We start from the raw sequence: 55628 nt of genomic DNA on the forward strand, positions 1-55628 counted from the left end.
ATGCGGAGCGTGGTGATCCGGTTCTTGGCCTTCCGCAGCACCTGGAAGCGGAAGCCGTGGAAGTTGAAGGCGGTGCCCTGGTCCGGGATGGTCCGCGCCTCGTGGATGACGAGGCCGGCAATGGTGGTCGCCTCCTCGTCGGGCAGGTCCCAGTCCATGGCCCGGTTCAGGTCGCGGATCGGCACGCCGCCGTCCACGTTCACCGACCCGTCCCCCTGCGGGCGCACGCCCGAGACGGTGACGTCGTGCTCGTCGGCGATGTCGCCGACGATCTCCTCCAGGATGTCCTCCAGGGTCACGAGCCCCATCACCTCGCCGTACTCGTCGACCACGAGGGCGAAGTGGGTCTTCTTGGTCAGGAAGGCCTTGAGCTGGGCGCGCAGCGACGTCGTGCCCGGCACGAACCACGTCTCCAGGGCCAGCGCCTCGACCTTGAGGCCGGAGGCGTCGCCGCCCGCGGCGTCGAGCGCCCGCAGCAGGTCCTTGGCGTGGAGGACGCCCACGATGTTCTCGGGCGTGCCGCGCCACAGCGGCATGCGGGTGTAGGGCGAGGCCAGCACCGCCCGGACGATGTCCTCGGAGGGCTGGTCGGCGTCGATCGCACGCATCTTCGTGCGGTGGACCATCACGTCGGAGACCGACAGGTCCGACAGGTCGAGGAGGCCGCCCAGCATGTCGCGCTCGGCCTTGGCGACGCCGCCCTCCCGGTGCATCAGCGCCACCTGCCCGCGCAACTCCTCGGCGGCGGTGAGGATCGACTGGTGCTCGCCGATGGTGACGCCGAACGGTTTCAGCATCACCCGCACGACGTGCTCGATGGCGATGGCCAGCGGGCCCATCAGCGCCACCGCGAAGGCCACCGGGCGGGCGGTGAGCAGGGCGGCCTTGTCGGGTTTGGAGATCGCCAGCGTCTTCGGCAGCACCTCGGCGAAGACGATGACCAGCACCGACATGCCGACGGTCGCGTAGATGACGCCGCTCTTGCCGAACAGCGCCGTGAGGACGCTGGTGGTGAAGGCCGAGGCGCCGATCGCCACGATGTTGTAGCCGATCAGCATCGCGCCGATGAAGCGCTCGCGGATCGCCAGGATGCGGTTGACGATCGCGGCGCGCGGGTCGCCCGCCTGCTCCAGGGCGTGCATTCGGGCTCGCGAGGCGGCCGTGAAGGCCGTCTCCGCGCCCGCGAAGAAGGCCGAGAGCAGCAGCGAGATCGCCACGATGCTCGCGGCGAACCACAGGTCGATATGGGTTTCCATCGGGTCCGTCAGGCACGCCTCGCGCGGCTTGTCGGCCGCCCATATAGCGCCTCCTGCGACTTATTGCGCGCCGATCGGGCGCACCGTCCACGTCCCCCAGTAGACGGGCCGCCCGTACAGGCTCGAGGCGTCGCGCCCGGAGGCGGTCGGGGCGAGCCGGTCGAGCCAGGTCAGGAAGCCCGCCTTGTTCGGGTAGATCGCCGGCGTGTCGAGGTTGCCCTCCGCGTCGGTCATCCAGAAATGCGCGCTGCGGTCGTACCGGCCGCTGCCGTCGCCCCCCGAGCGCAGCCCGAGATAGGCGGCGGAGCGGCCCGCCTCCACCGGATCGGCGTAGAGCTTGAGGGCGCCGATCCCGTCGAGGTTCAGGTCGGCCGTGTATTGCAGGCAGATATCCGCCACCGGACCGCCCGGGGCGTTGGCGGGCCGCTGGCACGTGTAGGAGACCGCCCAGCGCGGCATGCCCTTGGCGCGGGCCACCCGCACGAGGGTCCCGGACGGCAGCGGCCCGGCGAGCTTGCGCGCCGTCGACCAGACCTTCGGCCCCGACAGGTCCTGCGCGGTGCGCAGGAACAGCCCGGTGCGGCGCTTCTCGGGGGCGAGGCCGCAATCCTCGGGCAGCACGTCGGTGTAGACGTAGTGATAGGTGCGGTCGACGACGCTGATCGAGCCGGCGAGTCCGTGGGTCTCGAAGGCCGGCGCCGTGCAGGCCGACGTGACCGGCTTGCCCGCCTCGTCGACCACTGCGGCGGGTACGGGCGGGTCGGCGCGCCGGCCGCGGCCGGCGCCCGCCTCGAACGGCGTCCAGGCCAGCCCGTAGCCGTCGGCGGTGCGGGTCCGGATCTCGAAGGTCTGGAAGTCGAGGGTGCGCGCCTCGATCTGGACGCGGCGCCGGACGTCGGCCGGGCCCGTCGCCGGCGCGTCCGGTTCCGCCCGCCGGCGCCGACGCCGGCCGCGGCGCTCGGGCTCGGCCGCGTCGCCGCCGGTGACGCCCACGCGCTCCTGCCCGAGCAGGAAGACGTAGCTGTAGGCCTCGCCGGCCCAGGTCCGGCCCGTCACGGCGATGGGGTCGCGTGGGCCGATGCCCTCCGCGGACGGCGTCGGCTCGGACCAGCCGCGCGTCCGCGCGCGCTCCTCCGGCAGGTCGACCCAGAACCGGTCGGCCGAGGGCGGCAGCGTCGTGACCAGGGCCTCGAAGGTGCGGCCGGTGCGCAGGGCGCCGCCGTCGCGGCTGTCGGTGGCGCGCCGCTCCGGGCACGGCTCGTCCCGGCGGGACGCCACCGGTGTCTGGCCCTGGAACACGGCCTGGAGCGGGCCGGGCGCCTCGGAGCGGGCGAGCCGCAGGATCTGCACGCCGCGCACGAAGGCGCAGGGCGCCGGCGCGATGAGGACGCCCTCGGCCTCCGAGCCCTCGCGGCAGATCTCCAGCGCGCCGCCCCCGGTCAGGAAGCAGCTCGGGGCGCTGCCCTCGTAGCCCGCGGGCCGGGCCTCGGCGGGGCGGGTCCCGATCAGCGCGGATCCGGCCAGCGCCGAGAGCGCCGCGAGGGCCGCGAGGCGCCTGCCGGAGCGCATGCCGGAGCGCCGGCCCGAGCGCCGGGACGCGGCGTCGCGTGCAGGGGGAATGACGGTATCGGCAGGCGATGTCGTGGCAGTCTTTGTAGAAATCACGTCTATCGCCGATGTCGATCCGGATGTCGGAACAGTCTCGCAGCCTCTAACTCACGGTCGCTGAGCCGGAAAGTGGCGCGGACCACGCAAGCCCCCTTCGATGGGGACGGGGCGAACCCGGCGCCCGCTCGCCCGTTGTCGCGGCTTGAGGGCCCCGCTGGCCCGACCCTTTCAGCGCCCGGAGATCAGCGCATGGACATCGCCGTCGAAACCGTCACCGACATCGTCACGCGGCTGCGCGCCATCGAGGTGAAGGAGGGCAACACCGACCCGGATTCGGGTTCGAACCCGATTGACGACGGCGCCACCGACGTCCTGGTCTCCGGCACCGACGACGCCACCGAGTCCGAGGTCCGCGGCCTGATCGCCGGGCTCGACGACGATTCCCGGGCCGAGCTGCTCGCCCTCCTCTACGTCGGTCGCGGCGACATGGAGCCGGAGGAGTGGAGCGAGGCCGTGCGCTTCGCCCGCGAGCGCGAGGCCGCCGGCGAGGGCGCCGCGCGGGAACTGCTGGGCTCTCCCGACGCCGGCGACCTCCTGGAGGAAGGCCTCGACGCGATGGGGCTCAGCCCCGAGCTGCCGCAGGCCTGAGCGCCCGGACGGGGGCCGGTCGCCATGGCCTCGCGCGCGCGCAGGGGCGCCGCGAAGGCGCTGCGGGTCCTCACCCGGCCGGTCCGCCGCGCGCAGGGGCGTGGCGGCAAGGGCCGGGGCGGGCTCGTGGTCGAGCCCTACCGTGGCTACGGGTCACGGGACGAGGTGTTCCTGATCGGCCGGGTCTTCCGGCAGTCGCCGGGGATTCCCGGCGAGGATCCCGAATCCCTTCGAGCGCAGTGGCGCGACCTGCGCCGCCGCATCGCCCGGCGGACGATCGCCGGCGCGGGCATCACCGCCCGGTTCGGCGACGATGCCGTGCGGGTCGAGACCGACCGGGACGGCTATTTCCGCGTGCACCTGCACCCGCGCACGCCCCCGGCCGAGACGGGTGACTGGCACGCGGTCGATCTTCTCCTCGATGCCGATCCGCCGATTCCCGCCGAGGGCGCGGTGTTCATCCCGCCCGACCGCTGCCGCTGCGTCGTGGTCAGCGACATCGACGACACGGTCATGCGCACCGGTGTCGCCAACAAGCTGAAGATGCTCTGGCGCCTGTTCGTGGAGGATGCCGAGAGCCGGGTCGCCTTCCCGGGCGTCGCCGCCCTCTACCGCGCCCTCCACGCGGGCGCCGGCGGCGGCGAGGGCAACCCGATGCTCTACGTGTCCCGCGCGCCCTGGGGTCTCTACGAGATGCTCTCGGAGTTCTTCCAGCGCCACGGCATCCCGGCGGGCCCGGTGCTGTTCCTGCGGGAATGGGGCCTCTCCTGGACCCACCCGCTGCCGCGCCGGGCCACCGACCACAAGCACGCGCTGATCCGCCACATGCTCGCCCTCTACCGCGACCTGCCCTTCGTGCTGATCGGCGACAGCGGCCAGCACGACCCGGAGGTCTACGCGCAGATCGTCGAGGAGAATCCCGGGCGGGTGCTGGCGGTCTACATCCGCAACGTGTCCCGAGGCTCCGCGCGGGTGGAGGAGATCGTCCGGCTCGCCGGCGCCGTTGCCCGGGCCGGATCGAGCCTCGTGCTCGCGGCCGACAGCGTCGCCATGGCCGAGCACGCGGCCGCCATCGGGCTGATCGCCCCCGGGGCGGTGGCCGGTGTCGCCGACGAGCACGCGGCGGCGGCCGAGACCGGGCCGCGCCGGGAGACCGCCCGGATCACGCCGGAGCCGTCGGGCGTCGCCGACGCGGCCGAGGACCCGATCGGGCCGGAGGCGATCGCCGAGGCCCTCGCCGGCGACGGCGCCGTGCCGGCGACCCTGGTGGTCGAGCCGGAGACGCCGGCCGCGCTCCCGCGGCTCGGTGCGTGAACGCGCGGCCGCGATCGTCACCCGGGCGGCTGTCGCGGGCCGCCCGCTCCGATAGGTATCGGCCGAGCGCGGCCGGCACCCGCCGAGACGGGTCGCGGAACGGGCTGCCACGGGAGGAATCGAGATGCGCTTGAGCCTGTCCGCGCTGCTGATGATCGCCTGCGGCACCCAGGCCGCCATCGGGCAGGCCGCGCCCGCGGAGCGGGCCGTGCCGCGCTTCGCGCAGTTGGAGGTCGAGATGGGCGCGGCCAACGCGGCCCCGGGGCCGCGGACGCTGCCGGCCAAGGTCGTGCCGGTCCCCGACACGACGAGCCCGCAATTCCGCACCGCGGTGGCGGCGCCCTACCGGGTGCCGGCCTGGAACGCGAACCCGCCGGACGCCGCGGCCTGGAAGGCGCTGGTCGACAAGCTTGCTGCCGCCGGAGCCGCCACCCTGCCGGCGCTCCGCGAGAAGCTGGGCGTCACCAGCGAGGCCGCGGTGATCGGCGGCGTGAAGGCCTTCGTGATCCAGCCCCGGCAGATCCCCGAGGCCAACCGCGACCGGCTCCTCCTGCACATCCACGGGGGCGGCTACGTCTACAATCCCGGCGAGGCCGGAACGCTGGAGGCGATCCTGATGGCCGGCCTCGGCGGCTACAAGGTCATCTCGGTGGATTACCGCATGCCGCCGGACGCGCCCTACCCGGCCGCCATGGACGACGCGACCGCCGTGTGGCGGGCCATGCTGTCCATGCAGAAGCCGCGGAACATGGCGGTGTTCGGCACCTCAACGGGCGGCGGCATGACGCTGGCCCTGATGCTCCGCGCCAAGGCCGAGGGGCTCGCGCTGCCCGCGGCGATCGGCCTCGGGACGCCCTGGTCGGACATGACCGAGACCGGCGACAGCTACCGGACCAACGAGTGGCTCGACAACGTGCTCGTCAGCTATTCCGGCTACCTGACGCCGGCCGCCAAGCTCTATGCCGCCGGCCGCGACCTGAAGGACCCGCAGCTCTCGCCGATCTACGGCGACTTCGCCGGCCTCCCGCCCGCGATCCTGGTCACCGGCACCCGCGACCTCTTCCTGTCGAACACGGTGCGCACCCACCGGAAGCTGCGCGCCGCCGGGATCGAGGCGTCGCTGCAGGTGTTCGAGGGCATGTCCCACGCCCAGTACCTGTTCACGCCGGACGCGCCCGAAACCAGGGAAGTCTTCGGAGAAATGGCGCACTTCTTCGACGATCATCTGGGTCGCTGAGGCGCGGCGGCGCGGACTCGCGCGGAACTCGTGCTCACGAAATGGTGCAATGCAGCATCTCGGTGGAGAGGGTTCACATCCGGGCCGCGATGCCTAGGTTCGGCCCCTCCCAGCCGGTCCACGCTCCTCGAGCCTCCTGGAGGCCATCCGTGCAAACCTACACCCTCGCCATCGCCGACGGCGTCCTGTTCGCCTGCCTGCCCGACGAGGCCGACATCTCGGCCGCGATCACCGACGCGACCGCGACCAATTACGGGTTCGGCCTCAGCCTCGACATCGTCCGCGGGGCGACCCTGACCGACGCGGCCCGTCCCGAGGACGAGGTCGTGTGGCAGGAAGGGCCCGACAGCGAGCTGCTCGACGCGCAGGGGCGGCGCTACCGCTACGCCGTCCGTCGACCCTGCTGACGAAAGCCCGGCGCGGACCTGACGCCGGGACGCCCGCCGGTGCTACGCTCCGCCGATGGAGCGGCAGGCGACAGGGGCGGGACGGTGGGGCGGGCTCGCCCGATTCCTCGTCCTCTACGCGGCGCTCTACGGCGCCTACGGCGTCCTGTCCCCGGTCCTGCCCGGCTTCCTCGCCGCGCGCGGCCTGACGCCCGGCGAGATCGGCCTCCTCCTCGCCTCTGCTGGCGCCCTGCGCCTCGGAGTTGGGCCCCTGGCCGGCGCCTTCGCCGACCGCCACCGGGCCGGCCGATCCGTCCTGGCGGCGAGCCTCGCGCTGGCCGGGCTCAGCGCCCTGTCGCACCTGCCGGGCACCGGGCTGGCGCAGCTGATCGGGCCGGCGCTCCTCTACGCGGCGGGCACCGCGGCCCCGGCGCCCCTCGCCGACGCGCTGGCCCTGGCCGCCGCGCGCGGCGGCGCGGCGTTCCAGTACGGCTGGGTCCGCGGCGCGGGCTCGGCCGCGTTCATCGTCGGCACCGCCGCGGCCGGCTGGCTGATCGGCCTCCACGGCCTCGCCGCCGCCCTCGTGGCGAGCGGCGGCCTGTTCCTGGCCGCCGGCGCGGCCGCCCTGGCCCTGCCCGCCGCTCCTCCGGGCGGCGCGGCCGAGGCCGGGGCGCCGTGGCGCGGCTTCGCCGCCCTGGTGGCCCTGCCGCGCTTCCGCCGCACGGTGCTGGTCGCCGCCCTGGTGATCGGCGCGCACGCGATGCACGACGGCTTCGCCATGATCCTGTGGCGGTCCGCCGGGATCGCGGCGACCACCGCCGGCCTGCTCTGGTCGGTCTCGGTGGCCGCGGAGGTCCTGGTCTTCCTGCTGGTCGGCCCGCCCCTGCTGGCGCGGATCGGCCCGGCGACCGGCGTCGCGGTGGCGGCCTGCGCGGGGGGGCTGCGCTGGGCGGTGCTGGCATCCACGACCGCGCTTCCCTGGCTCGCCGCCGCCGAGTCCCTGCACGGGCTGAGCTTCGCCCTCCTGCACCTCGCCTGCCTGGGGCTCATCGAGGCATCGACGCCGGCCGATCTCCGGACGACCGCGCTGGCGCTCTACGGGACGCTGGGCCTCGGCCTGTCGGGGGTGGCCACGACCCTGGCCTCCGGGGCGCTCTACGGGGCGTTCGGCGCTTCGGCCTTCTGGGCCATGGCGGCGCTGAGCCTCGCGGCCCTGCCGCTCGTGCCGGCGCTGCGGGATCGCTGAAGCGGCGGGTTCTTTTCCCGCGCCTATGGTACGGACCCGGAACGGACCCGCCCGAAAAGCCCCGCATGCCCGCCGTCGCCGAGATCCTGATCCCGCTCGCCCTCGATACGCCCTACAGCTACGTGGCGCCGGCCGGGCTCGATCTCGCCCCGGGCGACGTGGTGCAGGTGCCTCTCGGCCCGCGCGAGATCGTCGGGGTGGTCTGGGGCGTCGCCGAGACGCCCGGCGGCTCGAACCTGCGGCCCGTGACCGGCCGCCTGCCCTACCCGCCCCTGTCGGAGCCGCTGCGCAGCCTCGTCGACTGGATCGCCCGCTACACGCTGGCGCCGAAGGGCTCGGCGCTCGCCATGGTCCTGCGGCTGCCCGACGAGGCGGCCGCCGGCGAGACCGCCCGCGTCGCCGTGCGCCTCACCGACAAGCCCCCGTCCCGGCCGACCCCGGCCCGCACCAAGGTGCTCGCCGCGGCGGCCGACGGCGCCCTGCGCGGCAAGAGCGCGCTCGCCAAGGAGGCCGGCGTCTCGCTCTCGGTGGTCGACGGGCTGATCGACGACGGCGTCCTCGAGACCGTCGCGGTCGAGCCGGAGCCGGTCGCGCCGCGGCCCGACCCGGACTTCCCGCGGGCGCCGCTCTCGCCCGCGCAGGCCGAGGCGGTGGCGGCCCTCGTCGCCCCCTTCCCGTGGGACCGGCCGCAGCCGCGGGAATCCGACGATCTCCGCCCGGTCCTGCTGGAGGGCGTCACGGGCTCCGGCAAGACCGAGGTCTATTTCGAGGCGGTGGCCGCCTGCGTCCGGGCCGGGCGGCAGGCGCTGATCCTGATGCCCGAGATCGCCCTGACGGCGCAGTTCCTCGACCGGTTCGCCGCCCGGTTCGGGGTCCGGCCGGCGGCGTGGCATTCCGGGATCGGCGGCAAGCGGCGCGAGCGCCTGCGCGCCGCCGTAGCCGAGGGCGAGGCGCTCGTGGTGGTCGGCGCGCGCTCGGCCCTGTTCCTGCCCTTCGCGCGGCTCGGCCTGATCGTGGTCGATGAGGAGCACGAGACCGCCTACAAGCAGGAGGACGGCGTCCATTACCACGCCCGCGACATGGCGGTGGTGCGCGGGCGCCTCGAGGGCTGCCCGGTCGTCCTGACCTCGGCGACGCCCGCGATCGAGACCCGCGTCAACGCCGCGCGGGGGCGCTACCGGCACGTCCTGCTCCCCGAGCGCTTCGGCGGCCGGCGCCTGCCCGACATCGCCGCGATCGACATGCGCCTCGACCAGCCCGAGCGCGGCCGCTTCCTCAGCCCGCCGCTGGTCAACGCGGTGAAGAGCACCCTGGAGCGCGGCGAGCAGGCGCTGCTGTTCCTCAACCGCCGGGGCTACGCGCCGCTGACCCTCTGCCGCGCCTGCGGCCACCGCTACCAGTGCAAGAACTGCTCGACCTGGCTCGTGGAGCACCGGTTCCGCCGGGCGCTGGTCTGCCACCAGTGCGGCTACGCGGAGCGCCGGCCGGAGGCCTGCACCGAGTGCGGGACCTTCGACAATCTCACCGCCTGCGGGCCCGGCGTCGAGCGGATCGCCGAGGAGGCGGCCGAGATGTTCCCGGACCGGCGCATCGTCGTCCTGTCGAGCGACTTTCCCGGCGGCGCCGAGCGTCTGCGCCAGGAACTCGAGGCGGTAGCGGCCGGGGCGTGCGACGTCGTGATCGGCACGCAGCTCGTGGCCAAGGGCCACAACTTCCCGTTCCTGACCCTGGTCGGCGTCCTCGACGCCGATATCGGCCTGACTTCGGGCGACCCGCGGGCGGCGGAGCGCACCTTCCAGCTGCTCCAGCAGGTCACAGGGCGCGCAGGACGCGGCGAGAAGCCCGGGCGCGCCCTGGTCCAGACCTACCAGCCGGACCACCCGGTGATCGCGGCGCTCCTCTCGGGCGACGCCGAGCGCTTCTACGCGGAGGAGATCCAGGCCCGCGAGGCGGCCGGCCTGCCGCCGTTCGGGCGGCTCGCGGCCCTGATCGTCTCGGCGAGCGAGCGCGAGGTCGCGGAGGCGCACGGGCAGGCGCTCGCCCGCGCCGCCGAGCCGCCGGAGGGCGTGATGGTCCTGGGCCCCGCCGAGGCGCCCCTCGCCCTGGTGCGCGGCCGCTACCGGTTCCGGCTGCTCGTGAAGACCGAGCGCAACGTCGATCTCCAGGCCTACCTGCGCGCCTGGATCGCCCGGGGACCGAAGGTGCGGGGCAACGTCCGGGTCGCCATCGATGTCGACCCGCAGAGCTTTTTGTAGGAGACTTCGCGGGCCTCCCGGTTTCGTGAACGCCGGTTCGCCGTCGGGAGGCACGTCAGAGCGAGGGTCCGGAGCCATACCGGTTCGTCCCGCGATCAGGTATGGCTCAGGTCACGGGCGGCGGACCCTGGTCGGAGACCGGCTACGGGACGCATGCGGTTCCCGGAGGAGCGATCAGTGCTGACCTACACCAAGACGCCGGATTCGAATGTCGCCGAGATCGTGGTCGACGGGAAGATCACCGACGAGGAGATGAACGCGGCGATGACCGCGATGAAGGCCGACCTCGACAAGGGCGGCAAGATCAAGCTGCTCGAGGACATCCGCGCCTTCGAGGGCATGGAGCCGGCGGCCTTCTTCAAGGACCCGCGCTTCGGCATCTCGATGATGAAGAGCATCAGCCACGTCGCCCTGGTGACGGACGCGCCCTGGCTGAAGGCGCTGGCCGAGACCTTCAACTTCGTGTCGCCGACCCAGATCAAGGTGTTCGAGCGCGCCCGCATCGACGAGGCGCGGAGCTGGCTCGCCGCGGCCGCCTGAGCGACCTCAATCGGCCTGCGCGGTGCGGGTGTCGCTGCGCCGCGCGGTCCAGTGGCCCGAGCACAGGGACGACACCTTCCAGGTGCCGGCGCCGCTGCCGGCCTGGAGTCGGCCGGTGCCGGTTCCGCTCGCCGTCCCGTTGCTGACCGTGATGCCGACGCTGCCGTCGGGCCGCACGTGGCCGTTGACCTGCGCCCCGGCGCTGCCGGAAATGAGCTGCACCTGCCCCTCGCGGATCGCGAGCGCGTAGGTGTAGCGGGCGCTGCACAGGCCGCTCTCCGTCACCAACTCCACCGACCACCGCCCGTTATGCGCGCTCGGCCCCGCGCTGGCGGGCAGGCACGTCGGGAGGAGAAGGCCGGCGGCGAGGGCCGCGACCGCGGTCAGCTTGGTCATGCGATGCAATCTTTCAGCGAAGCGGACACCGCCGGAAGCGGCGTGCACGGTCAGAATCATCGATCGAGGATGACTCGACGCTGAACGATGGAAGCGGCAAGAGTATGGCTGCCTCCCGCCTGTTCAAGATAGATTACGGCCGACAGTCCCCCGGCCAATAGTCAAGCTCGTTGCGGGCGATGCTGTTGGCTGATCTGCCGACCGGAGCGTCCAAGTCTCCGCTCATCACGGAGGAGACGGAGGCGGCCGAGGTCCTGCTCGCGCATGTCGAGGATCGCCGCGCCCGCGGGAGGGCGCCCGCGAAACCGCGGCCGACCCTGTCCGCGCGGGAGAGCCTCGGGCGCCTCGGGGCGGGCCGGCGATTGCGCAACCGGCCTCGATCGGGCCGGGCGGGATCCACGATCGGATCCGTCGGCGGGCGCGGGCAGCCGACCAGCGCGCCGCACCGCCCTCTCGGTTGTGACGGGCCGCGCGGGACGGCCGGAGCGACTCGCGGTGCTCAGTCGGTGAGCGGCCGGGCTTCCTCGGGCAGCATGATCGGGATCCCGTCGCGGATCGGGTAGGCGAGCTTCGCCGAGCGGCTGATCAGCTCCTGCCGGGCCGAATCGTATTCCAGGGTGCCCTTGGTGAGCGGGCAGACCAGGATCTCCAGGAGCTTCGGGTCGACGCGGGTCGCCTCGACGGGGGCGGTGAGATCGTTGGACATCGGTGGGGCAACCTATTGCATCGGCGACTCGGGGCCCGAGCCGCGAACCAGTTCCATCTGCGTGACCGCGATCAGGATCTCGGCCCGGGTCTTCAGGTCGGGAGCCTCCAGCATCGCCTGCTTCTCGCGCACGCCGAACGGGCTCATCATGCACAGGGCGTTGACCAGCGCCTCGTCGGGCGCCTCGTCGATCCCGGCCCAGTCCACCTTGAGGTCGTTCGACTCCACGAAATCGCGCAGCGCCTTGAGGACGCCCTCGCGGTCGACCTGCTCCTCGCCCGCCCGCGGCTCGAAGTCCACCGCGAACTCGTCGTAGGAGACGTGGCAGCGGCGATAGGGGCCGATCGAGGCCAGCTCGCTCTCGACCCGGAACCGGGTGACGCCGGTGAGCGAGATCAGGTACCGGCCGTCGCCGGTCTCGGCGTACTGGGTGACGCGGCCCGCGCAGCCGACGCGGTAGAGCTTCGGATTCGATCCGCCCGACCCTTCCGGGTCGGGCTGGATCATCCCGATGATCCGGTCCGTCCGCATGGCATCGTCGACCATCGCGAGGTAGCGCGGCTCGAAGATGTTGAGCGGCATCTGTCCCCGCGGCAGCAGCAGCGCGCCGGACAGCGGGAAGACCGGGATCACGGCCGGGCAATCCGCGGGGCCCTTGTAGCTCGCATGGGTGCTCATGGCGCCTCCCAGAGGGGCCGATCGGTGGGCCGGCGCGCGAGCCGGTGCCTCACGAGAACAGAAGTGCCGAGAGCTTGCGCCGGCCGCGGATCGTGTCGGGGTCCATCACGCCCCAGGCCTCGAAGAACTGCAGCAGCTGCTTGCGCGCACCGTCCTCGTTCCAGTCCTTGTCGCGCTTGCGCAGCTCGATCAGGTGATCGACCGCCTGGCCGCGCTCGCCCCGGGCGGCGAGCCCGAGCGCGAGGTCGAACCGCGCCTGATGGGCGTCCGGGTTGGCCTCGACCTCGCGCTGCAGGCCCGCGAGGTCGCCCAGCGACGCCGCCTGCTCGGCGAGTTCCAGGGCGGCGCGGATGCCGACGAGCGCCGGGTCGCCGGCCTTCGCCTCCGGAACCATCGCCAGGACGCGCTTAGCGTTCTCGATCTCGCCCGCGTCGAGCTGCATCTTGGCGAGGCCGGCCAGCGCGGTGACGTTATCGGGCTGCTGCTCCAGCACCGCCGCGTAGATCTCGGCGGCGCCGGCGAGGTCGCCTTCCTGGATCAGGGCCGCCGCGTCGGCGAGGGCCGCCTCCAGCGGGTCCTGCTGCGGACCGGCCACGCGCGCGATCAGCTCCTTGATCTGGCTCTCCGGGACCGCGCCCATGAAGCCGTCGACCGGCTGGCCCTTCTGGAAGACGATGACCGCTGGGATTGACTGGATGCCGAGCTGACCGGCGATCGAGGGATGCTCGTCGATGTTCATCTTCGCGAGGACGACCGCGCCCGCGGCTTCCCGGACGACCTTCTCCAGGACCGGCGTGAGCTGCTTGCAGGGCCCGCACCAGGGCGCCCAGAAATCGACCAGGACCGGCCGGTTCATCGACTCGGCGATGACATCCTGACGGAAGCTCGCGGTGGTCGTGTCCTTGATGAGGGAGCCGGTGTCGCCGGTTGGGGTACCGCCCGCGGCGAGGGTTTCGTTGAGCATCGGTCTGGCTTCGGAACCTTTTTCGTGGAGCGCCTTAAATGGGGCTTCCGCCCCGGTCTGACCAGCCCGGAGGGCCGGATCCTCAGCGCGGCGGCGCGGCGGCCGGCGCGCCCGCCGCCGCCTTGGCGGCGGTCACGAAGGTGCCGGCGAAGGGACGCCCGTCGGCGGTGCTGGCCTCGCAGGTGATCGCGGTGCGCCCGGCTTCCGGGGTCGAGAAGCGGCAGGCGCCGATCGCGAGGATCGGGGCGCCGTCCTTGCCCGTGGTGACGACGTTGATCGGCTGCAGCGGATCGGTCTCCTCGGTGGCCTCCTGCTGGGCGCCGTTGCCGCTGAAGCTGAGGGTCTGGCCGTTGGAGGTCGTGAAGTCGAAGCTCGTGCGGTTGCGGCTCACCGCGTTCGTCAGGACGTTGCTGCAGGCCGCGCTCAGGTCCTGCGTGCCGATGACGAGCTTCTCGCAGGTCCCTTCCAGCCGCAGCGCCGCCTGGGCGCGGGCCGCGGAGGGCAGGCTGACGAGGGCGCAGAGCAGCGCGAGGCGCAGGCTGTTGGTCATGGCGTGTCGGGCATCCTCCGGTTGAGAGCCGAACTAGGCGCGCCGCGCACGCCGTCGAGGGGCACGGCCCCCGGACCGGCGCGACGGGAGGTGTGTCGCGGACGCGCCGGACGCCCGCAACTCACCCGCACGGGCGCGGAAGGGACGCCGGGCGGGGCGGCCCGCTAGCACGCGAACCGCAGGGCCCGGTCGTTCGGCGCGGCGAGGTCGAGGTCCGGCCCGAGGGGCACGATCCCCGTCGGATTGATGGTCGGATGGCTCTCGTAATAGTGCCGCTTGATGTGGGTGAGGTTCACGGTCGGCGCGACGCCCGGCAGCGCGTAGAGGTCGCGGAGGTAGTTCGACAGGTTCGGGTAGTCGGCGATCCGGCGCCTGTTGCACTTGAAGTGCCCGACATAGACCGCGTCGAACCGCACCAGCGTCGTGAACAGCCGGATGTCGGCCTCGGTCAGCCGGTCCCCGCAGAGGTAGCGGCTCCGGTCGAGGCGCGCCTCGAGCGCGTCGAGTTCCGCGAACAGGGCCTCGAAGGCCTGGGCGTAGGCCTCCTGCGTGGTCGCGAAGCCCGCCTTGTAGACGCCGTTGTTCACGCGGTCGTAGACGCGGCCGTTGACGGCGTCGATCTCGGCGCGCAGGTCCGGGGGATAGAGGTCGGGGCCGGTGCCCCCGAAGGCGTCGTTCAGCATCCGCAGGATCTCGGCGGATTCGTTCGACACGATGGTGGCGCGCTCCCGGTCCCAGAGGGTGGGGACGGTGACCCGGCCGCTGTAGGACGGGTCCGCCGCCAGGTAGACCTCGTAGAGGCGCCGGGCGCCGTGGATCGGGTCGGGCGTCGCGCCCGGCGTGTCGCCGAAGACCCAGCCCTCGGCGCCCATGTGCGGGTCGACCACCGAGACGGAGATCGCGTCCTCCAGCCCCTTCAGCGTCCGGCCGATGAGCGTGCGGTGCGCCCACGGACAGGCCAGGGACACGTAGAGATGGTAGCGCCCCGGCTCGCCGCGGAAGCCGCCCGCGCCGGAGGGGCCTGCCGACCCGTCGGCGGTGACCCAGTTGCGGAAGGCCGAGGCCTTGCGCTCGAAGCGGCCGCCCGTCGCGGCGGTGTCGTACCACTGGTCGCGCCAGATGCCGTCTACGAGGAGGCCCATCGTCGTCTCCGCCTGTCCGAGAGGTCCGACCGAGATGGGCCTCGCGCGGTCGGTGTGAAGGGACGCGTCCGCCCGCGAACGCCACGCAAGGCAGGCCTGCGCCCGCCTGTCTGTTGCGGTGCAGCAAAGTCCGCCATGTCTCGCGTCACCCACCCGTCGCCGTGCGCGTGCCGCAGCTGCCCGACCCGGTGGGGGATCGATGGAGGTGATGTGATGTCGTTCGCGCTGGTGCCCGTCGCCGAGGCGGCCCTGTTCACGTTCGGGTGCCTGGTGATCCACGCCCTGCGGCGCCACGCCGACGTGGTCACCGCGACGCTCGCGTGCCTCGCGACGCTCCTCGTCCTGATGATCGGCATCGCCTGCGCGCCGGAATCCTTCGCGAAGTATCAGGCGGCGAGCGTCGCCGACTTCGCCCGCCTGGATCAGGCCATCTACTGAGGCTTCGCCCCGCGGCCGACGGCGTCGAGGCCGCCGGTCCGGAGCTTCGCGAGGCGGCCGCCGGTCCCGCGCTGGCCGGCGACGGCCACGTCGAAATCGTCCTTCGGGAGCTTGGCGAGGAAGCGCTCGGCGATTTCGAACAGAAGGATGTCGGCGCGGATCCGCTCGATATAGGCCCAGTCGAGGCTCGACGACCAGACGAAGTGCACCTCGCTGAAGCTCTCGGCGAGCAGCCCGGTCAGCAGGAACGGGTCGAAATGGGCGCAGGAATCGCCGAACAGGACGAGCCGGCGCGGATCGGCCGCCGGTGACGCGTTCCGGTAGACGACATGCGCGCCGACATGCACCTCCCGGTCGCGCCCTTCCGCCTCGTAGGCGGCGAGCAGCGGCCCGGTCTCGACTCGCGACGCGTCGCGCTGCAGCATGAACCGTTCCAGGCGCTCGCGCGGCCGCTCCGGCAGCTTCTCGCCGAGATCCATGAGCTGGTCCGAGACGATGCCCGGACGCGCGCCGATGTCGGCCGGCGGGATCGCCCCGAGCGCCCGCATGATCGCGCGGTAGGCCAGCAGGCAGCCCTGCGCGGTCCAGTGCGTGTCGGTGCGCAGGTAGAGCGGCACCGGCCCGTTCCGGGCGGCGCGGAGCGGGGCGAGGAGGTCGAGATAGGCCGGATGCCGGGCGAGGCTGCGGGCCAGCCGCCGGGTCGAGGCCTTGCCGGGGGCGTAGCGCAGGCCGTCGGTCTTGTCGTCGTAGACCGACAGCTTCTCCGGCACGATCACGTGCAGGCAGCGGATGCCGAGGCTCTCGGCCCGCCGCGCGCGGGCCTTGATCAGCCGTGTCCAGCCGCGCAGCAGCAGCCAGTGCCGCAGGCCGCCGCGATACCGGTCCATGACCCGGTTGGTCCCCCCCGTGAGGAATAACCAGCCGTCGCGGCCGACATGTACGCTCTCCCTGCCTGCAGACATGACGGTGCTTTAGCCGCACCGCGAGCGGGCGACTAGGCCGGACCCGGCACCGGGACCGCGCGTTCGTCAGGCATGACGCCCTCCCCTGCCCCGGCCGTCCAGACCCGCGATCGCCCGGAGCTGCCCGGCGGCCCGGAGCCCACCCGCCCGGCGCGGCTGTGGCGCCCGCGCCGCGTGCTGGTGATGCCCGCCGCCCTGGAGCATGCCCACGGGCGCGCCATGCTGGCCCGCGCCGAGGCGCTGGGCCTGCCGGTGGAGCGGCTGGCGTCCAACCGCCTGCCGAGCCCGCGCGAGCCGGATCCGCGCCGCGCCTACGCGGCCGCCAAGGCGACCCTCGCGCTGACGGTCGCCCCGCCGACCAAGCTGCGACTGCAGCCGATCCCGCCCTCGGCCGACTGGCGCTTCGACCTCGCCGAGGGCTGCCCGGCCCATTGCCAGTACTGCTACCTCGCGGGCTCTCTGTCCGGGCCGCCGGTGACCCGCGCCTACGCCAATCTGGCGGCGATCCTCGACACCCTCGCGGACTATGCGGGGCGCGGCGCGGTGACGTCGGCCTCCGCCGAGCGGGCGCGGGAGGGGACCACCTTCGAGGCGTCCTGCTACACCGATCCCCTCGGCATCGAGCACCTGACCGGCTCGCTCTCGGCGGCGATCCGGCATTTCGGCGCCTGGGACGCGCCGGTGCAGCTGCGCTTCACCACCAAGTTCGCCGCGGTCGAACCGCTCCTCGACCTGCCGCACAACCGGCGCACGCGCATCCGCTTCTCGGTCAATCCGCGGGCGGCCGCGCATTACGAGGGCGGCACCGATTCCCTCGACGCGCGGCTCGCCGCCCTGGCGGCGGCGGCGCGGGCCGGCTACCCGGTCGGCCTGACCGTCGCGCCGATCCTGCCGGTCCCGGATTGGGAGGACGCCTATGCCGGACTGATCCGCGCCGCCGCCGACGCGCTGGCCGGCGTGCCCGATCTCGACCTCACCGCAGAGCTCATCACCCACCGGTTCACGCCGGGCTCGAAAGCGGTGCTGCGCGGCTGGTATCCCGGCTCGGACCTGCCGCTGGACGAGGCGGAGCGCGTCGAGAAGCGCACCAAGTTCGGCTCGGTGAAGCACGTCTTCCCGAAGCCCCTGATGCAGGCGATGCGCGCCCATCTCACCGCCTGCCTCGCCCGCGACCTGCCGGCCGCGCGGATCCTGTACTGGACCTGAGCGCCCGCGGGCGCCATCTGGCCCCGATGACCGACGCGGACCCCCTGATCCTGACGCTCGCCTTCGACGAACCGACTTTCGCGCGGTTCGACGGCGAGCGGCGCCGCCACTTCCCGGAAGCCCTGAACCGCATCCCGGCGCACGCGACCCTGTTCCACCACCTGCCGGGCGACCGGGAGCGGGGCGTGATCGAGGCGATCACCGCCCTCGCCCGCACGGTGCCGCCGCCGGAGGTCGCGGTGACCGGCCTGCGCTTCACCGGCCGCGGCGTCGCCTACGCGCTCGACTCCGACGCGCTGGCGCGCTTCCGGGGCCGCCTCGCGCAGGAATTCGCGGCCCACCTCACCGCCCAGGACCGGCAGGGCTGGCGCCCGCACGTCACGGTGCAGAACAAGGTGTCGCCGGACACGGCCCGGGCGCTGCACGCCGACCTGTCGGCGGGGTTCGTGCCGTTCCGGTTCACCGCCCCCGGCACCCTGCTCTGGCGCTACCGCGGCGGCCCCTGGGACGCCGTCGCCCGCCTGCCCTTCGGAGAGAATGCCTGATGGATGTCGACGCGCACCGGGAGACCGCGCCATGAGGGCGCCGGGCAACCTGCGGCAGAACCGGCTGATCGAGCCCGCGATGGCGGTCTGGCTGCGGTTGCGCCTGAACGAGGTCGGTCCCCTCGTCGCCCTGCTCTGCCTGAGCATCCTCGGCTACGGGTTCTTCTACCTCGCCCACGAGGTCGGCGAGGGCTCCACCGCGGCCCTCGACCGGCGGATCCTGCTCGCCCTGCGCAACCCCGCCGATCTCGCCGACCCGATCGGGCCGCCCTGGCTCGAGGAGGCGATGCGCGACATCACCGGGCTCGGCAGCGTCTTCACCGTGCTGTTCCTGACCTGCGCGGTGGCGGCCTATCTCGGCGTGTCCGGGCGCCGACGCATCGGTCTCTACGTCCTCGCCGCGGTGGGGAGCGGCGAGCTGGTCTCGACGGTGCTGAAGATCTTCTACCATCGGCCCCGGCCGGACCTCGTGCCCCACGGCATGGAGGTGTTCACGGCGAGCTTCCCGAGCGGCCACGCCACCATGTCGGCGATCGCCTACCTGACCCTGGCGACCCTGATCGCCCGGATCGAGCGCAACCGCCGCGCCAAGGCGCTGGTCCTGGCGCTCGGGGTGAGCGTGACGCTGCTCGTCGGCATCAGCCGCATCTATCTCGGCGTGCACTGGCCGAGCGACGTCCTGGCCGGCTGGTGCATCGGCGCCGCCTGGGCGTCCCTGTGCTGGTTCGTCGCCCTGCAGCTGCAGCGCCGCGGCGAGGTCGAGGCGCCCGACCCGCCGCCGCCCGCCTGAACCTGCTGTTAAGGTAAACAGACGGTTAAGGTGGACGGGCGGGGGCCGTTTGGGCTGGATGGCGGTTGTCCCCGCAACCGAAACCGTCAGGGTCAGACGATCGTGGTCGAGCGCCGCCGCACTGCCCGACGCCGCGTCTGTCTGGGCGGGCGGCTGCGCGTCGCGGCCTTCCTCCCGGAGATCGACTGCACGGTCCGCGACGTGTCCCTCGACGGGGCGCGGGTCCGGCTGCCGGCGGAGGCCGTGCTCCCCGACAGCGTCGAGCTGTTCATCCCCTGTCGCGGCGGGACCCGGCGCGCCTTCGTGGCCTGGCGCGCGGGCGAGTCGGTCGGCCTCGGCTTCGCCGAGACCCGCGCGGCGACGGAGCCCGAGGCGGTCGCGCGCCGGCTCGCCGCCAGCGAGGCGGAGGTGGCGCGTCTGCGCGCCGCGCTCCTCGACGGAAACAGCCCGGAGCTGGGTCGCGTTCACTGAGGGCGCGGTCCCGCCATCCGGCGGCTCCCGGCGCGGGCGGCGCCCCGGGCGCGGCCCTCCCGATCCGGCGACACGGCGAGGCACATGGCGGACGACACCCGGCTCTCACGACGCACTCTCCTCGCGGCCGGGGGCGCCCTGGCCGGCGCCGCGGCCGGCGGCGGCGCGCAGGCCGCCCCGCCGGCCGCCCCGCCGGCCCCTTCGGTCCCGGCCGATACCGGCGCCGTGCAGGGCGGAAAGGTGATGTTCCCGAACTGGCGCGGGCCGGGCGACCGGCCGCCCGCCCCGAGCCCGGCGCCGCAGCCGCCGGGCCAGCGCGTCGGCTACTGCGTGGTGGGTCTCGGGCGCCTGAGCCTCGACGAGATCCTGCCGGCGTTCGGCGAGAGCAAGCGCGCCCGCCTCGCGGCGGTGATGTCGGGCTCGCCCGACAAGGCCAAGCTCGTGGCGCGGCAGTACGGGCTGCCCGACGACGCCGTCTACGGCTACGACGCGTGGGATCGGCTGAAGGCCAACCCCGACGTCCAGGCGGTCTACATCGTCACGCCGAACGGCGTGCACCGGGACAACGTCGTGGCGGCCGCCGCGGCCGGCAAGCAGGTGCTCTGCGAGAAGCCGATGGCGGTGACCTCGGACGAGTGCCGGGAGATGATCGCGGCCTGCGCGAAGGCCGGCGTCAAGCTGATGATCGCCTACCGGTGCCAGTACGAGCCCCACAACCGGGCCGTGATCAAGCTCGCGCGTTCGGGCGAGTTCGGCCGGCCCCGGCTGATCCAGGCTTTCAACGGCCAGACCACCGGACTGCCGGAGCAGTGGCGCCTGCGCAAGGCGCTGGCGGGCGGCGGCTCGCTGCCGGATATCGGGCTCTACTGCCTGAACACCGCCCGCGCGGTTCTCGGCGAGGAGCCGAACCTGATCCAGGCCCAGATCTACGCGCCGCCGGACGATCCCAAGTACCGCGAGGTCGAGGAGACGGCGAGCTTCACCCTCCACTTCCCGTCCGGCGTGATCGCCCAGTGCCTGACGAGCTACGGGGTCTACGAGGCGCGGAGCCTGACCCTGCACACCGGGACCGCCTCCGTCGATCTCCAGAACGCCTTCGCCTACCAGGGCCAGCGTCTCTACATCGGCCACCGCGACGGCAGGAACGCCGCCCGGGACGAGAAGGTCCTGAGCCCGAAGAACCAGTTCGCCCTGGAGCTGGACCACTTCGCGCGGTGCATCCAGGAGAACCTGCGGCCCCGCACCCCCGGCGAGGAGGGGCTTCAGGACCAGGTCCTGATGGAGGCGATCTACGAGGCCGCCCGCACCGGCGCGCCGGTCAAGGTCGGGCCGCCCCCCGGCGCGGGCTCCGGCCTCGACGTGACGCGCGGGCCGGAGCCGGAGGAGCCGTCCTGAGGTGCCTCAGAACGGCAGCAGGATGTCGACGAGCTGCTGGCCGTAGCGCGGCTGCTGCACGTCGGTGATCTGGCCCCGGCCGCCGTAGGCGATGCGCGCCTGGGCGATCTTGGCCGAGTCGATGGTGTTGTCGGACTCGATGTCCTCCGGCCGCACCACGCCGGCGACGATCATCTCGCGCACCTCGAAATTGACCCGGATCTCCTGCTTGCCCTCGACCACGAGGTTGCCGTTGGGCAGGACCTGGGTCACCACAGCGGCGACGTTCGTCAGGACGGACTCGGTGCGCTGGACCGAGCCGGCCCCGTCATTGGCCATGGCCGAGGTGGCGGAGAGCAGCGCGGTGCTTCCGACGCCGAAGGACTTGCCGACCGCGTTGTTCTCCAGGCCCAGGGCGTTGGGCAGGCCGAAGCTCTCGGTGTTGGCCCGGGAACGCTTGGTCTCGTTGCTGATGTTGGCCTGGTCGGTCACCTTGACCTTCACGGTCAGGATGTCGCCGAGCTTGGCGGCGCGCTGGTCCTTGAAGAAGGCGCGGGAGCCGGTGCGCCACAGCGAGTTCGGCGCGTACGAGACCGGCTGCACGTCCGGCATCGGCATCCGCACCGGCTTGTAGCCCGGCTGCGCGGTCGGGTCCTCGATCGCCGACAGCGCCGGGGTCAGGCCGACCTGCGAGAGGCGGTCGGCGGTGTTGCAGGCGCCGAGCGCGCCGGCGATCAGGGCGGCGGCGAGCGGGTTCAGGACGGTGCGACGGGCCATCGGGCTATCACTCTTCGACGCGTGCAGGGCGGGCGGTCAGCGCAGGGAGGCGGTCGCCTGGACGGGGGCGGCGCCGGCGGCCTGCCGGGCCGCGGGGCTGGGGCTCACCGAGACCCGGCCGGGGCCGATCACCGTGGCCTGCAGGACCTTCTTGGAGGCGACGTTGACGACGTTGACGACGGCGCCCATCCGGCCGGAATCGTTCGACAGGCCGCGCATCGACAGGCTGATGCTCGGCGTCTCGTACACGATGGTCACGTTCTCGCCGCGGGCGACCAGGTCGGGCGGGGCCGTGTCGGTGACCCGCAGCACGGTGCCGGCCGTGAGGGTGTTCTGCGCGACCTCGCCGAGGATGGTCGTGGCGCTGCCCTGCGCGTCGGGGGCGACGGATTCGCGCGGGCGCCGCTCCAGGGCGACGTCGCCCTCTCTGACCGGCTCGCCGCGGTTGAGGTTCCGGGTGAGCACCGCCACCTCGCGCAGCTCCACGACCACGCCGGAGACGCGCAGCGAGACCTGCCGCTCGCCGAGGGTGACGAGGCCCGCGACGCGGCGCGTCCGCGAATCGTAGGTCAGGTCCAGGGCCGCGGCCTGCCCTTCGAGGTCCAGCGGCGCCAGCAGGGTCGGTCCGTCGCCGTCGAGGCGGACCGCGATGTTCTGGGCGTTGAGCCCGTAGCCGGTCTCGAGGCCGCGCTTGAGCGCCGCCTCGATCTCCGGCGGCCCGAGGCGGCGGGCGGCGCGCTGCACGGCGATCTGCAGCCGGCCGCCGGTCTCCAGGCCGCTGAGGCCCAGGGCGGAGGCCGCGTCGAGGATGCGGCGGGTCTGGATCGTCCCGGTGGCGCCGAGGCTGGGCGCGCGGAACAGCGGGCGCGTGGCCAGGCGCTCGGGCGCGCCCTCGACGAGATCGGCGAGCGTCAGGACGTCGCCGCGGGCGGTGACGTCGCCGCGCAGCCGCAGGCCCTCCGCCCGCGCCATGGCCGGGATCGCCAGGGCGCCGAGGGCCGCGAAGGTGAGGAAGGCCAGCAGCGCGCGCAGGATGACGGCGGCGCCGAGGGGCATCACCCGCCGCGGGACGCGCCGCACGATCGGGCTGATGTCGTCCCCGGCCCCCGCGGCGATGCGGGGCAGGTCGAGGGTCCCGAAGTCGGGATCGAGCGGGTCGGGATGCATGCCGGCATACATGTTCAGGGACCTGAGGCGGGGTGCGGGTCGCGCGGTTAGCTGCGGAACATCTGCGTGGTGGTGGAGAGCATCTGGTCGGCGGCGGTGACGACCTTCGAGTTCATCTCGTAGGCGCGCTGCGCGGCGATCAGGGACGAGATCTCCGTGACGGCGTTCACGTTCGCCTCCTCCAGGTAGCTCTGCTGGAGGTTGCCGAAGCCGTCGGCGCCCGGCAGGCCGCTGATCGCCTGCCCGGAGGCGGCGGTCTCGACGAACAGGTTGTCGCCGATCGACTCGAGGCCGACCTTGTTGACGAAGCGCGAGAGCTGGAACTGGCCCAGCGCCTGCGGCGCCGTCTGGCCCGGGATGTTCGCCTGCACGACGCCCGTGGCGCTGATCGTCACGGACGTCGCGTTCTGCGGCACGGTGATCGCCGGATCGAGCAAGTAGCCGTCGCGGGTGACGAGCTGGCCCTGGGCCGAGAGGTCGAAGGAGCCGTCGCGGGAATAGGCGGTGCGGCCGTCCGGCAGCGTCACCCGGAAGAACCCGTCGCCGCGGATCGCGACGTCGTAATCCTTCTCGGTCGAGGACAGCGTCCCCTGCGACATCACCCGGGCCGTGGAAGTGGTCTTCACGCCCGAGCCGAGGCTGAGGCCCGCCGGGAGCTGGGTGTTCTGCTGCGAGGTCGAGGCGCCGGCCCGGCGCATGTTCTGGTAGAGCAGATCCTGGAAGTGCACCTGCTGGCGCTTGTAGCCGGTGGTGCGCAGGTTCGCGATGTTGTTGGAGATGACCTGGACGTTGAGTTCCTGGGCCGCCATGCCGGTGGCGGCGGAGTAGAGGGCGCGCATCGGTCAGGCCTCCTCAGGCGACGTCGGCGAGGCGGCGGATCGCCGTGCCCCGCAGGTCGTCGAGGCGCGAGATCATGCTCGACACCATGGCGTAGGTCCGGTTCACGTCCATGAGCCGGGTCATCTCGATCACCGGGCGGACGTTGGAGCGCTCCAGCGACTCGGGTTCCAGGCGCCCGTCGATCCCGGCGGGGCGGGCGGGCTCCGGCGAGGCGTAGAGGTTGGTCCCCTCGTTGGTCAGCCGCTGCGGGTTGGCGAAGGTGACGAGCTTGATCCGCCCGCGGATGCCGAGGTTGGTCGACACGGTGCCGTCGGGGCCGATGGCGAGGCCGGTCTCCTGCGGGTTGATGCTGATCGGGCCGCCCTCGCCCACGACCTTGTAGCCGTCGCTGGTGACGAGCGTGCCCTGCGCGTCGAGCTCGAAGGCGCCGTTCCGGGTGTAGCGCTCGCCCTGGGGTGACTGCACGGCGATGAAGGCCGAACCCTTGACCGCCACGTTGAGCGGGTTGCCGGTCTGCTCGATCGGGCCCTGCCCGAGGTCGAGGCTGGTGCCCTGGTCGATGACGTAGGACAGGCGCCGGTCGGGCCGGGCGAACGAGTCCGCGCTCGCCACCGGCATCAGGTATTCCTCGAAGCGGGTGTTCCGCGCCTTGAAGCCCGTGGTCGAGACGTTCGCCATGTTGTTGGCGATCACGTCCAGCTCCCGCTGGAGCGCCATCTGGCTCGACACGCCGACGAAGAGGGCATTCTGCATCGTGGACTCTGGGACTCGCGGGCCGCGGAGGCGGCAACGATCCATTCAGCATCCGCTGTGCCAAACCCGTCTGCGGCAAATTTTAGCGTTGTGACAGGGACTTGGTTAGCGACGCTCGCGTGTCGTGGCGGCGCGGGGGCTGCGCCGCGGCAAACCTGACCCGGCAGGAATTGCCTCCTTAACGGCGCGTTAACCGTGATGCTCCGATATCCAGGTCTACCTGGCGCGCGGTCTCCCGCGAGAGAGCATTATTCCATGGCCAAGACGCCGAAAAAGGCCTCCGCCGAGGACGGCGAGGCCAAAGCCGAGGGCGCCCCGAAAGGCAAGAAGAAGCTCATGATCATGGTGGCCCTCGCGGTCCTGATCGCGGGCGGCGGCGCGGGCGCCTTCCTGATGATGCGCGGCGGCGGCCAGGGCGACGGCAAGGAAGCCGCGCAGGGCGGCGGCCATGGCGGCGGGCACGGCGACGCCAAGGGCGCCGGCCCGGACGCCAAGAAGGCCGTCGTCTTCGTCGACGTGCGCGAGATGCTCCTCAACCTCTCTCCCGAGCTGCCCCAGGACAAGGCCAAGTACGCGAAGGTCCGGATCTCGCTGGAGCTGAAGGACGCCAAGGTCGAGGAGGAGGTGAAGCCCCTGATGCCGCGGGTGGAGGACGCGCTGCAGGTCTACATGCGCGAGCTGCGCGCCAGCGACATCACCAACTCGATGGGCCTGTTCCGGCTGCGCGAAGAGCTTCTGCGCCGGATCAACATCGCCCTGTACCCCGCCAAGGTCGACGCGGTGCTGTTCAAGGACGTGATCGTCCAGTGAGCGCGCCCGCGACCCTGCCCCGTCCATCGCGCGCCGCGCCGCGCCGGGCCCCGATCGAGCACGCCTGATGGAACCCGAGGACGAACTCCCCGAGGACGACTGGTCGGCAGCCCTCCTAGAGCAGGGGGCCGAGGGCGGCGACACGTCGCTGGCCGAGGAGTGGGGCGCGGCGCTCGCCGAGCAGGGCACCACGCGCAACGCGGGCGACGTCGCCGCCGAATGGGCGACGATGATCGAGGACGGGGAGAGCGACAACCTCCCCGAGCTCGCCGGCAACGACCGGGTGCTCAACCAGGACGAGATCGACGGCGTCCTCGGCTTCTCCATGCGCGAGCTCTCGGCCTCCGGGGCCGGGGGCGTGCAGGCCATCGTCGATTCGGGCGTCGTCCAGTACGAACGCCTGCCGATGCTGGAGATCGTCTTCGACCGGATGATCCGGTTGCTGTCGACCTCCCTGCGCAACCTGTTCCAGGACAACGTCGAGGTGACCCTCGACAACATCACCTCGGTGCGCTTCGGCGACTACCTGAACGCGATCCCGCTGCCGACGCTGCTGGGCGTGTTCCGGGCCGAGCAGTGGGAGAATTCCGGCCTCGTCACGGTCGACTCGAACCTCGCCTACGCGACCTTCGACCTGCTGCTCGGCGGCAAGCGCGGCGGCTCGTCGAGCCGCCTCGACGGCCGGCCCTTCACCGCCATCGAGATGACGCTGGTGCGCCGCCTCGTCGAGATCGTGCTGGGCGATCTCGAGATGTCGTTCCAGCCGCTCTCGCCCGTGAGCTTCGGCATCGACCGGATCGAGACCAACCCCCGCTTCGCCACCATCACGCGGCCCGGGAACGCCGCGATCCTGATCAGCCTGCGCCTCGACGTCGACGGGCGCGGCGGCATGCTGCAGATCCTGTTCCCGTACGCGACGATCGAGCCGATCCGGGAGCTGCTGACCCAGAGCTTCATGGGCGAGAAGCTCGGCCGCGACCACGTCTGGGAGGGCCATCTCGCCACCGAGATCTGGCAGGCCGACGTGACCATGGACGCGGTGCTGCACGAGATGATGCTGCCGCTGAAGCAGGTCATGAGCCTGAAGGTCGGCGAGACGCTGATGTTCGAGGCCAAGCCCTCGGACCTCATCACCGTGCGCTGCGGCGACTGGGCGCTGACGCAGGGGCGGATCGGCCGGGTCGACGGCCACATCGCCGTCCAGGTCACCCGGCCGCTGCGCCGCTCGCGCACGACGATCCAGGCCTACGAGGCCTCGATGAACAACCGCTCGGACAACTAGTGCCGATGAGGGTCCGGTCATGAGTCTCTTCGTCACCCTCGCGGCCGACATCCTGGTCGCCGTCCTCCTGGCGGCGACCATCGTCACGTCTCTCCGGCTCTCGCGCCGCATCGGCCAGATGAAGGGCGACGAGGCCGCCCTCCGCCAGACCATCGGCGACCTGATGGTCGCGACCGGCACGGCCGAGCGGGCCATCGCGGGCCTGCGGGCGGCGATCGACGAGGGCGACCGCACCCTGAACGCGAGCCTGGAGACCGCCACGATCCGCGCCGGCGAGCTGCGGCTGCAGGTCGAGGCCGGCGAGGGCGTGATCACCCGCATCGGGGCCATCGTGGCGCAGATGCGCGCCGTGCCGGTCCGTCCCGAGCCCGCGCCCGAGCCGAGGCCCGCGCCGCAGGCGGTCCCCGAGCCGACGCGCGCGCCGGAGATCCCGGCCGAGCGCCGGCCGGAGCACGCCAGTCCGAACGGGGAGCGCCTCGGCGTGGCGGCCGCGGCAGCGCTGGCCATGAGCGAGCGCGCCCTCGCCCGCGTCCGGGCGCGCGCCGCGTGACCGGGGTCAAGGCCCCGAAGATCCCGCCGCCGAAGCCGGATCCCGAGGAGCGGATACGCCGCGCCGCGACGCCCGAGCGGCGCGCGCGCCGGAAGCCCGTCCGGCAGTTTCGGCTGCGCCTCATCGACGCCGTGGCGCTCGCGGCCGGTGGGCTGCTCGTGCTCAAGCTGCTCAGCCTGCTGCAGGCCGGCCTGCCGGAGAGCGCGGCGCTGCCGGATTACGGGCGCGCGGTCGCCCGGGCGCGCACCGGCTTCGAACCCTTCGATCCGGTGACGACCGGTTCGGTGGGCGCCAAGGAGGCGCCGGCAGCCGCGCCCGAGCAGCCGTCGGCCCCTCCCCTGGCCCCGGCCCAGTCCGCACCTCCCGCGGCCGGAAGCTCGGCCTCGCCCACCGAGCGCCTGCTCCTGGAGAAGCTCGGTGCCCGGCGCGACGCCCTGCGTCAGAAGAGCGACGAGCTCGAGCTGCGCGAGAAGATGCTGGGCGAGGCCGAGCGCAAGCTCGAGACCGGGCTCGGCGACCTCAAGAAGGCCGAGGACAAGGTCGACGCCGTCGCGAAGGCGAAGGAGGACGCCGAGAAGCAGGCCCTGAAGAACATCGTCACGATGTACGAGGCGATGAAGCCCAAGGACGCAGCCCGGGTCTTCGACCGGCTCGGGCTCGACGTGCTGGTCCCGATCGTGCTGGCCATGAACCCCCGCAAGATGTCCGAGGTCCTGGCGGTGATGCAGCCCGAGACCGCCGAGCGCCTGACCGTCGCCCTCGCCAACCGCGCCCGCGGCGCCGCCGGACCGCAGGCCCAGGCGGGAACGGGGCTCCCGGCGAACGAGCTGCCGGCGATCGATCCCGGGGCGCCGATCCGGTAGGTCCGTGGCGCGCTGGGGCGCCGGGCCGACCTTCCGGGACCGCCGGCCCGCCCGTCCGGCCGCGTCGTGCCGGCCCGCCCCGTGCGGCGTCCGCGCGGGCTAGGGTCCGGGGCCGGGCGCGCTATAAGGGGCTCATGTCAGAGGCCGATCCCCAGCCGCTCCTCGCCGTCGAGGACCTCTCCGTGGCGTTCCGCGCGCGGGAGGGCGAGACCGTGGCGGTCGACGGCGTCTCCTTCACCATCCGCCGCGGCGAGACCGTCGCGCTCGTGGGCGAATCGGGGTCCGGCAAGTCGGTGACCGCGCTGGCGATCCTGCGCCTCCTCGACCCCGCGGCCCGCCAGGACGGGCGGATCCTGTTCGCGGGCCGCGACCTCGCGCGGCTGCCCGAGCGGGCGATGCGGGACGTGCGCGGCGCCGACATCACCATGGTGTTCCAGGAGCCAATGACCTCGTTGAACCCGCTCCACACGATCGAGCGGCAGATCGGCGAGGTGCTCGGCCTGCACCGCGGCCTCGCCGGCAAGGCGGCGCGCCGGCGGATCCTGGAGCTTCTGGAGCTCGTAGGGCTGCGCGACGCCGAGCGGCGCATGGGCGCCTACCCGCACGAGCTCTCCGGCGGCCAGCGCCAGCGCGTGATGATCGCCATGGCCCTCGCCTGCGAGCCGGACCTCCTGGTCGCCGACGAGCCGACCACGGCTCTCGACGTGACCGTCCAGGCGCAGATCCTGGCGCTGCTCGCCGACCTGCAGAAGCGACTCGGCATGGCGATGCTGTTCATCACCCACGATCTCGGCATCGTCGAGCGGATCGCCGACCGCGTCTGCGTGATGCTGAAGGGCAAGATCGTGGAGGCCGGCGCCACCAAGGCCGTCTTCGCGGATCCGCAGCACACCTACACGCGCCGCCTGATCGCCTCCGAGCCGAAGGGCCGGGCCAACCCCGTCCCGGCCGACGCCGCCCCGCTCCTGGAGGCCGGCCCCCTGAAGGTCTGGTTCCCGCTGAAGTCGGGCCTGCTCCGGCGCGTCACCGGCCACGTCAGGGCCGTGGACGGCGTCTCCCTGCGGGTCCGGACCGGCGAGACCATCGGCGTCGTCGGCGAGTCCGGCTCGGGCAAGACAACCCTCGGCCTCGCCCTCCTGCGGCTCACCGGCTCGGAGGGCCCGATCGTCTTCCTCGGCAAGGCGATCGACGGCTACGGCGCGGCGCAGATGCGCCCGCTGCGGAAGGACATGCAGGTCGTCTTCCAGGATCCCTACGGCTCCCTGTCGCCGCGCATGTCGGTGGCCGACATCGTCGCCGAGGGACTGGTGGTCCAGGGCACGGCGCGCTCCCGGGCGGAGCGCCGGGCCGTGGTCGCCAAGGCGCTCACCGATGTCGGGCTCGATCCGGCCGCCATGGACCGCTACCCGCACGAGTTCTCCGGCGGCCAGCGCCAGCGCATCGCCATCGCGCGGGCGATGGTGCTCAATCCCCGCTTCGTCGTCCTCGACGAGCCGACCTCGGCCCTCGACCGCTCGGTCCAGGCGCAGATCGTGACCCTGCTGCGCGACCTCCAGCGCGAGCGCGGCCTCGCCTACCTGTTCATCAGCCACGACCTGAAGGTGGTGCGGGCGCTCGCCAACTACGTGATCGTCATGCAGAACGGCCGCGTGGTCGAGGAGGGCGCCGCGGAGACGATCTTCGCGAACCCCCAGACGCCCTACACCCGCGCCCTGTTCAAGGCCGCCTTCGCCCTCGAGAGCGACGCCCCCGCCGAGCTGGAGCCCGCCTGACCGTGGCGCGGGCGCTCATCATCGTCCTCGATTCCGTGGGCATCGGCGGGGCCCCGGACGCGGACACGTATGGCGATGCCGGGTCCGACACGCTGGGGCACATCGCCGAGCGCTGCGCGGAGGGCCGCGGCGACCGGGCGGGGCTGCGCGCGGGCCCCCTGCGCCTGCCCCACCTCGCCGAACTCGGGCTCGGCCTGGCGGCCGCCGGGGCCTCGGGCCGGATCCCGCCGCACCTCGCCCCGGCCGGCCCGCCGCGCGGCGCCTACGGCCACGCGGTGGAGACGGCCGCCGGCAAGGACACGCCCTCCGGCCACTGGGAGATCGCCGGCCTGCCCCTGACCGAGCCCTGGGGGCATTTCCCCGAGACCCGGCCGGCCTTCCCGCCGGAGCTGATCCGCGCGCTCGTCGCCGAGGGCGGCCTCCCGGGCATCCTGGGCGACTGCCACGCGCCCGGGGTCGCGATCATCGACGCGCTGGGCGCCGAGCATCTCCGGACCGGCCGGCCGATCTGCTACACCTCGGCCGACAGCGTGTTCCAGATCGCCGCCCACGAGGAGGCGTTCGGGCTGGAGCGGCTCTACGACCTGTGCCGGGTGGCGCGCCGCCTGTGCGACCCCTACCGCGTCTGCCGGGTGATCGCCCGGCCGTTCGTGGGCTCGCCGGAGGCGGGCTTCCGCCGGACCGGCAACCGCAAGGATCTCGCCGTCGCCCCGCCCGGGCGCACGCTGCTCGACCGCGCCGAGGCGGCCGGCCGCGCGGTCGTGAGCGTCGGCAAAATCGGCGACATCTTCGCCCACCGCGCCACCGGGCGCGAGATCAGGCCGGGCCCGAACGCGGCCTGCGTGACGGCGGGGCTCGACGCGCTGGCGACGCTGCCGGAGGGCGGCCTGATCTTCGTCAACCTCGTCGATTTCGACACGGAGCACGGCCACCGCCGCGACGTGCCGGGCTACGCCGCGGAGCTGGAGGCGTTCGACGCGCGGATCCCCGAGATCCTGGCGGCGCTGGCGCCGGGCGACCTCGCGGTGATCACGGCCGACCACGGCAACGATCCGACCTGGACCGGGACCGACCACACCCGCGAGCAGGTCCCGGTGCTGGCCTTCGGCCCCGGCGTGGCCGGCCGGCCGATCGGCCGGCGGGAGACCTTCGCGGATATCGGCGCCACCGTGGCGGCCCATCTCGGCCTCGCCTGGGACGGGGCCGGAACACCGTTCCTGTAGGGAGGACACGACGTGCGGGACGACGACGACCGGCCGCGCAAGGCCGTGGCCCACGAGATCGGGCAGCCCCTCGACACGCTCTCGCTCGGGGATCTCGACGAGCGCGTCGCGCTCCTGCGCGCCGAGATCGCCCGGCTCGAGGCGGCGCGGGCCGCCAAGCAGGCGGCGCAGGGCGCGGCCGACGCGTTCTTCAAGCGGGGCTGAGGCTTGGACCGGCGCGAAACCCTCGCTGCCCTGCGGCGCGGCGATCTCGGCGGCGCGCGCGAGCTGCGGCTGCCCGACGGCCTGACGGAGGTGCCGCGCGAGGTCTTCGCCCTCGCCGACACCCTCGAGGTGCTCGATCTCGGCCGGGGCAGCCTCACCGACCTGCCGGACGATCTCGGCCGCCTGCACCGTCTGCGCGTGCTGTTCTGCTCCGGCAACCCGTTCGCGCGCCTGCCGCCGGTGCTCGGCGCCTGCCCGGCGCTGAGCCAGCTGGGCTTCCGCGGCTGCGGCATCCGCGAGGTACCGGGGGAGTCGCTGCCGCGCGACCTGCGCTGGCTGACCCTGACCGACAACGCGATCGCGGAGCTGCCCGCCGCCCTCGGCGAGCGGCCGCGCCTGCAGAAGCTGATGCTGGCGGGCAACCGGCTCTCCGCGCTGCCCGACAGCCTGTCGGGGGCGGGCAACCTCGAGCTGATCCGGCTCGCCTGCAATCGCCTCGCGGCGCTCCCGCCCTGGCTCGCGCGCCTGCCCCGCCTCGCCTGGATCGCCTATGCCGGCAACCCCGCCGAGCCGGCGACGGCGCCGGTCGCGGCCCCCGCGGTGCCGTGGGCCGACCTCGCCGTCGGCGACCTGCTCGGCGAGGGCGCCTCGGGGCGGGTCCACCGGGCGCGGTGGCGGGGGCCGGCCGGCGGGGAGGACGTGGCCCTGAAGCTGTTCAAGGGCGCGATGACCAGCGACGGCCTGCCCGAGCGGGAGATGGAGGCCTGCCTCGCCGCCGGGACGCACCCGGCCCTCACGGGCGCGCTCGGCCGGCTCGAGGGCCATCCCGACGGTGCCCGCGGCCTGCTGCTCCGGCTCCTGCCGGCGCACTGGCGCGCACTCGCCGGGCCGCCGAGCCTCGCGAGCTGCAGCCGCGACGTCTACGACCCGGACCTGCGCCTCGGCGCCGACACGGTCCTGCGGATCGCCCGCGCCGTGGCCGAGGCGGTGGCGCACCTGCACGGGCGGGGCCTGCTGCACGGCGACGTCTACGCCCACAACACGCTCTGGGATGCCGGGACCGGCGCGGCCGTGCTCAGCGACTTCGGCGCCGCCTCGGCCCTGCCGGACGGGCCGCTCGGCGCGGCCCTGGCGCGGGTCGAGGTCCGCGCCGTCGGCATCCTGATCGGCGAGCTGCTCGACCGATGCGCGGCGCTGCCGGACTCCCTGTGCGCCCTGGCGCAGGCCTGCACCGGGCCGGATCCCGACGGGCGGCCGGGCCTCGGGGCGGTGATCGCCGAGATCGGGCGGCTCCAGGCCTGATCGCGCGGCCTCGACCGGTGCCGGGAGCGGTCCGCCGTCTCAGTCGGGGATATCGCCCTGCCCGCGCGCGACCACGGCGAACAGGTCGCCGAGGGCCGCGAGGCTCGCGGCCTGGAGCTGGGCCGCCGGCACCACGGCGCCGTCCGGCCCGGGCAGGTCCCGCGTCGCCGTGGCGGCCGCCACGACGGTGGGGCGGAATCCGAGGTTGAAGGCGCTCCGGGCGGTGGAGTTGACGCACATATGCGTCATGAAGCCCGCCAGGACGACGTCCTTCACGCCGATCTGCTCGAGCCGCGCCTGGAGGTCGGTGCCCACGAAGGAACTCGGATAGGCCTTGGTGATCACCGGCTCGTCGCCCTGCGGCGCCACTTCCGGGCTGATCTGGCCGATCGGGGCGGTCACGTCGTAGGGCGAGCCCGGCCCGGCATCGTGGCGGACATGGATCACCGGGATGCCGGCGTCGCGCGCCCGTCGCAGGAGCGCCGCCGCCTCCCGGAGCGCGGGCTCGACGCCGTCGAGCCGCATCACGCCCTCCCGGTAGGTCTGCTGCAGGTCGATCATCACGAGCGCCGAGCCCCTGAGCGGGGCCGGCGCGGGGCTCAGGCCGGACAGGCCGCGCAGGGTTGCCGGATCGGACATCGGCGGTTCCTCCCGTGGGGCCGCGTCGGAGGCGGCTCTCTGAGCCCGGGACGCTACGACGGCGCGGCCCGGTCGCGCCAGTGTGCAAAGGTGCAACGCTCGTGCGCCGGGGCCGGATGTTCCCCCAGGAAGGTTGGCCGCGCGGATTGATCCTACCTCGCGCGTCGCTACATGCGCGGCGTGACCGCCCCGCCCCTGCGCCTCGGCGCGCTGCTCATCGCCCTCGCCTGCGCGCAGCCGGCCGCGGCCGCCCCGTCCGAGGGGGCGACCGAGACCGTCGAGCAGGCCCTGTGCCGCCTCATCGACGACTCGGCCAAGGCCCGCGGCCTGCCGGTACCGTTCCTGACGCGCCTGATCTGGCGCGAGAGCAGTTTTCGCGTCGGGGTGGTGAGTCCGGCCGGCGCGCAGGGCGTCGCGCAGTTCATGCCCGGGACCGCCCGGGAGCGCGGCCTCCTCGACCCGTTCGATCCCGAGCAGGCGATCCCGCACGCGGCCCACCTGCTCGCCGACCTGAGGACCCAGTTCGGCAATCTGGGCCTCGCCGCCGCGGCCTATAACGGCGGCGCCGCGCGGGTGAGCAAGTGGCTCGCCGGCGACGGCGGCCTGCCCGCCGAGACGCGGGCCTACGTGGCCAACATCACCGGCCAGCCGGTGGACGACTGGCGGACCGGCCCCGGCAAGGCGATCGAGTTCCCGGAGGGCGGCGCGCCCGCCAAGTCCGACGGCAGGTCCGACAACAAGTCCGAGGCGAAGGGTGAGAAGGACGCGACGGACCAGAAGGAGGCCAAGGGGGAGGCCAAGAGGGAGACCAAGCCGGAAGCGCCGCAGACCTGCCTGCAGGTCACCGCCAGCCTGCGCGTCCCGTCGCGCGGCGACCGCTTCGCCCTCGGCCTCAACGAGGGGCCGGCCGCCCCCTGGGGCATCCAGCTCGCCGGCAACTTCTCCAAGGCTCTGGCGCTGCAGAGCTTCAACCGCGCGCGGAGCGCCTACGCGGGGGTGATCGGCGAGGTGCGGCCGATGATCATCGGCACGCGCCTGCGCAACCGCGGGACCCGCGCCTTCTACCGGATCCGCATCCCGGCTCAGAGCCGGCAGGCGGCCGACGACCTGTGCGGCCGCATCCGCAAGGTCGGCGGCGCCTGCTTCGTGCTGCGGACCTGATTTTTCGTGATCCGCCCCGAGAGCGTCATCAATCCGCCCCGAGGGCGGTGCGGTATGGCCCGGTCGGGACAACCGGATGGGATATGACACGTCTCCTCACCGCGCTCGCTAGCCTCCTCTGCCTCGGGCTCGCCGCGTTCGGCTTCACCGCTGCCTCGCCGCTCGCGCTGTTCGACGCGATCGGCCCGCGCGATCCGGGGGGTCGGCTCGCCGCGAAGGACCAGCCCTTCGGCGAGGGTCCGCGGCGGCGGCTCGACGTCTACGTTCCCACCGCGGGCGCCGAGAACGCGCCGGTCCTGGTGTTCTTCTACGGCGGCTCCTGGCAGAGCGGCGCCAAGGACGACTACGCCTTCGTCGGGCACGCCCTCGCGGCGCAGGGTTTCGTCACGGTGCTGCCCGATTACCGGCTCTACCCGGAGGCGCCGTTCCCCGGCTTCCTCGAGGACGGCGCCGAGGCCATCGCGTGGGTGCGCGACAACATCGCCGGATACGGCGGCGACCCGCGCCGCATCGTGCTCGCCGGCCACTCGGCGGGCGCCTACAACGCCGTGATGCTCGGCCTCGACCCGCGCTACGTGATCGCCGCCGGGGTCGATCCCAAGGTGATCAAGGCCGTCGCCGGCCTGTCCGGCCCCTACGACTTCCTGCCGTTCGACCAGGACACCACCGTCAAGGTGTTCGGCAAGGCGCCAGATCCGGAGGCCACGCAGCCCGTCGCCTTCGTGGGCCCGCTCTCGCCCCCCGCCTTCCTGGCGACCGGCGACGCCGACACCGTGGTGAAGCCGCGGCACACGGTCAGCCTCGCCGCCAAGCTGCGGGCCGAGCACGTCCCGGTCCAAGAGCGGCTCTACCCGGGCCTCGACCACAAGGACACGCTGCTGGCGCTGTCCGTCACCTTCCGCTCGAAGGCGCCGGAACTGGCCGAGATGGCGTCCTTCCTGATGCGGCAATCCGCCGGCCGCTCGCAGTACACGATGCGGCGCTGACCCCGCCGGCATCGCGTCAAGGTTATCGCGCGATCGCGGGGTGCAACATCTGATTTTCCATCGCCCCGCACCTGCGGGCCGCTAGAATGGTCCTGGCCGCGCGGCGCGGCCTCGCGGTGGGACGGCATGGCTTCTGCGGACGCGGCGATCGGGATCCCGGCCGACGGGCGGCAGCGCGGCGTCGCGGGCCGCGACGTGCCGGACGTTCTGCGCGTGCTCCTGAATGGCGCCGTCTTCGTCCTGCTCTGGAACCACGTCTGGCTGAAGGACCTGTCCGACCGGTCGATGCTCGCGGCCTCCGAGGACGGCAGCCTGCTGACGCAGATCCTGTTCCTCAGCGCCGGCGCCGCCATGGCGGCGGCGATCCACCGGATCGGCGTGCGCCACCTCCGCCCCCTGGTGACCCGCCCCCTCGTGCTCTGCGCCCTCTGGCTCGGGGCGACGGCGCTGCTCTCCGTCGAGCCGAGCCTGTCGCTGCGGCGGCTCGCGCTCTTCGCCATCGCGGCGATGCTCTCGGCGGGCGTGCTGATCGTGGCCCGCTCGCCCCGCCAGCTGGCGCTGACCATGGCCGGGTCCGCCCTGGTCATCGTGCTCGCCTCCTACCTCTCGGTCGCCTTCGTGCCGAACCTCGCGATCCACTCGGCCTTCGACGTCAATTCCGATCCGAGCCACCCGGGCCTCTGGCGCGGGATCTTCCCGCAGAAGAACGAGGCCGGTGCCGCCATGGTGATCCTGGTGATCGTGGGCCTCTACGTCGCCAGGGTGGCGAGCCGCGTCCTCGGCTGGGCGATCGTGCTCCTGGCGGCCGGGTTCCTGGTGGCGAGCGGCTCCAAGACCGCGATCCTGCTCCTGCCGGTGATCCTCGCCGTGACCGGCCTGTGCCAGGTCCTGACCGGCGGGTTCCTGCGCCGCCTGCTGCTCCTCGGCCCGGTGATCGGGTTCTCGCTGATCTCGATCGGCTCGGTGCTGGCGCCGCCGATCCAGGAGGCGGTGGGCTCGCTGCTCACCGACGCGACCTTCACGGGCCGCAGCGAGATCTGGCAGTTCGCCATCGACAACATCATGATCCGGCCCTGGCGCGGCTGGGGGATCGGCGCCTTCTGGATGACCGAGCGGACCATGTATGCCGGCTCCGAGGCGCTGACCTGGGTCAACACCGTCGACCACGCCCACAACGCCTATCTCGACACCGCGCTGATCGGCGGCCTGCCGTTCCTCGCCCTGACCGTCGTAGCCTTCGTGCTCGCCCCGGTGCGCGACCTGCAGCGCGTGGCCGGCGGGACGCGCCTCGACGCGGAGACCATGCTGTTCCTGAGGCTGTGGTTCCTCGGGCTGGTCTCGGCCTCCTTCGAGACGGTGCTCTACAACGGCAACAACGCCACCTGCTGCATGTTCATGATGGCCGTGTTCGGCCTGCGCCTGCGCACCCGCTACGCCGTCGCGGCGGGCTGAAGCGCCCCGGGCGCCCGGACATCACGCGCCGGCCGCGGAAGGCCGCGCGTCGTGAGCGTACCCGTCCCGGTCTGCCTCCTCGAACGTCTCTGGCCACCGTCCGCGAGGCTTCTGTCCGGTAGCGGACGGCAACAACTTGTCCGGGAATTTGTTGGTCGGTATTCGCGCGGAGATTCTGCATGCCTGGCAGGGCTCGTTTCGCTTGGACCGACGTGACGTTCGCACTGGGCGCGAGTGCCCTGTGCGCGCTGTCCCTCTTCGTGGCCCACTAGCCAAGGGGCCGCGCCGGGGCGTCCCGTCCCGCCGCAGCGTCGAGAGTCCGGCGCGCCGCGACATCCGTCCGCGCTGTGGGCCGGCCGCGGTCAATCGGGCAGTGCGAAGACCAGCAGCGCGTTGCCGGTGCCGAAGCCCGACGCCCTAGTGAACGAGGCGCCGCCCGCCGCCACCGCGACGTACTGCTTGCCGTCCAGCGCGTAGGTCATCGCCGGCCCGCTGATGCCGGCCCCGCACTGGAAGCGCCAGAGAATCCGGCCGTCCCGCGCGTCGTGGGCGTCGAGATGGCCGTCCTCCTCGCCCGAGAAGACGAGCCCGCCGGCGGTCGCCAGGGTGCCCCCGGAGAGGCGGCTCGCGCCGCGCACCGACCACGCGATCCGGCCGCCGTCCGCGAGATCGACGGCCGTGAGCGTGCTGAAGGACGGCTCGCCCCTGGCCTCCCCGGTCTCCGTGTAGCGGATCTCCGGACGCCCCGCGGCGGCCGGCACGGTCTTCACCGTGTAGGTCGTCGCCCCGTGGCGGACCTGCACGTAGGCGCGCGTCCCGTCATAGGCGGTGGGCGGCCACGAGACCGCGCCGAGCGGGCCGGGCGCCACCACGGTGCCCTGCGGGGTCGGCGGCGCGAACAGGTTCTTCTGCTCGATCAGCGGGGCCGAGCGCGCGAGCAGCTTCCCCGTGGCGCGGTCGTGGACGTAGATCCAGCCGGTCTTGCTCGCCGAGGCCACCGCCCTGGCGCCGCCCGGCATGTCCAGCAGGAAGGGCGGCGCGGCGACGTCGTAGCCCCACTCGTCGTGCGGCACCTGCTGGTAGTACCAGCGCAGCTTCCCGGTCTTCACGTCGAGGGCGACGAGGCACATCGTGTAGAGATTGTCCCCCGGGCGCGACAGGCCGAAATTCTGCGGCGCCGGGTTGCCGGTGCCGAGGAAGATCAGGCCGAGATCGGGGTCGTAGGCGGGCGTCATCCAGAGGGAGCCGCCGCCCACCCGCCAGGCGTCGCGGTTGGCGGGGGCCGCCGCCTTCTCGGCGGCGATGTCGCGGTGGAGCGGCGTGCCGTCGGCGGTCTTCTCCACGAAGCCGCCCTCCCAGCCCTCCGAGGGCGTCACGTACCAGCGCCATCGTTCCTCGCCGGTCCTCGCGTCGTAGGCCGCGAGCCAGCCGCGCCGCCCGTATCCGCCCTCGATGCCGACCACCGAGCCGCCGTCGAGGCCGCCCGCCTCGTCCTCGATGTGGAGGCCGTAGCCGGCGCCGGTGACGCCGACGATGACGAGCCCGTCGGCGACGAGCGGCGGCATCTTGAAGCCGAGGCGGCTCGAACCCTGGACGGGCTTGCCGCCGAGGGTCGCGGCCAGGCCCGAGGCGGTCTCGGTCTCGCCCTCCTCCGGGCGCACTGCCTCCTTCTCCCAGACGATCCGGCCGGTCCTGGCGTCCAGGGCGATGAGCTGCCCGTCCATGGTCGCCTCGAAGACGAGGCCCCCCGAAACCGCGACCCCGCGGTTGGAGGGCGGGCCGAAGATCTTCTCGGTGCGCGGCTTGTGGGTGTAGGTCCAGAGCGGCTTGCCGGTCTTCGCGTCGAGGGCGGCGACGTTGTTCTGCGTCGTGGAGACGTAGAGGGTGCCGTCCACCATCACCGGCTGGGCCTGGAAGTAGCCGGTGACCCCGGTCTGGAAGATCCAGGCGGGGCGCAGCCGGCCGACCGTGTCGCGGTTGATCTGGGTCAGCTCGGAGAAGTTGCGGTTGCTCGGGTCGTGCCCGAAGGCCGGCCAGGGCGTCTCGGCGGCGGAGGCCGTACCGAGGGAGGCGGTTCCGGCAAGGCAGGCCAGCAGGGCGGCCCCGATCCATCGCGACAAGGTTGTGCTCCCGTGTGCGGCGCCCGTCGCGCCCGAACAGGTCTTCTCGCGACGCGGCCTCACGCCTGCCGCCGGGGCGCCCCGTCGAGCTGCGCCGGCGTCGCCTGGGCGCCCATGGCCCGGGCCATGTCGGCGGCGCTCTGGCCGGAGGCGTCGCGGCGATCCGGGTCGGCGCCGTGCTGGAGGAGCAGGTCGACCATCTCGGTGCGGTCGAACATGGCCGCGGTCATCAGCGCCGTGCGGGTGCCGTCGCCGGTCCCGTCCACCGCGGCCCCGTGCCGGAGCAGGAGCTGCGCGACGGCGAGGTCGTTCTTGAAGGCCGCGCCGGCGAGCGGCGTCTGGCCGCGGTCGTTGGCGAGTTCCGGGTCGCCGCCGGCCTCCAGGATCACCCGGGCGGCCTCCGCCTGTCCGTTATACGCGGCGAGCATCAGCAGGCTGTCGCCCTTGTCATTGCGCAGGTTCGCCGGCAGCCCCTGCCCGAACAGGTCGGCGAGCTCCTCGGCGTGACCCATCCGCGCGTACTGGAAGACCCGGCCCGCGAAGGCCAGGGTCTCGTCGTCGAGGGTCGGGGGCGGGTTCGTCTCTGAGGCCATCGCGTGCTCGTCACTCATCGCGGCTGATCTGGGCCGCTGCGGCATCGACGTCCAGCGGCCGGGGGAACAGTTTCGTCGCCCGGCTCGTTCCAGCCGCCTATCCGGGCCAGGCCCGGCGTCTCCGGAGCGCGACGATGCCCCGACCGTTTGAGCCCTACGCCGACGCGCTGCGCACCGCCCGCGAGATCGTGCGCGAGCAGGCGGGGACCGTCGTTGAGGCGGCGGTCCGCGCGGATTCCCACGCCTACGACGAGGCCTGCCACGTCCTCGTGGTCCGGATCGCGCAGGCCATCGTCGATGCCGGCGAGGCCGGGTCGGGACACGGCCTCGGCCGCGGCAGCGAGGCCGCCTGAGGTCCCGGCGGCCCGGTCAGCCCCGCCGTCGCCCACCGCCGCCCTTGTACTTGGGCTTCTGACCGCCGAGCCCCTGCGTCGAGCGCGGCTTCGGCCGCTCCTGCCAGACCGGCGCCGCGCCGCCCACCGGCAGCTCCCGGTCCGTCCCCGGGCCCATATTGTCGAGGTCGGGCCTGGCGATGCGGCTGCCCCCGCGCGGCGGCTTCCGGCCGAACTTGCCGGCCTCGCGCTCCACGTCGCCCTGCCGGGCCATCGGGTCGTCGGAGACCAGCAGCTCGGTCGCCTGGAGCCGCTTGAGCTCGTCGCGCAGCCGCGCCGCCTCCTCGAAGTCGAGGTCGGCGGCGGCCGCCCGCATGCGCTTCTCGAGGTCCGCCATCACGGCCTTGAGGTTGTGGCCGACCGTGATGGCGTCCTTGGCGAGCCCGGTATCGACCTGCACATGGTCGCGCTCGAACACGCTGCTCAGGATGTCGGCGATGCCGCGCTTCACGCTCTGCGGCGTGATCCCGTGCTCCGCGTTGTAGGCGAGCTGCTTGGCGCGCCGGCGCTCGGTCTCGGCCATCGCCCGCTCCATCGAGCCGGTGATGGTGTCCGCATACAGGATGCAGCGCGCGTCGGCGTTGCGGGCGGCGCGGCCGATGGTCTGGATCAGCGAGGTCTCCGAGCGGAGGAAGCCCTCCTTGTCGGCGTCGAGGATCGCCACCAGGGCGCATTCCGGGATGTCGAGGCCCTCGCGCAGCAGGTTGATGCCGATCAGGACGTCGAAGGCCCCGAGCCGCAGGTCGCGGATGATCTCGATCCGCTCCAGCGTGTCGATGTCGGAGTGCATGTAGCGCACCCGCACGCTGTTCTCGTGCAGGTACTCGGTGAGGTCCTCGGCCATGCGCTTGGTGAGCGTGGTCACGAGGGTCCGGTAGCCGGCCTGCGCCACCTCTCGGACCTCGCCCAGCAGGTCGTCCACCTGGCTGCGCGCCGGGCGCACCTCGATCACCGGGTCGACCAGGCCGGTCGGGCGGATGACCTGCTCGGCGAAGACGCCGCCGGTCTGCTCCATCTCCCACTTGCCGGGCGTCGCCGAGACGTGGACCGTCATCGGCCGCATCGCGTCCCACTCCTCGAAGCGCAGCGGTCGGTTGTCGAGGCAGGAGGGCAGCCGGAAGCCGTACTCCGCGAGCGTCGCCTTGCGGCGGAAGTCGCCCCGGTACATGCCGCCGATCTGCGGCACGGTGACGTGGCTCTCGTCGGTGAAGACCAGGGCGTTGTCGGGCAGGTACTCGAACAGGGTCGGCGGCGGCTCGCCGGGCTTCCGGCCGGTGAGGTAGCGGGAGTAGTTCTCGATGCCGTTGCAGGCGCCGGTCGCCTCGATCATCTCGATGTCGAAGGTGCAGCGCTGGTCGATGCGCTGCGCCTCGATCAGGCGGCCCATCTTGGTCAATTCCTCGATCCGGCCCGTCAACTCGTGCTTGATGCCTTTGATCGCCTGCTGCAGCGTCGGGCGCGGCGTCACGTAGTGCGAGTTGGCGTAGACCTTCACGAACTTCAGTTCGGAGATGGTCTTGCCGGTGAGCGGGTCGAACTCGACGATGCTCTCGACCTCGTCGCCGAACAGGCCGATCCGCCAGCCGCGATCCTCCAGGTGGGCCGGCCACAGCTCGATCGAGTCGCCCCGCACCCGGAAGGTGCCGCGGGCGAAGTCGGACTGGATCCGCTTGTACTGCAGGGCCACGAGGTCGGCGATGAGCTGGCGCTGCTCGATCCGCTCGCCGAGCGACACCGTGAACGACATTGCCGTGTAGGTCTCGACCGAGCCGATACCGTAGATGCACGAGACCGAGGCGACGATGATCACGTCGTCGCGCTCCAGCAGGGCGCGGGTCGCGGCGTGGCGCATCCGGTCGATCTGCTCGTTGATCGACGATTCCTTCTCGATGAACGTGTCGGAGCGCGGGACGTAGGCTTCGGGCTGGTAATAGTCGTAGTAGGAGACGAAGTACTCGACCGCGTTGTCGGGGAAGAACGCCTTGAACTCCCCGTAGAGCTGCGCGGCCAGCGTCTTGTTGGGCGCGAGGATCAGCGCCGGGCGCTGCGTCTCCTCGATGATCTTGGCCATCGTGAAGGTCTTGCCCGAGCCGGTGACGCCGAGCAGCACCTGGTCGCGCTCCAGCGCCTGCACGCCGCCGACGAGCTCGGCGATCGCCCGGGGCTGGTCGCCGGCCGGCGTGAATTCCGACTTGAGCGTGAACCGGACGCCGCCCTCGGATTTCTGCGGCCGCTCCGGCCGGTGGGGCGTCCAGGTCTTGCCGTCCTTGAACAGCGGGTTGCCCTCGGTGAGCAGCCGCTCGAGCGCGCTCACCGTCGCCGAGGCGCCGCCGTCGCCGCCGGGATCCGGCAGATCGGCGCCCTCCGGCGCGGGGCCGTCCTCGGGCGGCGTCAGGCCGAGCGCCTGCGCCAGACGGGGGTCGACATCGGCCGCGTCGCCGAGCGCGTAGCCGGCCTGGGGGGCCTCCGCGAAGCCGTCGCGGGCGATCTCGGCCCTCCGGGTCGCGGCCGCGGGCACCCCGTCCTTCGGGTTGCCCTTCCTGCCCCCCGCCTTGCGGCCCGGCCGTGCCGGCACCTCGGGGGGCGGCTCGACGGTGGCCGGACGGTTCCGGTTGAGCGCCGGGTTCAGAAGCTCCGCCAGATAGGTGTCCAGGGGCTTCAGCTCGGGCTTCGACGCCTTGGCGGACGTGGCCGTCACGGAGGCGGCGCGCGGTTTCTTCGGTGCGGGCATGAGAACAATATGGGCCCGGATCGCGCTCCGAGAAACCCTGCGCGGGTGCGGTTTGACGGCTTTCGTCCGCCGCCGGCCATGCCGAGGACCGGCCGCGGAGCGCCGTGGCGTTCCACTAAAGACGGTGTGGCGAATACAACCGATAGGTAGAATTCACGCGGGGGCGAACTCGACCGCGGTCCCGGATGCTGAGAAGATCGGCATGCGCGCGCGGAAATCGGCTTGCGGTGGGCCGACCCCGTCGATACTTTGCGGTGCAAAGTGGGGTGTGCGGCATGCTGCGGCCGGGGGCTTGAGGCACATGCAGGACCTGGACAAGGCGCTGGCCGACATCGTGGCCATCCGCTCGCAGATCGCCCGCGACACGGCGTTCCGCGGCTTGGGCGCGGCGACGGTCGCCGGCACCGGCGGCCTCGCGCTCGCCTGCGCGGCGGGGCAGGCCCTGTGGCTCGGCGATCCCGCGGCGCGGCCGGGCCTGTTCTTCGGCCTCTGGATCGCGGCGGCCCTCGCGGCCTTCGCGATGATCGGCGTCGAGGCGGTCCGGCGCAGCCGGCGCCTGCATTCCGGCCTCGCCGACGCGATGGTGTGGAACGCCATCGAGGTATTCCTGCCGGCCGCGGGCGCGGGGGCCTGCCTCGCCCTGGTCATCGCCCGCTTCGCCCCCGGCGAGGTCTGGATGCTGCCGGGTCTCTGGCAGGTGCTGGTCGGCCTCGGCCTGTTCGCCTCGGCGCGGATCCTGCCCCGGGCGGTTCAGGGCGTCGGGGCCTGGTACCTGCTCGCCGGGCTCGCCGTGCTGGCGGTCTCGGCCGAGACGCGGGCCCTGTCGCCCTGGACGATGGGCCTGCCCTTCCTGTTCGGCCAGGCGTGGCTGGCCGGGATCATCCATCACGGGGCCCGGGCCTTCGATGACGACCGCTGACCGTTCCGAGGGGCGCTTCTCCTACGAGGGGCTCGACAGGATCATCCACGAGCGGGCGCGCCTGAGCGTGCTGACCTCCCTGGTGGCGCACCCGAAGGGGCTGCCCTTCCCGGATCTCAAGCGGCTGTGCGGGCTGACCGACGGCAATCTCAGCCGCCATCTGGCCGTTCTGAGCGAGGCGGATCTGGTGAGCCTCGAGAAGCGCTTCGCGCAGAACCGGTCGCAGACGATCTGCCGCCTCACGGCGGTCGGGCGTCGGCGCTTCATCGGTTATCTCGGCGTGCTGGAGCAGGTGGTGCGCGACGCCGCGGAGGCGGCCGAGCGCGGCCCCGAATCCGGTGTCCGCGGCCTCGATCCGGCCACGAAAACGGCGTGAGACCGCCCGTCCCGCCGGGAATGTTAATCCCGTTTCGATAGACCTCTACGCCACGCCCATGCCGGGAGACTTTACGATGCAAAGCGAAGCGGTGCCGGGAGCCCTGCACGCCGCGATCATCATGGACGGCAACGGGCGCTGGGCGACGCAGCGCGGCCTGCCGCGGCTGGCCGGCCACCACCGGGGCGTCGAGGCGATCCGCCGCACCGCCGAGGCGTGCCCGGATCACGGCATCGGCACGCTCACGCTGTACGCCTTCTCGGCGGATAACTGGCAGCGGCCGGCCGAGGAAGTCGGCGGCCTGATGCGGCTCCTGCGCTCGTACCTGCGCAACGAGACCCAGCGCCTCGCCCGCACCGGCACCCGTCTCAGCGTCGTCGGTCGGCGCGACCGTCTGCCCGACGGCATCCCCCAGGCGATCGCGGCCGCCGAGGCCGCCACGGCGGCGGGGACCCGGCTGCATCTGCGGATCTGCGTCGACTACTCGGCCCGCGACGCGATCATCGCGGCGGCGCAGCGCCTCGCCGGCGAGGAGCCGACGCGCGAGAGCTTCGGCAAGCTGGTGGCCGGTCCGATGCACGGCTCGCCGGTGGATGTCGACCTGCTGATCCGCACCGGCGGCGAGCGCCGCCTCTCCGACTTCATGCTGTGGGAGGCGGCCTACGCCGAGCTGCTGTTCACCGAGCGGATGTGGCCCGATTTCGGGCCCGACGACCTCGCCGAGGCCGTGGCCGAATTCGGCCGCCGGGAGCGCCGGTTCGGCGGCCTGAAGGCGCCCGCCGTCCCGGCCGCCGCCTGAGGCGGCTTGACGCGCGCGCGCCGGCGCGCAGAGGGTCGGCGGCATGACCGAGACCCTCGCCCATCGCCGCGTCCTCCTCGTCATCGGCGGCGGCATCGCGGCCTACAAGGCCCTCGACCTGATCCGGCGGCTGCGCGAGCGGGGCGCCAGCGTCTGCCCGGTGCTGACCGCGGGGGCGCAGGAATTCGTGACGCCGCTGGCGGCGGCCGCGCTCGCCGGTGAGCGGGCGCATACCGACATGTTCGACCGCGCCTCCGAGGCCGAGATCGGCCACATCAAGCTCGCCCGTCAGGCCGATGCCGTGGTGGTGGCGCCCGCGACCGCCAACCTGATGGCCCGCATGGCCGGCGGTCACGCGGCCGACCTCGCGACCACGGTCCTGCTAGCCACGACCCTGCCGATCCTGATCGCGCCGGCCATGAACGTCCAGATGTGGGCGCATCCCGCCACCCGCCGGAACCGTGCGGTCCTGGAGGGCGACGGCGTCCGGATCGTCGGGCCGAATGCCGGCCGGATGGCCGAGCCCGAATCCGGACCCGGCCGGATGGCCGAGCCCAACGAGATCGCCGACGCGCTGGAGCGGATGCTCGGCACCCCGAGCGGGGACAGGCCCCTGGCCGGCCGGCGCGTGCTCGTGACCTCGGGCCCCACCCACGAGCCGATCGACCCTGTCCGCTACATCGCCAACCGCTCCTCGGGCCGCCAGGGCCACGCCATCGCGGCCGCCGCCGCCGCGGCCGGCGCCGCCGTGACCCTGGTCTCCGGGCCGGTGGCGCTCCCCGACCCGCCGGGCGTCGCCGTCGTGCGGGTCGAGACCGCCCGGCAGATGCTGGCCGCCGTCGAGGAAGCGCTGCCGGCCGACATCGCGGTCTTCGCCGCCGCGGTCGCCGACTGGCGCCCGGAGCAGGAGGCGGGCAGCAAGAAGATCAAGAAGGACGGAACCGGGCCGGCGCCGATGCCGCTGGTCGAGAACCCCGACATCCTCGCCACGATCGCGCGCCGGCCGGCCGGGCGGCCGCCCCTCGTGGTCGGGTTCGCGGCCGAGACCGACACGGTGGTCGAGCACGCCCGGGCGAAGATCGCCCGGAAGGGCTGCGACCTCATCGTGGCCAACGACGTGTCGGCCGAGGGCGGCGTCATGGGCGGCGTCGACAACACGGTGCACCTGATCCGGCGGGACGGCGCCGTGGAGACCTGGCCGCGCCTCGGCAAGGACGAGGTCGCCCGGCGGCTCGTCGCCCGTTTCGCCGCGCTTCTGGCCGGCTGACGCGGCGCAGCCCGAGAGGGACGCGGGACCCCTCGACGGCGCGCCGTTCCGAGCGTGAGTGTCGTTGCGCACAGGGAAGATAAAAGTGTTTCTGCAAAAAATCCGCGTCCGATCGATTGGTGACTGAGAATATCTGCGCTTGTGCCCGACCATTATCCAGTCGTTTTGCAGATAAATAATTCGGAAGGGGAAATTTTAAGACAGGTCGGTGCCTGCGACCGCCCGCATTGTCCCGGCTGTGCGGGGAAAAACTTGCTATGATCTGGTATGCCCGGCCGATCGGGCGACCGGAGCCGAGGCACGATGCGCGTAGGGGACCTGTCCATCCGGACGACCATGAGCCTCGTCCTCGTCGTCATGGCCACGATCATGCTCGGCTTCGCGACGGGCACCGTGCGGGAGGCGCGGCAGCACGCCGCCGAGGCCGAGCGGGTCATCGCGCTGGTGCGGGCGAGCCGCGCCCTCCTCCAGACGCTGAACGTGACCCGGTTCGAGCGGGGCGCGACGCTGCAGTTCCTCGCCGCCGCCGAGCCCGTCGAGGCCGAGACCCGCGCGTCGCTCTACGCCGACCGGCAGCGGGCCATCGCGGGGCTCGCCGCGGCCCAGCCGCTCCTCGACGGTTTGGAAATGCCCGCCGTGGCGGCGACCCTCGGCCGGCTGCACGAGGCGAGCGGCCGCCTCGAGCGCCTCCGGCCGCGGGTCGACGCCGCCCTGGACGTGCCGGGCGCGCGTCGCGACGGCGCGGTGACGGCGGAGGCCAGGGCCGCCCTCCAGGCCATGCTCGATGCCCTGATCGCCACGAGCGACGCCGTGGACGCCGCGATCCCGCTGTCCGACGGGCTCCTCCGGCGCGACCTCGCCCTGAAGCGGGCGGCGTGGGCGACGCGCATGGCCAACGGCGCCGTCGCGCTGCGCGTGCAGACATCCCTGGCGGCCGGGGCGTCCTGGTCGCTGGACGAGACCGTCGCGGCCGCCGAGGAGCGGGGACGGCTCGACGCGGCCTGGAACGCGGCGGTCGAGGCCGCGGCCGAGGCGTCCGGGGCGGCCCAGGCCGCGTTCCGGCGAGCCCGGGAGAACAATTTCGAGGGCGCCCCCCTCGCCCGCCGGCGCGCCGTGGCGCAGGCCCTGGCTCGCGGCGCGCCGCCGGGCCTGACGCTCGCCCAGGCGCGCAAGCTCGACACGCCCGAGCAGGTGACCCTCGTCGACCTCGCCTTCGTCTGCCTCGACGAGATGGTCGCGCGGGCCGAGGCCCTGTCGGGGGCGGCGCGGAGCACCCTGTGGCGCGACGGGGCGGCCCTGGTCGCGACCCTGCTGCTCGTCGCCCTCGGGCTGCTCGCCCTGTTCCGCGGCGTGCTCCGGCCGATCCGGCGGATCACCGCGGCCATGGAGGCCCTCGCGGCCGGGGATTCCGCCGTTGCCGTCCCGGGCCTCCGGCGGCGCAACGAGATCGGCGCCATGGCGGCGGCCGTGCAGGTGTTCAAGGACAACCTGATCCGCACCCGGCAGCTGGAGGCCGAGGCCGAGGCGGCGCGGCAGGACGCGGCGCGTCAGCGCGGCCTCGCGATGCGGCAGGTCGCCGACCGCTTCGCCGACGCCGTCGGCGGGATCGTCGCGCAGGTCTCGACGGCGGCGGCATCGTTGCAGGCCACGGCCCGCGGCATGACGGAGACCGCGGCCGAGACCGCGGGGCAGTCGACCACCGTCGCGGCCGCGGCCGAGGAGGCGGCCAGCAACGTCGGCACCGTGGCGGCGGCGGCCGAGGAACTCGGCGCCTCCGTGCAGGAGATCGGCCGGCAGGTCGACGGCTCGGCCGGCCTCGCCCGGGCGGCGGTCGCGGAGGCCGACCGGACCGGCGCGCTGGTCCGGGACCTGAGCGAGGCCGTGGCGCGGATCGGCGACGTGGTCGGGCTGATCTCGACCATCGCGGGCCAGACCAACCTGCTGGCGCTCAACGCCACGATCGAGGCGGCGCGCGCGGGCGCGGCCGGGCGCGGCTTCGCGGTGGTGGCCACGGAGGTGAAGGCGCTGGCCGAGCAGACCGCCCGGGCCACGGAGGAGATCGCGGGCCAGATCGGGCGGGTGCAGGCCTCGACCGGGCAGGCCGTCGCGGCGATCGGGACGATCACGGCCCGGATCCGGGACATCGACGGCGTGGCGACCACGATCGCGGCGGCGGTGGAGCAGCAGGGCGCGGCGACCCGCGAGATCGTCCGCAACGTCGGCCAGGCGGCGCAGGGCGCGGCCGCGGTCACCGGCCACGTCGCCGGCGTCGCCGCGGCCTCCGGCGCGACCGAGGCGGCGGCGGGCGAGGTTCTGGGTGCCGCCGCGGCCCTGTCGGCCCAGGCCGCGCACCTGACCGAAGAGGTCGGCCGCTTCCTCGACGGCGTCCGAGCCGCCTGAGCGCGTCCCCGGAGCGCGGACGGCCGCCTCCCTGGCCTGGACGGGTCCGAGGCGATAGAAGGCCTCCCGACGGCCGGCGCGCACGGCGCCGGCTCCAGGGAGAAACCATGCCTCGCCTGTCCCCCCTCTTCGGAGCCGCGTTGATCGCCATGACCACAGCCGCCAATGCCGAGACCGTGACCACCCCGTCGGGCCTCAAGTATCAGGACGAGGTCGTCGGCACCGGGCCCGAGCCGAAGGCCGGCCAGACGGTCACCGTCCAGTACACCGGCTGGCTCGACGAGGGCGGCAAGAAGGGCAAGAAGTTCGACTCGTCCCGCGACCGCAACCAGCCCTTCAGCTTCCCCCTCGGCGCCGGCCAGGTGATCAAGGGCTGGGACGAGGGCGTCGCCACCATGAAGACCGGCGGCAAGCGCACCCTGATCATCCCGCCGCAGCTCGGCTACGGCGCCCGCGGCGCCGGCGGCGTGATACCGCCGAACGCCACGCTGATCTTCGACGTCGAGCTCCTCGGCGCGAAGTAAGCGGCACGGCTGCGCGACGGCGGGAATTTCGAGACGATGCTGTTCGCGCAGCTGTCCGACGAGCTGTTCAAGCCGCTGGCCTCGCCGAGCCGCGGCTTCAACGCGGCCCTGCTCCTGCACCTGCACCGGCGCGTCCTCGGGGCCGAGCCGGTGCGCAAGGCCGAGCTCCTGGCCGAGATCGGCGACTTCGCCGCCGGCTGGAGCGACCCCGAGGTCAGCGGCGACGAGCCGATCTCGGCCGACCCGGCCGAGCGCCGCACGGCGCTCTACCGGCGCCTCCTCGACACCGGCTGGCTGATCGAGCGCCGCGAGCGCTACGTCCCGGTCGCGGAGTTCGACCCCGAGGCCCGCCTCCTGCTGGAGGAGCTGTCGCGGCTGGAACGGGGCGAGACCCGCTCCTACGGGGGCGCCGTCCTGGAGGTGCTGGGCGGCCTCGAGAGCGCCCTGTCGGACCCGGCGAACCGCTCCGAGGCGCTGTCCAACGCCGCGCGGGGCGCGGCCGCCTTCCTGTCCCACGTGCGCGGGCTCGCGGCCGGCATGCGCAAGGTCGAGGAGCGCATCCTGCGCGAGCCCGACCGCGCCAAGACCTTCCGGCTGTTCTTCGAGGATTTCGTCGAGCGCCACCTGATCAGCGACTACCGGACGCTGCACACCCGCTTCAACCCGTTCCGCTTCCGCGCCAGCGTGGTGCGCGAGGCCGGCCGGGCGCTGCGCGATGCCCTCACGGTCCGGGCCCTGGCCGAGGGCCTGATCCGCGAGGGGCGGAGCGCCGATCTCGACACGGCGCAGCGGGCCGTCCGGGCGGATCTCGCCCAGATCCTCGCGGTGTTCGAGGGCCTCGACAACCACCTCGACGCCGTCGACGCCGTGGTGGCGCGCCTGGAGCGCCGGATCGCCTCCGCGCTGCACGTGATGGACCGCCCGGACCCGAGCGGCGTCGAGCGCGTCGCCGCGATGCTGCGCGCCGTCGGCGGGGCGGAGATCGCCCCCGAGGTGCCGGGCGACGTCTCGCTGCTGCGGCCGCCGATCGGGCACGCGCATCTCCAGGCGCCGCGCGCCCGCAAGTCGGCCATCGACATGGAGCCGCTGCCCGACATCGAGGACGACCCCGTGGTCGACGCCTTCGCGGCCGCCAAGGCGGAGTTCCGCCGCCGCACCACCGTGACGCCCGAGAGCATGAGCGCCTTCGTGGAGGCCCGGCTCGGCAAGGCGGTGCGGCTGCGCGGGTCGCAGATCGTCATCGCGGGCGTCGACGACTTCATCGTGTTCCAGCGCCTGCGCGAGATCGACGTGCTGTTCGACGCCAAGCTCGGCGCGCGCTACGCCCTGACCCGGCTGCCCGAGCGGGTGGTCAACGGCTGGCTGGACTGCCCGGATTTCCTGCTGGAGCGCCGTCCCCGTGCTTGAGGGCTTCCGCGCGATCATCGACGGAGACGAGCCGCCGCCGCCCGGCGCCCGGGCGCCGGACGCCGAGGAGCTGTGCCGCGCCCTCCAGGTGCTGCTGAAGGGGCAGGTGATCTACGCCGAGACGCAGGGCATCGGCCGCTCCTACGAGCTCGCCCGGCACTACGCGCCGTTCTTCACCGACTACTTCGCCTGCCTCGGCTACGCGCTGACCGTGTCGCACCGCGACCAGATGGTCTCGCTGAGCCCGGCCGCCGACGCCCCGCGCCACGACATCGTCTCGGAGCGCCTGCGCAAGGACGAGACCCTGGTGCTGCTGGCGCTCCGGCTCCTCTACGAGGAGGGCCTGCGCGACCACCGGGCCGGAACGGACGGGATCGTCGACTGCACCACCGACGAGATCGTCGAGAAGATCCGCGCCGTGGCGCGCAACGAGCCCCCCGAGGAGGGCCGGCTCGCCGACATCCTGCGCCTCTACGCCAAGCGCGGCGGCCTGCGCCTCGGCGAGCGCGACCGGGTCGAGCGGGTCACGCCGCTGTCGCTCCTGCCGGGGCTGACGGTGCTGGCCTCCGACGCCTGGATGGAGCGCCTGCGGGCGTGGTCCGAGGCCGGCGAGGCCTGATTCCGCCGTCCGGTCGACCAGTTCGGCGCCGTCTTTGCGAGCGGAGCGAAGCAATCCAGCCGGCGCCACGATTGCCGGCGTCGCGCTGCCCTGGGTCACTTCGCTGCGCTCGCGATGACGGAGTGAGATACGTCAACCGCGACGTGCGGCCGAACCCACGTGACCGCGCTCAGGCCGCCCGGACCGTCGCCAGGAAGTGCTCGACCTCGCTGCCGAGATGGGCCGCCTGGCGGGCCATCTCGGAGGCCGAAGCCAGGACCTGCGCGGCGGCCGCGCCGGTCTCCTCGGCGGCGCCGGCGACCCCGCTGACATTGACGGTCACCGACTCGGTCCCGGTCGCGGCCTCGGCGACGTTGCGGACGATCTCCTGCGTGGCCGCGCCCTGCTCCTCCACCGCCGCCGCGATGGAGTTGGCCATGCCGCTGATCTCGCGGATGCGGCCGGCGATGCCGTCGATGGCCTGGACGGCCTGGCCGGTCGAGCCCTGGATCTGCGCGATCTGGGCCGAGATCTCGGCCGTCGCCTTGGCGGTCTGGTCGGCCAGCGCCTTCACCTCGGTGGCGACGACCGCGAAGCCGCGGCCGGCGACGCCGGCCCGGGCCGCCTCGATCGTGGCGTTCAGCGCGAGCAGGTTGGTCTGGCTGGCGATCGCCGAGATCAGGTCGACCACCTCGCCGACCCGGCGCGCGCCGGTGCTCAGGGCCTGGACGAGGTCGGCCGTGGCGGCCGCCTCGCGGACGGCGGCCTGCGCCAGGTCCGCCGAGGAGCCGACCTGACGGCCGATCTCGTTGACCGAGGAGCCCAGCTCCTCGGCCGCCGCCGCCACCGTGGTGACGTTGGAGGAGGCCTCCTCGGCCGCGGCCGCCGCGCTGGTCGACTGGCCGGCCGTCTGCGTCGCCGTCGCGGTGAGGCTCTGGGCCGTGGACTGGAGCTGCGTCGCCGCCGACGTCACCGAGCCGACGATGCCGCCGATCGCGGATTCGAACCGGTCGGCGAGCTCGCGCGTCGCCTGCCGGCGCTGCGCCTCGGCGCCGGCCCGGGCCTGCGCGGTCTCGGCCTCGAGGGCGCGGGCGTGCAGCAGGTTCTCCCGGAACACCGCGACGGTCGCCGACATGGCGCCGATCTCGTCCCGCCGCGCCGCGTAGGGGATCTCGGCCTGGGTGTCGCCGTCGGCGAGCCGCCGCATGGACAGCGTCATCCCGGAAAGCGGCCGCGACACGCCCGTGAAGGCGTACAGCATGGCGCCGAGCGCGATGACGAGGCTGACGAGCAGGCTCACGACGGTCGTCCGGACCGCGTCGGCCTGGCTGTCGCGGGCCATGCGCCCGGCCGCCTCGCCGTTCCGGATGTTCAGGTCGGCGAGGGCGCGGGTCGCGCTGGAGGCCGCGAGGTAGTTGGCGTTCATCGGCCCGCGGAAATAGGCGAGCGCCTGATCGTGCTGGTCGGCCGGGAAGGCGCGCAGACGGGTCCAGTCGGCCTGCTGCACCGCCAGCTTGGCGAGCAGGTCGTCGTAGATCCCCTGCTCCTCCTTCGACGCCACCAGGCCGCGGTACGCCTCGGCCTTCGCCTGGCGGTTCCGCATCATCTCGTCGGCGTTCTTCAGGCTGGTCTCGCGCTCGGCATCGGTATCCGCCGTCACGTAGCGGAACTGCCACAGTCGCGAGCGCATCACGAGGGCGTTGATCGCCTGGGCCTCGTTGATCGACGGCACGGCGTTGTCGGTCAGCTCCGCGAGACGCTGGTCGACCGCCTGCATCTTGTAGAGGGTCACGCCGCCCTGAACGATCGCCGCCAGGAGCAGGAGGGCGAAGAGGCCGCTGAGTTTTGCTTTGAGACTGAGACGCATCGGTCGGTTCCGGTCGTGCGGACGAGACCCGCAGCACATGAACACTTTGTGCTAACAGGGTTATAACCTGAGGTAGGATCAGGCTTCACGGGTTCGCGTGTGTCGGCTTGCATACGCGGCCGAGTCCGGCCAACTGGGCCGATCATCCCTCGCCACCGGCCCGACCCACCGACACCGTGTACGTCCTCACCGACATCGCCATCTCGAACTGGTACCTGATCCGCCGCGAGCAGATCCGCCTGCGCGGCGCCGCGGCGCTGGTCGGGCCGACCGGCGCCGGGAAGTCGACGATCTTCGATGCGGTCGGCACGGTGCTGGCCGGCAACAACGCCAGCCGCCTCGCCCTCAACGCCTCGGCCTCCGGCCGCAGCGCCCGCACCGTGCGCGACTACTGCCTGGGCTGGATCAGCGACCCGGCGGAGGGCGGCCGCCCGACGCGGGAATCCTGCGAGACCGTGCTGGTGCTGGTCTTCGAGAACCCCGATTCCGGCCGCGTGGTCTCGGTCGGCCTCGCCCTGGCGGCGCGGGCCGCCGAGCCGAAGGAGACCGTGCTGTCGCGCTTCATCGCGGTCGGGCACCGGTTCGAGGTCTCCGACTACGCCCGCACCGCCCCCGGCGGCACCTACACGGCGCCCTGGAGCGAGATCGCCGCGGAGCTGCGCGCCCGCGCGTCGAGCTTCACCGAGTACCGCACCTCCGGCGAGCGCTTCACGGCCGACGTGCTGGCGACCCTCCGCGAGGGCGCGCCGGCGCCGGAGCCGCGCCACTTCCTGCGCAGCTTCGCCAACGCGGTGGCGTTCAAGCCGATCTTCGACACCAGCGCCTTCGTGCGCGCCTTCGTGCTCGAGCCGGAACCCCTCGACGTCGAGCGCGTGCGCCACTCCATCGCCAACTGGCGGCGCCTCCGGGAGACCATCGCCGAGCTGGAGACCCGGCTCGGGCGCCTGCGGCGCCTGCGCGACCGCTACGAGGCCTGGGGCGAGGCGGTCCTCGCCGCCGCGACGCACGAGCTGCGGGCGGCCAGCGCCGATCTGCGCCGCCGCAGCCTCGACCTCATCGCCGTCCGGGGCCGCCTCCGCGAGGGCGCCGACACCCTGCGCATCGCCCGCGAGCGCGTCGCGGCGAGCCGCGGCTACGTCCGCGAGATCGACGGCGAGATCGCCGAGAAGAAGGCGCTGGCCGCCGCGGGCGCCGCCGAGGGCCGGCTCGCGGCCTCGACGCTCGGCCTGTCCATGCTGGAGCGCGACCGCAAGGAGCTGATCGGCCGGATCGGCGACCTCGTCGCCCTCGTCGGGCAGATGGCCAAGCTCCAGCCGGTCGCCCCGATCCTGCGGCAGAGCTGCCCGCAGGCGGCCCGCCTCGCCGAGGCCTGCGCCCGGGCTGGCCTGCGCCGGGACGCCTCGCCCGAGGAGATCCTGCGCCCCGACGGCCCACTGGCCGAGCTGGCCGACGGGCTGGCGCGCCTGCCCGACTTCGACGAGGCCCTGGAGCGGGCCGCCGAGGACGCGGCGCTCAAGGCCCGCGCGCAGGAGAGCGAGGCCGAGCGGTCGGCGCCGCGCACCGGCGGCGGCCCGGCGGCGCGGCTGTCCTCCGACACGGTGGCGTTCCGCGGCGAGCTGGAGCGGCGCGGCATCGACGCGCTGCCGATCTGCGAATTGGCCGAGATCGTCGACCCGACCTGGGGGCCGGCGCTCGAAGGGCTGCTCGGGCGCGCCCGCGAGGCCCTGGTGGTCGCCCCGGACCGGCTGAGCGAGGCCCTCGGCGTGCTGCAATCGGGCCGCGACCGCTTCAGCCGCTGCATCCTGGTCAAGACCACCGACACCGCCAAGCAGCGCGCCCGCCGCTACGACGACGGTCCGCTGACCGTGATCGAGACCAGCGACCCCCACGCGGAGGCCTTCCTCGGCGTGCGGCTCGGCGGCTACGACCTCGCCCGGGACGATGCCGAACTGGCGCGCCTGTCCCGGGCCGTGGCGCCGAGCGGCCGGACCACGGCCGGCATGGCCTACACGGTCACCCGCAGCGTCGACCTGCTGATGACCCGCGGCCATCGCGGGCCGACCGCCGACAGCCGCCGCGCCCACGAGATCGCCGTCGCGGAGGCGCGGCGCCTGCGCGGCGAGGCCGCGGTCCTGCGCGAGGCCGCCCGGACGGCGGCGGCGATCCGGGCCCGCGTCGCCCGGGGGCTCGACGACGTGGAGGCCCTGCGGGCGGAGCTCGACGGGCTCGAGGGGCGGCGGCGCACGCTCCAGACCGAGCGGGAGGGCATCGAGAAGCGCGACACGGCCGGGCTCGCCGCCGAGATCGCCGCGCTGACCACCGAGCGGGTCGGCTACCTGCGGGAATTGTCGGAGGAGCTGGAGCCGAAGCTCGACCGCCTGCTCGCCGACGAGGCGGCCCTGCGCGCCCGGATGGGGCCTATGCGCGAGGCCGTCCGCGCCGCCCTGTCGGCCCGCCGCGCGGCCCTGCGCCAGCTGAGCGCGGGCGACGCGGCGCGGGTGCGCCTCGCCCGCGCCGAGCCCTTCGACCTCGGCGCGGTCGCCGAGGCCCGGCGGGCGCTCGCCGGCCTCGACGCCAAGGCGGCCGGGGCGCGGGTGAGCGCCGAGCGCGGTCTCGCGCGGGATTCCGCCGAGGCCGCTCGCTCGCACGGGCGCATCGCCGAGCGCGAGCTGGCGGAGGCCTGCGCCGCTTGGCGGGTGGAGAACCCGCTCGCCTCGGGCGACGCCCCGGCGATCGACGGCTTCGCCTGGGTGCGCCGGGAATACGAGGCGGTCGAGGGGCACGAGCTGCGCCGCTACCGGGCGCAGGCCGAGCGGGCCGAGTCCGAGATGCGCCGCCTCATGACCGAGGACCTGCTGACGCGCCTCGCCGACCGGTTCGAGCGGGTCCATGCCCGGCTCGCGGCCCTGAACGAGCGGCTCTCGGCGCGCAGCTTCACCGGCCAGACCTACGCGTTCGAGGCGGCGGTGGACCGCCGCTACGCCGCCGTCCACGCGCTGGCCACCGAGACCGCCCGCTCGCCCGAGGCCGCGCAGGCGCTGCTCGCCGGCGAGGCCGAGGGGCCGATGGCGGCCGCGCTCGAGGAGATCACCGCGCTGATCGCCGGCGCGGACGACGCGGCGCGGCTCGCCGATTATCGCAA

Annotated in this window: 52 protein-coding genes (2 of these 52 cut by a window edge); 34 read left to right on the forward strand and 18 right to left on the reverse strand. The window is 73.4% G+C overall.

Features of this window, described 5'->3' with window-relative positions:
• Together BM419_RS03040 and BM419_RS03045 are read right to left on the reverse strand one after the other, a co-directional pair.
• Positions 1–1256, reverse strand: partial view of an HlyC/CorC family transporter gene (locus tag BM419_RS03040; RefSeq protein ID WP_020093653.1) — the 5' portion only. 67 nt of this gene lie to the left of the window's left edge; 1256 of the gene's 1323 nt are visible here — the first part of the coding sequence; its start codon is at positions 1254–1256; its stop codon lies beyond the left edge, outside the window.
• A 60-nt stretch (positions 1257–1316) separates the two neighbouring features.
• Complete coding sequence (locus BM419_RS03045) at positions 1317–2825, reverse strand: hypothetical protein (protein WP_244540692.1); 1509 nt, start codon at positions 2823–2825, stop codon at positions 1317–1319.
• 288 nt (positions 2826–3113) lie between these two features.
• Between BM419_RS03045 and BM419_RS03050 the strand changes: the two genes are divergently transcribed.
• The 7 genes from BM419_RS03050 to BM419_RS03080 all read left to right on the forward strand — a co-directional run bounded on the left by BM419_RS03050 (position 3114) and on the right by BM419_RS03080 (position 10490).
• Positions 3114–3512: a DUF3775 domain-containing protein gene (locus BM419_RS03050; RefSeq protein WP_042671771.1), complete on the forward strand. Its 399-nt coding sequence runs from the start codon at positions 3114–3116 to the stop codon at positions 3510–3512.
• A gap of 24 nt (positions 3513–3536) precedes the next feature.
• Entirely contained in the window at positions 3537–4826 is a 1290-nt protein-coding gene (locus BM419_RS03055) for an App1 family protein (RefSeq protein WP_091924897.1), read from the forward strand.
• Between the two features lie 124 nt (positions 4827–4950).
• A complete protein-coding gene (locus tag BM419_RS03060) occupies positions 4951–6063 on the forward strand; it encodes an alpha/beta hydrolase (protein ID WP_091924898.1) in 1113 nt (370 codons plus the stop codon).
• A 149-nt stretch (positions 6064–6212) separates the two neighbouring features.
• Complete coding sequence (locus BM419_RS03065; protein ID WP_020093648.1) at positions 6213–6470, forward strand: hypothetical protein; 258 nt, start codon at positions 6213–6215, stop codon at positions 6468–6470.
• A gap of 55 nt (positions 6471–6525) precedes the next feature.
• Positions 6526–7695 carry an MFS transporter gene (locus BM419_RS03070; protein ID WP_091924900.1) on the forward strand — a complete coding sequence of 390 codons (1170 nt, stop codon included), beginning with the start codon at positions 6526–6528 and terminating at the stop codon, positions 7693–7695.
• Positions 7696–7760: 65 nt separating this feature from the next.
• Positions 7761–9950 (forward strand): primosomal protein N', encoded by a 2190-nt coding sequence (locus BM419_RS03075; RefSeq protein ID WP_042671779.1) that lies wholly within the window; start codon positions 7761–7763, stop codon positions 9948–9950.
• A gap of 177 nt (positions 9951–10127) precedes the next feature.
• Entirely contained in the window at positions 10128–10490 is a 363-nt protein-coding gene (locus BM419_RS03080) for a SpoIIAA family protein (RefSeq protein WP_020093645.1), read from the forward strand.
• 6 nt (positions 10491–10496) lie between these two features.
• On the opposite strand, the gene BM419_RS03085 is transcribed toward BM419_RS03080, so the two are convergent.
• From BM419_RS03085 to BM419_RS03110, 6 genes are all read right to left on the reverse strand, one after another.
• Positions 10497–10886, reverse strand: a complete 390-nt coding sequence (locus BM419_RS03085; RefSeq protein ID WP_020093644.1) for a hypothetical protein — start codon at positions 10884–10886, stop codon at positions 10497–10499.
• Positions 10887–11385: 499 nt separating this feature from the next.
• Complete coding sequence (locus BM419_RS03090) at positions 11386–11592, reverse strand: Trm112 family protein (protein ID WP_020093643.1); 207 nt, start codon at positions 11590–11592, stop codon at positions 11386–11388.
• Between the two features lie 12 nt (positions 11593–11604).
• On the reverse strand, positions 11605–12270 hold the full coding sequence (locus tag BM419_RS03095; protein WP_020093642.1) for an LON peptidase substrate-binding domain-containing protein: 666 nt from the start codon (positions 12268–12270) through the stop codon (positions 11605–11607).
• A 49-nt stretch (positions 12271–12319) separates the two neighbouring features.
• The gene (gene trxA, locus BM419_RS03100; RefSeq protein WP_091924902.1) at positions 12320–13234 is read right to left on the reverse strand and encodes a thioredoxin; all 915 of its coding nucleotides are present in this window, start codon (positions 13232–13234) and stop codon (positions 12320–12322) included.
• 82 nt (positions 13235–13316) lie between these two features.
• Positions 13317–13784 (reverse strand): hypothetical protein, encoded by a 468-nt coding sequence (locus BM419_RS03105; RefSeq protein ID WP_091924904.1) that lies wholly within the window; start codon positions 13782–13784, stop codon positions 13317–13319.
• A gap of 164 nt (positions 13785–13948) precedes the next feature.
• The gene (locus tag BM419_RS03110) at positions 13949–14926 is read right to left on the reverse strand and encodes a glutathione S-transferase family protein (RefSeq protein WP_091924906.1); all 978 of its coding nucleotides are present in this window, start codon (positions 14924–14926) and stop codon (positions 13949–13951) included.
• A gap of 213 nt (positions 14927–15139) precedes the next feature.
• On the opposite strand from BM419_RS03110, the gene BM419_RS03115 reads away from it, so the two are divergent.
• Complete coding sequence (locus BM419_RS03115; protein ID WP_042671783.1) at positions 15140–15364, forward strand: hypothetical protein; 225 nt, start codon at positions 15140–15142, stop codon at positions 15362–15364.
• Here BM419_RS03115 and BM419_RS03120 read toward each other — a convergent pair.
• The gene (locus BM419_RS03120; RefSeq protein ID WP_091924907.1) at positions 15358–16326 is read right to left on the reverse strand and encodes an alginate O-acetyltransferase AlgX-related protein; all 969 of its coding nucleotides are present in this window, start codon (positions 16324–16326) and stop codon (positions 15358–15360) included. The two genes, BM419_RS03115 and BM419_RS03120, sit on opposite strands and share 7 nt — an antisense overlap.
• 72 nt (positions 16327–16398) lie before the next feature.
• Between BM419_RS03120 and BM419_RS03125 the strand changes: the two genes are divergently transcribed.
• The 5 genes from BM419_RS03125 to BM419_RS03145 all read left to right on the forward strand — a co-directional run bounded on the left by BM419_RS03125 (position 16399) and on the right by BM419_RS03145 (position 20733).
• Positions 16399–17532, forward strand: a complete 1134-nt coding sequence (locus BM419_RS03125; RefSeq protein WP_348273188.1) for an SPL family radical SAM protein — start codon at positions 16399–16401, stop codon at positions 17530–17532.
• A gap of 26 nt (positions 17533–17558) precedes the next feature.
• Positions 17559–18077, forward strand: coding sequence for a 2'-5' RNA ligase family protein (locus BM419_RS03130; protein ID WP_091924909.1), 519 nt, complete (start codon positions 17559–17561; stop codon positions 18075–18077).
• A gap of 31 nt (positions 18078–18108) precedes the next feature.
• On the forward strand, positions 18109–18867 hold the full coding sequence (locus BM419_RS03135) for a phosphatase PAP2 family protein (RefSeq protein ID WP_020093634.1): 759 nt from the start codon (positions 18109–18111) through the stop codon (positions 18865–18867).
• A 102-nt stretch (positions 18868–18969) separates the two neighbouring features.
• Entirely contained in the window at positions 18970–19338 is a 369-nt protein-coding gene (locus BM419_RS03140; RefSeq protein ID WP_091924912.1) for a PilZ domain-containing protein, read from the forward strand.
• An 84-nt stretch (positions 19339–19422) separates the two neighbouring features.
• Positions 19423–20733, forward strand: coding sequence for a Gfo/Idh/MocA family protein (locus tag BM419_RS03145; RefSeq protein WP_091924915.1), 1311 nt, complete (start codon positions 19423–19425; stop codon positions 20731–20733).
• Positions 20734–20739: 6 nt separating this feature from the next.
• Here the strand turns inward: BM419_RS03145 and flgH are convergent, their stop codons facing one another.
• The 4 genes from flgH to flgF are packed head-to-tail and all read right to left on the reverse strand — an operon-like array spanning position 20740 to position 24249.
• Positions 20740–21489, reverse strand: coding sequence for a flagellar basal body L-ring protein FlgH (gene flgH / locus BM419_RS03150; RefSeq protein WP_020093631.1), 750 nt, complete (start codon positions 21487–21489; stop codon positions 20740–20742).
• Between the two features lie 36 nt (positions 21490–21525).
• On the reverse strand, positions 21526–22668 hold the full coding sequence (flgA, locus tag BM419_RS03155; RefSeq protein WP_175556263.1) for a flagellar basal body P-ring formation chaperone FlgA: 1143 nt from the start codon (positions 22666–22668) through the stop codon (positions 21526–21528).
• Between the two features lie 35 nt (positions 22669–22703).
• Positions 22704–23495 carry a flagellar basal-body rod protein FlgG gene (gene flgG / locus BM419_RS03160; protein WP_020093629.1) on the reverse strand — a complete coding sequence of 264 codons (792 nt, stop codon included), beginning with the start codon at positions 23493–23495 and terminating at the stop codon, positions 22704–22706.
• Between the two features lie 13 nt (positions 23496–23508).
• On the reverse strand, positions 23509–24249 hold the full coding sequence (gene flgF / locus BM419_RS03165; RefSeq protein WP_020093628.1) for a flagellar basal-body rod protein FlgF: 741 nt from the start codon (positions 24247–24249) through the stop codon (positions 23509–23511).
• Positions 24250–24504: 255 nt separating this feature from the next.
• Here flgF and fliL point away from each other — a divergent pair, with 255 nt between their 5' ends.
• The 8 genes from fliL to BM419_RS03205 all read left to right on the forward strand — a co-directional run bounded on the left by fliL (position 24505) and on the right by BM419_RS03205 (position 32255).
• A complete protein-coding gene (gene fliL, locus BM419_RS03170; RefSeq protein WP_020093627.1) occupies positions 24505–25059 on the forward strand; it encodes a flagellar basal body-associated protein FliL in 555 nt (184 codons plus the stop codon).
• A 64-nt stretch (positions 25060–25123) separates the two neighbouring features.
• Positions 25124–26341: a flagellar motor switch protein FliM gene (gene fliM, locus BM419_RS03175; RefSeq protein WP_091681367.1), complete on the forward strand. Its 1218-nt coding sequence runs from the start codon at positions 25124–25126 to the stop codon at positions 26339–26341.
• A gap of 19 nt (positions 26342–26360) precedes the next feature.
• Positions 26361–26891: a DUF6468 domain-containing protein gene (locus BM419_RS03180; protein WP_020093625.1), complete on the forward strand. Its 531-nt coding sequence runs from the start codon at positions 26361–26363 to the stop codon at positions 26889–26891.
• On the forward strand, positions 26888–27754 hold the full coding sequence (locus BM419_RS03185) for a MotE family protein (protein ID WP_244540693.1): 867 nt from the start codon (positions 26888–26890) through the stop codon (positions 27752–27754). Before BM419_RS03180 ends, BM419_RS03185 begins: the two co-directional genes overlap by 4 nt.
• A gap of 134 nt (positions 27755–27888) precedes the next feature.
• Positions 27889–29526, forward strand: a complete 1638-nt coding sequence (locus tag BM419_RS03190) for an ABC transporter ATP-binding protein (protein ID WP_091924918.1) — start codon at positions 27889–27891, stop codon at positions 29524–29526.
• Between the two features lie 2 nt (positions 29527–29528).
• Positions 29529–30749 (forward strand): phosphopentomutase, encoded by a 1221-nt coding sequence (locus BM419_RS03195; RefSeq protein WP_091924921.1) that lies wholly within the window; start codon positions 29529–29531, stop codon positions 30747–30749.
• Between the two features lie 12 nt (positions 30750–30761).
• A complete protein-coding gene (locus tag BM419_RS03200) occupies positions 30762–30953 on the forward strand; it encodes a DUF1192 domain-containing protein (RefSeq protein ID WP_012317818.1) in 192 nt (63 codons plus the stop codon).
• A 3-nt stretch (positions 30954–30956) separates the two neighbouring features.
• Positions 30957–32255 carry a leucine-rich repeat-containing protein kinase family protein gene (locus BM419_RS03205; protein ID WP_020093621.1) on the forward strand — a complete coding sequence of 433 codons (1299 nt, stop codon included), beginning with the start codon at positions 30957–30959 and terminating at the stop codon, positions 32253–32255.
• A gap of 39 nt (positions 32256–32294) precedes the next feature.
• On the opposite strand, the gene BM419_RS03210 is transcribed toward BM419_RS03205, so the two are convergent.
• On the reverse strand, positions 32295–32894 hold the full coding sequence (locus BM419_RS03210; protein WP_020093620.1) for a cysteine hydrolase family protein: 600 nt from the start codon (positions 32892–32894) through the stop codon (positions 32295–32297).
• A gap of 171 nt (positions 32895–33065) precedes the next feature.
• On the opposite strand from BM419_RS03210, the gene BM419_RS03215 reads away from it, so the two are divergent.
• The 3 genes from BM419_RS03215 to BM419_RS03225 all read left to right on the forward strand — a co-directional run bounded on the left by BM419_RS03215 (position 33066) and on the right by BM419_RS03225 (position 36493).
• Entirely contained in the window at positions 33066–34055 is a 990-nt protein-coding gene (locus tag BM419_RS03215) for a lytic transglycosylase domain-containing protein (protein WP_020093619.1), read from the forward strand.
• 83 nt (positions 34056–34138) lie between these two features.
• Positions 34139–35041 carry an alpha/beta hydrolase gene (locus tag BM419_RS03220; protein ID WP_042674716.1) on the forward strand — a complete coding sequence of 301 codons (903 nt, stop codon included), beginning with the start codon at positions 34139–34141 and terminating at the stop codon, positions 35039–35041.
• A gap of 126 nt (positions 35042–35167) precedes the next feature.
• Positions 35168–36493: an O-antigen ligase family protein gene (locus BM419_RS03225; RefSeq protein WP_091924924.1), complete on the forward strand. Its 1326-nt coding sequence runs from the start codon at positions 35168–35170 to the stop codon at positions 36491–36493.
• Positions 36494–36855: 362 nt separating this feature from the next.
• Here the strand turns inward: BM419_RS03225 and BM419_RS03230 are convergent, their stop codons facing one another.
• Positions 36856–38589, reverse strand: a complete 1734-nt coding sequence (locus tag BM419_RS03230; protein WP_244540695.1) for a pyrroloquinoline quinone-dependent dehydrogenase — start codon at positions 38587–38589, stop codon at positions 36856–36858.
• Between the two features lie 83 nt (positions 38590–38672).
• On the reverse strand, positions 38673–39206 hold the full coding sequence (locus BM419_RS03235) for an ankyrin repeat domain-containing protein (protein ID WP_020093615.1): 534 nt from the start codon (positions 39204–39206) through the stop codon (positions 38673–38675).
• Between the two features lie 134 nt (positions 39207–39340).
• Between BM419_RS03235 and BM419_RS03240 the strand changes: the two genes are divergently transcribed.
• Positions 39341–39559, forward strand: a complete 219-nt coding sequence (locus tag BM419_RS03240; protein WP_042674712.1) for a hypothetical protein — start codon at positions 39341–39343, stop codon at positions 39557–39559.
• Positions 39560–39575: 16 nt separating this feature from the next.
• Here BM419_RS03240 and uvrB read toward each other — a convergent pair whose 3' ends face one another.
• A complete protein-coding gene (uvrB, locus tag BM419_RS03245; protein WP_091924930.1) occupies positions 39576–42329 on the reverse strand; it encodes an excinuclease ABC subunit UvrB in 2754 nt (917 codons plus the stop codon).
• A 301-nt stretch (positions 42330–42630) separates the two neighbouring features.
• On the opposite strand from uvrB, the gene BM419_RS03250 reads away from it, so the two are divergent.
• The 8 genes from BM419_RS03250 to BM419_RS03285 all read left to right on the forward strand — a co-directional run bounded on the left by BM419_RS03250 (position 42631) and on the right by BM419_RS03285 (position 50640).
• Complete coding sequence (locus BM419_RS03250) at positions 42631–43248, forward strand: hypothetical protein (RefSeq protein WP_020093612.1); 618 nt, start codon at positions 42631–42633, stop codon at positions 43246–43248.
• A complete protein-coding gene (locus BM419_RS03255; protein WP_020093611.1) occupies positions 43235–43624 on the forward strand; it encodes a transcriptional regulator in 390 nt (129 codons plus the stop codon). The genes BM419_RS03250 and BM419_RS03255 overlap by 14 nt, the downstream gene beginning before the upstream one ends.
• Positions 43625–43700: 76 nt before the next feature.
• Positions 43701–44423, forward strand: a complete 723-nt coding sequence (locus tag BM419_RS03260; RefSeq protein WP_020093610.1) for a di-trans,poly-cis-decaprenylcistransferase — start codon at positions 43701–43703, stop codon at positions 44421–44423.
• 43 nt (positions 44424–44466) lie between these two features.
• On the forward strand, positions 44467–45690 hold the full coding sequence (gene coaBC / locus BM419_RS03265) for a bifunctional phosphopantothenoylcysteine decarboxylase/phosphopantothenate--cysteine ligase CoaBC (protein WP_091924934.1): 1224 nt from the start codon (positions 44467–44469) through the stop codon (positions 45688–45690).
• 303 nt (positions 45691–45993) lie between these two features.
• Entirely contained in the window at positions 45994–48090 is a 2097-nt protein-coding gene (locus BM419_RS03270) for a methyl-accepting chemotaxis protein (RefSeq protein ID WP_091924936.1), read from the forward strand.
• A gap of 107 nt (positions 48091–48197) precedes the next feature.
• On the forward strand, positions 48198–48614 hold the full coding sequence (locus BM419_RS03275) for an FKBP-type peptidyl-prolyl cis-trans isomerase (protein ID WP_026605341.1): 417 nt from the start codon (positions 48198–48200) through the stop codon (positions 48612–48614).
• A gap of 36 nt (positions 48615–48650) precedes the next feature.
• A complete protein-coding gene (locus tag BM419_RS03280; protein ID WP_091924939.1) occupies positions 48651–50021 on the forward strand; it encodes a Wadjet anti-phage system protein JetA family protein in 1371 nt (456 codons plus the stop codon).
• Positions 50014–50640 carry a DUF4194 domain-containing protein gene (locus tag BM419_RS03285; protein ID WP_020095807.1) on the forward strand — a complete coding sequence of 209 codons (627 nt, stop codon included), beginning with the start codon at positions 50014–50016 and terminating at the stop codon, positions 50638–50640. The genes BM419_RS03280 and BM419_RS03285 overlap by 8 nt, the downstream gene beginning before the upstream one ends.
• Before the next feature lie 169 nt (positions 50641–50809).
• On the opposite strand, the gene BM419_RS03290 is transcribed toward BM419_RS03285, so the two are convergent.
• Positions 50810–52486 (reverse strand): methyl-accepting chemotaxis protein, encoded by a 1677-nt coding sequence (locus BM419_RS03290; protein ID WP_091924941.1) that lies wholly within the window; start codon positions 52484–52486, stop codon positions 50810–50812.
• A gap of 176 nt (positions 52487–52662) precedes the next feature.
• Here BM419_RS03290 and BM419_RS03295 point away from each other — a divergent pair, with 176 nt between their 5' ends.
• Positions 52663–55628 carry the 5' portion of an SbcC/MukB-like Walker B domain-containing protein gene (locus tag BM419_RS03295; RefSeq protein ID WP_091924944.1) on the forward strand. The gene runs 472 nt beyond the window's last position, so the window shows 2966 of its 3438 coding nt (coding positions 1–2966); the start codon lies at positions 52663–52665; its stop codon lies beyond the right edge, outside the window.

It is taken from the genome of Methylobacterium sp. yr668 (assembly GCF_900116245.1).
Lineage (GTDB): Bacteria > Pseudomonadota > Alphaproteobacteria > Rhizobiales > Beijerinckiaceae > Methylobacterium.

What these genes read in the sequence shown, in the direction of transcription:
- BM419_RS03055 (WP_091924897.1), top strand. Translation starts at nt 3,537, where the DNA reads ATGGCCTCGCGCGCGCGCAGGGGCGCCGCGAAGGCGCTGCGGGTCCTC.
- BM419_RS03280 (WP_091924939.1), top strand. Translation starts at nt 48,651, where the DNA reads ATGCTGTTCGCGCAGCTGTCCGACGAGCTGTTCAAGCCGCTGGCCTCG.
- BM419_RS03130 (WP_091924909.1), top strand. Translation starts at nt 17,559, where the DNA reads ATGACCGACGCGGACCCCCTGATCCTGACGCTCGCCTTCGACGAACCG.
- BM419_RS03275 (WP_026605341.1), top strand. Translation starts at nt 48,198, where the DNA reads ATGCCTCGCCTGTCCCCCCTCTTCGGAGCCGCGTTGATCGCCATGACC.
- BM419_RS03075 (WP_042671779.1), top strand. Translation starts at nt 7,761, where the DNA reads ATGCCCGCCGTCGCCGAGATCCTGATCCCGCTCGCCCTCGATACGCCC.
- BM419_RS03110 (WP_091924906.1), bottom strand. Translation starts at nt 14,926, where the DNA reads ATGGGCCTCCTCGTAGACGGCATCTGGCGCGACCAGTGGTACGACACC.
- BM419_RS03090 (WP_020093643.1), bottom strand. Translation starts at nt 11,592, where the DNA reads ATGTCCAACGATCTCACCGCCCCCGTCGAGGCGACCCGCGTCGACCCG.
- BM419_RS03270 (WP_091924936.1), top strand. Translation starts at nt 45,994, where the DNA reads ATGCGCGTAGGGGACCTGTCCATCCGGACGACCATGAGCCTCGTCCTC.
- BM419_RS03190 (WP_091924918.1), top strand. Translation starts at nt 27,889, where the DNA reads ATGTCAGAGGCCGATCCCCAGCCGCTCCTCGCCGTCGAGGACCTCTCC.
- BM419_RS03060 (WP_091924898.1), top strand. Translation starts at nt 4,951, where the DNA reads ATGCGCTTGAGCCTGTCCGCGCTGCTGATGATCGCCTGCGGCACCCAG.
- BM419_RS03105 (WP_091924904.1), bottom strand. Translation starts at nt 13,784, where the DNA reads ATGACCAACAGCCTGCGCCTCGCGCTGCTCTGCGCCCTCGTCAGCCTG.
- BM419_RS03220 (WP_042674716.1), top strand. Translation starts at nt 34,139, where the DNA reads ATGACACGTCTCCTCACCGCGCTCGCTAGCCTCCTCTGCCTCGGGCTC.
- BM419_RS03045 (WP_244540692.1), bottom strand. Translation starts at nt 2,825, where the DNA reads ATGCGCTCCGGCAGGCGCCTCGCGGCCCTCGCGGCGCTCTCGGCGCTG.
- BM419_RS03095 (WP_020093642.1), bottom strand. Translation starts at nt 12,270, where the DNA reads ATGAGCACCCATGCGAGCTACAAGGGCCCCGCGGATTGCCCGGCCGTG.
- BM419_RS03225 (WP_091924924.1), top strand. Translation starts at nt 35,168, where the DNA reads ATGGCTTCTGCGGACGCGGCGATCGGGATCCCGGCCGACGGGCGGCAG.
- coaBC (WP_091924934.1), top strand. Translation starts at nt 44,467, where the DNA reads ATGACCGAGACCCTCGCCCATCGCCGCGTCCTCCTCGTCATCGGCGGC.
- BM419_RS03050 (WP_042671771.1), top strand. Translation starts at nt 3,114, where the DNA reads ATGGACATCGCCGTCGAAACCGTCACCGACATCGTCACGCGGCTGCGC.
- flgA (WP_175556263.1), bottom strand. Translation starts at nt 22,668, where the DNA reads ATGTATGCCGGCATGCATCCCGACCCGCTCGATCCCGACTTCGGGACC.
- BM419_RS03120 (WP_091924907.1), bottom strand. Translation starts at nt 16,326, where the DNA reads ATGTCTGCAGGCAGGGAGAGCGTACATGTCGGCCGCGACGGCTGGTTA.
- BM419_RS03260 (WP_020093610.1), top strand. Translation starts at nt 43,701, where the DNA reads ATGCAAAGCGAAGCGGTGCCGGGAGCCCTGCACGCCGCGATCATCATG.
- fliL (WP_020093627.1), top strand. Translation starts at nt 24,505, where the DNA reads ATGGCCAAGACGCCGAAAAAGGCCTCCGCCGAGGACGGCGAGGCCAAA.
- BM419_RS03125 (WP_348273188.1), top strand. Translation starts at nt 16,399, where the DNA reads ATGACGCCCTCCCCTGCCCCGGCCGTCCAGACCCGCGATCGCCCGGAG.
- flgG (WP_020093629.1), bottom strand. Translation starts at nt 23,495, where the DNA reads ATGCGCGCCCTCTACTCCGCCGCCACCGGCATGGCGGCCCAGGAACTC.
- BM419_RS03240 (WP_042674712.1), top strand. Translation starts at nt 39,341, where the DNA reads ATGCCCCGACCGTTTGAGCCCTACGCCGACGCGCTGCGCACCGCCCGC.
- BM419_RS03180 (WP_020093625.1), top strand. Translation starts at nt 26,361, where the DNA reads ATGAGTCTCTTCGTCACCCTCGCGGCCGACATCCTGGTCGCCGTCCTC.
- BM419_RS03235 (WP_020093615.1), bottom strand. Translation starts at nt 39,206, where the DNA reads ATGGCCTCAGAGACGAACCCGCCCCCGACCCTCGACGACGAGACCCTG.
- BM419_RS03290 (WP_091924941.1), bottom strand. Translation starts at nt 52,486, where the DNA reads ATGCGTCTCAGTCTCAAAGCAAAACTCAGCGGCCTCTTCGCCCTCCTG.
- flgF (WP_020093628.1), bottom strand. Translation starts at nt 24,249, where the DNA reads ATGCAGAATGCCCTCTTCGTCGGCGTGTCGAGCCAGATGGCGCTCCAG.
- BM419_RS03115 (WP_042671783.1), top strand. Translation starts at nt 15,140, where the DNA reads ATGTCGTTCGCGCTGGTGCCCGTCGCCGAGGCGGCCCTGTTCACGTTC.
- BM419_RS03210 (WP_020093620.1), bottom strand. Translation starts at nt 32,894, where the DNA reads ATGTCCGATCCGGCAACCCTGCGCGGCCTGTCCGGCCTGAGCCCCGCG.
- BM419_RS03085 (WP_020093644.1), bottom strand. Translation starts at nt 10,886, where the DNA reads ATGACCAAGCTGACCGCGGTCGCGGCCCTCGCCGCCGGCCTTCTCCTC.
- BM419_RS03135 (WP_020093634.1), top strand. Translation starts at nt 18,109, where the DNA reads ATGAGGGCGCCGGGCAACCTGCGGCAGAACCGGCTGATCGAGCCCGCG.
- BM419_RS03250 (WP_020093612.1), top strand. Translation starts at nt 42,631, where the DNA reads ATGCAGGACCTGGACAAGGCGCTGGCCGACATCGTGGCCATCCGCTCG.
- trxA (WP_091924902.1), bottom strand. Translation starts at nt 13,234, where the DNA reads ATGCTCAACGAAACCCTCGCCGCGGGCGGTACCCCAACCGGCGACACC.
- BM419_RS03215 (WP_020093619.1), top strand. Translation starts at nt 33,066, where the DNA reads ATGCGCGGCGTGACCGCCCCGCCCCTGCGCCTCGGCGCGCTGCTCATC.
- uvrB (WP_091924930.1), bottom strand. Translation starts at nt 42,329, where the DNA reads ATGCCCGCACCGAAGAAACCGCGCGCCGCCTCCGTGACGGCCACGTCC.
- BM419_RS03145 (WP_091924915.1), top strand. Translation starts at nt 19,423, where the DNA reads ATGGCGGACGACACCCGGCTCTCACGACGCACTCTCCTCGCGGCCGGG.
- BM419_RS03070 (WP_091924900.1), top strand. Translation starts at nt 6,526, where the DNA reads ATGGAGCGGCAGGCGACAGGGGCGGGACGGTGGGGCGGGCTCGCCCGA.
- BM419_RS03255 (WP_020093611.1), top strand. Translation starts at nt 43,235, where the DNA reads ATGACGACCGCTGACCGTTCCGAGGGGCGCTTCTCCTACGAGGGGCTC.
- flgH (WP_020093631.1), bottom strand. Translation starts at nt 21,489, where the DNA reads ATGGCCCGTCGCACCGTCCTGAACCCGCTCGCCGCCGCCCTGATCGCC.